The organism is Mesorhizobium sp. CNPSo 4661 (assembly GCF_057784215.1).
Map to the genome: position 1 here is coordinate 1 of NZ_JBWGIO010000031.1, position 52459 is coordinate 52459.

Sequence of the window (52459 nt, forward strand, 5' to 3'; positions counted from 1 at the left end):
ACCGAGAAGCACCCCCTGCCCTACCTGCTGCCAGGCCGCGCCGATCCAGTTCGCTGGGACCCCAGCGGCACCAGAATCCCGCCGCTCGAACCACTCGCGGACACGCCGTCGTTCAGGAAAAACAACTCTCGCCCGGAGCGGATTTTCGGCACCTTTGGAGGACGAGATTTGCCCTTGAACACGTCCATATCGGCTGCCGATACCCCTGTGGCTTTGAGCTTCTGGAGGTACAAAACCGTCTCGTTCGGCAGCGGTCGGCCGCTCTGCACATGCGCTTCGTAGCGCTCCGGTCCAGCATTGTAGGCTGCGAACAGGCCGGGGAAGCCGAAGCGATCATACATGGCGCGCAGATAGGCGGTGCCGGCCAGAATATTGTCGCGTGGGTCGCGCGGATCGGCGCCAAGACCATGCTCGACGCGCAGTTCTCCATAGGTGCCAGGCATCACCTGCATCAAACCGATCGCCCCGGCGCGCGAGGTGATTGGCTGGCCATGCAGCGTTGTCCGGCCACGGCTTTCGGCGTCCATGACGGCATAAATCCAGGCCTGTGGAACGCTGAAGCGGCGGCTTGCTTCGACTACAAAGGGCCGCCATCTTGCAAGCTGCGGATCTTGGGATATGACGGCCGGCTGCGCGCCGGTCGCGGCGGAACAGGCGCATGGTGCGATCGACACCATGCCCAAGATCAGGAGGGTTACTCGGTCCATAGCGGCACGAGCCTCCCGCCAACATTTGCAGTCGGCACCGGCCCGAAATACCGGCTGTCGAACGAGCCGGGAGCCTCGCCATTGATCAGGAAGATCTCGTCGGGCCCAAGCGCGCGGCATTCGTTCCACCACGGCAAGGTTCGACCTTGCGTGTCGGTTGGAACGCGGCGGGCGACAATTTCGCCGCCGATGATGATGACGTCATTGAACGCGCAGACATGCTCGCCCGGCTGGGCTGCAATCCGCTTCACCAGCGGCACGTTGCGAGGCAGATAGCCGCGTTGGTCAACAAGTGCGGCGACCATTTTCGGCAGGCGGACAAACACGAAATCGCCCCTGCGCGGCGCGCCGAAGCCAAGCCCATAGAGCCCGACCGGCGCGCTGGCCGAGGCGTTCCAAACCAGCAAAGGCGACGGGTTGGCGAATGCGCTGAAGCCGATCAGAGCAAGGCCGAGACTGGCTGCGGCAAGCGTCTTGCGGGCGCGAACGCGCCGCAAACGGCTGCCGATAAGACGGACAGAAGGCCGCGCGATCATGACCGGCCTCCGTCTTTGGTGCTGGTGGAACCAGGCCGGTCAGCGACGGAGTGAGCGGCGTGCGGCTGGCCTTTCGACCAGGCGTCGAGCTCGTCGATGTGATAGCGGACAAAGCGGCCGTGCTTCCTGAATTGCGGGCCGCCGCCCGTGAGCCGCATCTTTTCCAGGGTGCGCTGGGACAACCCGACATAGTAGGCGGCCTGCGCGGTGTTGAGGAACGGGCTGCCCTTCTTGGCGCGAGCGGCGCGTTCGTTTTCGTCGTCCATGATGATCCTCGTTTCGTCGGCTTCAGAGGAGGCGAAGGATCGGCGAGCGGGAGCGCTCGCGGGACGGGCGAAGAGTCGGGTGGGAGTTTTCGCCGCCCCATAAGGCGGCTCGAGAGCGCTTGAAGAAGCCCCGCTCCGGCCGCGGCGCGGGGCTTTCGCATCAGTCGCACGGTCGGCGGGTTCCAGATGATAACGTAGGTGTCGTCGTGATCCTGGCCGGCGGCGCGGCCGAGATTAGCGTAGAGCTTTCGCGGGCCAACTCGGGCGCTGCGATCGACAGGCTCACATACTCCTTGCCGGAGCCTCGCCTTCCGGACCCAGCCGGCGCCAACCTCGACGCCTTGCGTCAGCACCCGGAAGTCGGGGTGGTTGTCTTTGACTGATTGGGCACGATGGCGATGTCGGCGCGGACGCTGAGCGTCTTGAGCAGGCCCTTGTAGCTGCCGTTCTCCTGCTTGATGACGTATCCGATCGCGGTCATTCCCACGTCTTCTTTTTGTTCTCGCCGGGGACCATTCCCCTGCGATGGCTGACCGGGATGGGCGCGTCCGGCCCGCCCGAACCCGTAAGGGCCGCAGCGGAAGCGGAGGACCCGAGCGGGCAACTTTTTTTGAAGCGTAAGCGGCGCGAGGAGCCGCCGTAGGCGACGGGGAAAAAAGCTGACGGCGAGGGTTTCGGGCGGGCCGTATCCGCCCATAGGTCATCAAGCCAGGTGCAGGGGAATGGTCCTGGCGAGAGCCGAAGAGACGGATTGCCCGCCGGTCGGCGGTGCGGAAACCGCCGCGATCCGTGTAGCAGGATACCGGGAACGCCATCCAGCGCGGCAGCCAGCCTTCAACTTTCTGCCTCTCGTTCTCGCCGGAAAGGAAGTCGCGAATGATCTTCTTGCGCGTCTTCACCTTCTCCGAAGAATTGCCTTCGGCGACCTGACTGCCGCCCACCTCGGCGAGCATTGCGTTGGCGACTTTCCTGTCGCGCAGCAGGTCGAAGAAGGCATCGTCCGGCTGCCAACAGGTGAAAGCAGCCTCAGTGCTGCTTTCCGCAACGCTTTCGGCAATCGCCGCGTTGGCGGCGCGCGGTGGCTCGACGCGCACCGTCCAGAGGCTCGACCCGGCAATGGCATGCGCCACCATCAGGAGGAGCGCTGCACCCGGGTGATCGAGCAAGGCGGCGCGCACGGCGGCATGGCGATGCAGATCGACATAGTTCTGCAGCGGGCCGGATAGCTTCGGGGCGCGACGGCTTGGCCGGTGTCTCCGCTTCCTCGCTAGCCTCGCCATTCGCGCGGGAGCGGCGCGCCTCCTTGCGCGACAGATAGCCTTGGTGGCACTCGACCTCGCCGCGTTGCGAGACGGTGATGACGACCTTGCCGCCCTTCTTTTTCGGCGTTTTTTCGTATTCCCACGCATGGAAATACTGGCCGGGCTCGAGCTGCACCACTTCCGCCGAACCGGCCTCCAGATAGGCCTCGCGCTTGTCGCAAATCGCCTCGTTCTGCTTTTGCCAGAACAGGTCGGCATCGGCGAAATAGCTCTCCTCGCCGAACAGATCCGACACGATGAGGCCGGGATAGTCTTCGATTGGGAACATCGCCACGGGGGTGGAGATCGACTCGCCGCCGAAGAGCCACTGCTTCAATTGCCAGCCGCGTGGCGCGTTGCTCGGGATCGGCATAGAGCGCGAGCCAATCCTCCTGCTGCGCTTTCGAGGCCATGGTGAGATGACGCACCGTCTCGGCGTCGATCTGGGTTTGCGGCTTGAAAGGGTCAGCGGGTTCGCGGTGCGTCCGGCGTTCCGTCGGGTATGTCATGAGTTGGGGGATGCGATCGAGAACGATGAGCAGGATGCCTTGATCGGGGCAGGCATGTCGGCAGGGTGCAGCCTGAAATCTCGCCTCCTATCACGGCGGGCCAGGTTTGGGGCGAGCTCCTCACCCGCATCCGCACGGAGCGGGCCAATTGTCGATTCGCAACCCAAAAAGTCGGCAAGTTGACAATGCGTACTGTCAGACAACGCGCAAAGTCAGGATTTTGAGGTTGGTACGGCGCTTGCACGTTCACGGGATCATCATCCGATCGCTTGTGAGAGCGAGATGGATAGTTAGGCAACATCGAGCAAAGGCACGAATTCGTCATGCGGAAAACTGACTTAGAGCGATTCGTCAACGATTTAGGAAAAAAAGGCAGTCCGCTTGAAAATCTCAAACGACGCGCTGGAGGGCTTGCATCGATCGTAGCGATTGGAAAGAGCCTCAACTACAACATCACGCTTGACGAGGTTAAAAGTTACATCCGATCGAACAGCCGGCACAAGTCCAGTACGAAGAAGCTCAGCGCGATTGCAGGACGCAAGTGTGGTTCGAGCGTTCCGGCCTTGACCAGCTTTGTACAGACCACTGCGTTGGCTAATTCCGCTAGCCCTGCGCAAATCGAGGGAAGAGCTAGAGTCGCTGCGGTCGTATTAGTTGTCGTAATTGCTGTTTTGGTCGCAACCTAACCGCATTGGCTCGGTCGAGCCGGTCTAAAGTAACATCAAAGCAACCCGCGTCGAGGGATGCGATCATGCCATCAGGCGTACAACAGGCCACTTCAAGGGTTGACCCGAAGCCTCGCGAAGACTGGCAACAAATCTTTGCCCAGCGAACGCTGGAGGACCGCCGAATGTTGCCACACGTCAAGCGCTTCATGGAGCGGCTGGCCGGCGACAGGAAGTTCCGCACGGCCCTTTCGGAGAACATCGACGCCCCTCGATCGGTAACAGAGCGCTACGGCATCGAAGTTGACCCAATGGAGATGCTGCCGCTCTGGTGCGGGGACTACGTGGAGCACCGCTTCGAGCCGGAGGCTGCCAGGTGGCCGCTGGTTATGATGTGGGACGAGTACATGGGCGAGATGTTGCGCCATCGCCACCTCCTGCGCGCCGAGGGCGAAATGTTGACAGTCAACCCTCGCTTCCACGCTTGGCGCAAGCGCCAAATCCGGCGCTGTGACGACGAACTAGGCGAGCTGGCGCCGTCGATCACGCACCCCATCATCGCTTTCGAGCTGAGTGAAGGCTGTTCCGTCGGTTGCTGGTTCTGCGGCTTGTCGGCCGAGCGCTTCAAGGGCTATTATGAGTATAGCGAGGAGCATGCCGAGGTTTGGCGCGGTGTGGTCGGTGTCGCGAGCGAGATGTTTGGTTCGGCAGCCCGCACTGGCTTCTGCTACTGGGCCACAGATCCGATCGATAACCCGGACTACGACCGCTTTCTGTTCGGCCACTATCAAATCACGGGCGCATTGCCACAAACGACGACGGCCGCCCCGCTTAAGGATCAGGCGCTCACCAGGCGCGTGCTTGAACTGTTCAAACGTTACGGTAGCGTGACGAATCGTTTCTCAGTGCTGAGCACGAACCATCTCAATCAGATTCACGCGGCGTTTTCGCCCGAGGACCTGATGGGGGTCGAACTCGTCCTGCAGGGCAAAGAGGGGCCGACCGCAAAGGCTTTTGCCGGGCGCGCACGCAAGCGGCAGAAGAAACTCCAGGCAGCCAACACAGATGATGCACTCGCCTTGTCGGGGGACTATCCCACGACGATCGCCTGCGTCTCCGGCTTCCTCGTAAATATGCGGCAAGGACGTATACAACTGGTAACGCCGGTACCGGGTAGTGAACGCTGGCCTCTCGGGTACCGTATCGTGGACGAACGTTTCTTCAGCACGCCCGACGAGTTCCGGGAAGGGCTGCAGTGCATCATCGACGGGCATATGTTCGAAAGCCCACCTCCCAACCGGCCGATCCGCTTCCGCGGAGATCTGCAATACGAGGCAGGGAACGGGTACTTCCATCTCCGCTCACGCAACATTGAACACCGGGTGCTCGACGAGATCGTTCCGATTTCCGTTGGCGATCTGATCGCGTACGGCAACTGCACAGCCTCGGAGCTTATTATGCGGGTCGCAACGGACGGAGCGAGCGCCCTTGCAGTCGCCGATCTGCTGGACCAGTTGTACGCGGCCGGGGTGATCGAAGAGGACCTCGACGACGTTTCGCTTGGCCGAACAGCGGTTGATGACGGGCCGCATGGCTTTGGCTTGTCTGTCCGCTAGGACGCGAATGCCTTCCGGCGACAGAGGCATGGGCAAGACGATGATCACGAAGCGCTTCCGGACCAGCATCCAATATCTTCTCCCCGCTCTCGTCGGGGCCTCTTCTTGGCTCGACGGGCGCGTCAGTGTCTTGGGCACGATGACTGGCGTCATCATCCTTGCGATTGGCATTTCCGGCATCCCGCTGTCTCTGGCTGCTCGTTCTTTATCGACCCTTGTTCTAGCCTGCTTTTCTCACCGAATCTAAGCGCCAGGCTCCGTTGTGACGCGGCGCAGGCGCTGGCATGGCTGTGGAATTCGAGAACGGGCGCGATCAGCGCCGCAGTGTTGCGACGGTCGGGTTGCTCAGCAATGTATCCTGTGTTGTTTGTGAGAAGGGTTCAGGTCCGGCGGCGTCACAGAGCCGCGGCACGTATTCGGGCGTGAGCCAGGGCGAACTCTTCGGCATAGGGACACGCTGAGGCCATCGCCACCTTGATGCGACGAACCGAGACGCACACCTGTGCGCCGATCTTCAGCAGTTTCAATCTGATCGTGCCGCAGCTGGCGTTGGCGAGCCGGGTATGGGCAAGACCGAGGCGACGCAAGGCGCAGATCAGGACATACGCAAACGAGGCGAACCACAGCCGCAGCTGATTGGCGCGCATGGTGTTGGCACTGGTGCGATCGGCGTAGAGGTCGAGCTGACATTCCTTGATCCGGTTCTCCATCTCGCCGCGGGCGCAGTAGAGTTCCTCATAAAGCGCCCGTGCCGCCCAGCGCTCCGGCTTGAGTGACGTCACGATGAAGCGCGGATTGGCGCCCTGCGTCGTCCATTCGGCCTTGGCCACGACCCGCCTGCGGCGTGACCAGCTGTCTTTTGTCGACCATCTGAAGTCGCGGAAGACTCGGGCGGCCTGGCCGCTTTTCCTGGAGACCAGACAGGCTTCCTCGAGGGCCGGGGGCGATCTTGGTTTCCAGCCGTTCGTTGCGGGCGAGCCCGAAGACGTAGTCGACGCGGTTGATCTCGCACCACGCGCAAAACCGCACCAAAACCGTCACGAAAGCGCGGATGATGAAGGCGATTTTTTCCGCGCAGCCGCCGGCATTGCCGAGCATGTTCATTTCATCTTCGAAAATCGAGGCGCAAAAGCTGGAGCCGCATGCCGGATCGGCCATACCGCAGACGCCCGAACCGGCATCGGGTGCAACGCGCGACTTTCGCAAACTGCTGCGGCAGGGTCAGCAAAAAGGGACCCATCGCCGGAAAGAAGATTCGCGAGGAGGAGATGATCCGCTGCGGCTACTACCTGACGGCTGCGGAGCAGCGGCAGTTCGAATTGCTGACGATCAGCAACGGGCACAGCATGACCGAACTGCTGCGAAAGGCTGTTCAGGGCTATATCCGCATTCACAAGCACAAACTGCCGAAGGAATAGTCGGCGGTTTGGAGTCGCTGTCTCTTGCTGCAGCGGGTGATGTTCGTGGCTCTTTTGCGACGCGCAAAAAAGGGCCTGCGGCGAAACACTGCGTCGCGGGCCCTGAGACGTCTTGCCTACTTGGATTGTTTGAGGTGTTTCAGCACCTGGCCGAGGATTGTGTCTCGTCCCGGACGCCCGCTGGCTGCCGCTTTGTCGTCGACCAGCTTTGCGGCCAGTCTGGGCGACAGCGGGATGAAGTCGTAGCCGTGTGAGATGGCTGCGCGGTGAAGATCCTCAAGCGTTTCGAAGGCGCGATCGTGGGTGCCGAGCCAAAGACCGGGCTCGTCGGTTTCTTCGTGCGGGAACGCTTGTAGGAAGTACGTCCGAAGCGGTGGATCGTAGCCGATGACAGCGTCTGGATCGGAGCGCACCTGTCCGGTGACGGTGCCAGTGACGGTGATGGTGTAGCGGCTCATCGCAACCTCCTTTTGTCAGCGGGGGAGCCGGCCCCTTGCGGGACCGGCCACTGATGCCTCACTGGGGGTTGTTCCAGAGGATGACCTTCTTGTTTTCCTCGCCACCGGGGGCGGGAGCGAGATTGCCGAAGATGACGCCGATCTCGGGGGCTTCCAGCTTGACCGAGAGGTATTCCTCGCCCGAACGCTGGGAGATGCGGTGCCAGCCGGCTCCGATCTCGAAGCCCGTGCGCTTGTTGACGATCCGGTAGTCGGGGGCGTCCTCGCGCGACTTGTTGGTGTTCGGGATAACCGTGATCGGGGCATTGACCCGGAGCGTGGCAAAGACGCCTTCCATCGAGCCGTCAGCCTTGGTGGTGAGGTTTGCGATCGTGGTGGCCATGGTAGTTCTCCTTCGTTGCATCGGGACCATTCCCGATGGCGCCAAAGGAGAGGGCCGTCCTGCTGCGGTCATCTCGGCGAAAATTCTGGAAAATTCTGTTTGCCGAAAAATTGCGGGCAGGCCCTTCGCCTGCCCGCAGACAAAAAACAGAAATCGAATTTTCCTGAATATTCGCCGAGTGTACCCCCAACGGGGGTTGACCGCACAAAGCAGGCGGTCGTCTACAAAGGCGACATGAAACGGGAATGGCCCCGGATGCGACCGAAGGAAAAGAACTCAGGCCGCCATCGCCAGACCGCCGACGCAACGCTGGCGGATCGCAGGAACATGCTGCAGCCTCTCGGGTCATATCGTCGGTATTGCCAACACACATCGAACAGCAGCCCGGCGCGTGAGCGCCTTGCGTGTTCGGTATGGCGGCATAGCGGTTTCGAGATCGGGGCCGGCTGGCAGCGGCCTTCAAGCCCCTCGGGGATGATATCGCGCAGTCAGGTTGCATGACCCGGCAAGCCAGGATGTTGTTCGGCACGCTTGCACCCGCTTCAGAGGCGAGAAAAGATGATCATCCGCACAAAGCCCCGCGGCTCTGCGCGTGGACCGGTTTCGAAGGGGGCCGGCTCCGTCCGCTCATACAAGTGGATTAGGCGGCGAGGAGCCGGATCAACATATTGGATTGAACCCGCCGGGCTGTCGGGGGGACCGCATCCATCATCCTGGCAACGCCAGACGCTCGTCCGGTGTCATGCGGGCTTCCGCTTGGCGGCGAATGTCCGTACCTGCATTGCGCAGCATGGCGCACCAGTCCTCCACATTGTACGTCGTCGCCATCTGGCCCCTGGCCAGATCGTAAATGACGCACGGCTTGTTCGCGATGGCGAGCCGAAGCACGTTGACGGCCGTGCCCGGTGATGCGCCGTCCCAGACCATCATGCCAAAGTCGGCGCGCCGCGCCATTTCCCGGTCCTTGGCGGCGTGGACCCAGTATCCTGTGGCGCCCTCAGGAGAAGGAACATGGTAGGCGGCCCAGTCGCCCAGATTGTTGCGGGGTTCCTTGCCGGCATAGAAGACCCCGACATGCTCGTACTTGTAGCCGGCGAGCAGGCCCTGCGCCTCGGCATCGGCTCCAGGCGCGTCGCCAATCAGCACGCCGTGCTCGGCAGCAACGATTGCGCCGATGCGAGCGATGGCAGGTTCCGGCAGCTCGAATATCTCGCGTGATCCGCCTATGAATATCATTGACATCGTGACTTTCCCTTCTCTCCAGCGCCCCCGCCCCGCGCCGGCCGCCCTCTCCCCCTTGGCGCCCTGCGCGAGGGATCGTCACCCGAAGGCCGAGACGGCGAAGCCGGCTCGGGGAGCGGCGGGACGCCGCGACTAGAGCCCGGCCGGCCGCAGGCCGGCGCGCCCGGACCCTGCCGCCAGCCCATAGACTCATGTCCTGTATCGAGCGCAAGAGCACCGACTGATTGTCCCGCGCGGGAATGAAGCCCCAGCTCTGCGAGTAGCGCTCGGCCTCGGCGTCGATCGCCCGACCACCACCGCGCGGCCGCCGACGATGTCGGCGCCGGCGACGCAGCGATGCAGCGCGTGGCGGAAATCGGCAATCGTCTTGTGGTCGGGAACCAACTTGCCTACCAGCCACATGACTTCGACGTTTCGCTTGCATTCACGCTCGATACGGCGGGAGGAGCGAACTTCGTTCAGATACGCGTAGAGATATAGTTTGAGCAGATCGCTCGGATCGTAACCTGGTCGACCTGTTGGCGCAGATGTTGCCCGTTGGAAGCCCAAAGCGGAAACATCAAGGTTCTCAACGAATGCGTCGATGACCCGTACTGGGGAATCCATCTCGACATAGTCATCGACCGTCGCTGGCAGCAACGTTGCCCTGACGCCGATCAATCCCTGCGATGTATGCAATGCTCATTCCACTGCTTCGGGTGGAAACCATAGCAGAATCTGAAGGATAGCGGCTAACAATCTGCATCTCGCCGCCTTGCGGCATGATTTTTACTGTCGTCGCTCAGTCACGCTTCTGCCCTGGTTTTGGCTGATGCAGCCGACGCTTCACGTTCGGCCGCAGGGCGTTACGCACATCCTTATCCGTCACGGCGAGATCGAACCATTCGGGATCGAAATACCCACCACACCACCGTTTGGTATCGGCGTGTTCGGGGTCTGCTTTATCTGACACGATTTCCAGAAAACGCTCGTATCCGGGCACGCCGCCGACATCTTCGGGCGGCCTGGCACGCGCCCCATCGATGCAGCTCCCATGCTTAGGTGCGGCATCGAAGGTGCCAAATTCCTCGACTACGATCGTATGGCGCCAGCTATCGCCGAAGTCATAGAGATAACTGAAGATGGCCCCCTGTTCGAAGTCGCGAAGATGGACGTCTCGGGAGTTGAAGACACGAGGGTCATCCTCAAAGGCATCCTCAGTCAGTAACTCCACATCGCTGTAGCGCAATCCACCGATCCGAAACTCGTGAAGGTGGTAATTCCACCAATTGAAAGCCGCCTGGACGGCAAGATGCAGTTGATCGAGATTCCAGTTTGCCGGCAAAACCAGCCGACGCCAGACCTCCGGCTTGATCTCATCCAGTGATACATGAATTTGTACGGCATTGATGGCTCTGAACATACGGCATGTGAACAGAATGGCTGGGAAGGGGTCAAGTCACGCCGCCCATCATCCATGAACGACGCCGTTTCCCGCATGGCGTTTTGACACAGCCTGTCACGCGCCGTCCTACGCGAACCGCCAGACGGGGATGCCCAGCCGACGAGCCTTGTCGGCAAGGTTGTCGGTGATGCCGGAGCCGGGAAAGACGATCAGGCCGTAGGGCACCACGGAGAGAAGCTGGTCGTTGCGGCGGAACGGAGCCGCCTTGGCGTGCCGGGTCCAGTCCGGCTTGAAGGCGATCTGGGTGACCTTGCGGTTCTCGGCCCAGCAGGCGGCGATGCGCTCGGCGCCGCGCGGGCTGCCGCCGTGGAGCAGGACCATGTCGGGATGCTTGTCGCGGGCCTTGTCGAGCGCGTCCCAGATCCGGTCGTGATCGTTGCAGTCGAGGCCGCCGGCGAAGGCGATCTTGGTCCCGGCTGGAACGAGCACCTCGGTTTCGGCGTGGCGACGGGCGGCGAGGAAGTCCCGGGAGTCGATCACCGCAGCGGTCATCGCCTGGTGGGAGACCTTGGAGCCGGTGCGCGGCCGCCATGCCGATCCGGTCTGCGCCTCGTAGAGGTCGGCGGCCTCATCGCGCATGATTTCGAGCACGTTGCGGCGTTCGATATAGCTGATGCCTTCCGCGGTCAGCCGCTCCAGCTCGACGGACTTTACCTCCGAGCCGTCCTGCTCCTGCTGGCTCGAGCGCTGCGCCTCCTCGTTGCGGTCGAGGCTGCGGGCGACGCGCTCGGCGGCACGGTGGAAGACGTTTGCGAACGACCAGAGCAGGTCGTCGAGGTCGGGTTCGAGCCTGGTGTCGCCAAGCATGCCGGCGAAGGTCTCGACGATGTCGGCGAGGCCGGCCCGGATCACCTCGTCGTCGGGAAGTGGCCGAGGATCAGGTTCGTCCTGATGCGGGCGATGGCCGTACATCTGCAGTTCGAGGATGACTCGGTCGGTCGGCGAGGAGGCGTGGTAGGGCTCGTAGGCGTCGTCGAGAGGAAGCTCGTAGGTCATGGCGGTGTCTCCGTCGGTGGTGGCCGCGCCTATCGCGGCCTGACAGCGCATCCCGGCCGCGCCCCAGGCGCGGCCGCACCGAAGGCCGGAGCGCGAGCGGAGGACGGCGCAGCCGTTGCGGCCGTGACCGGGGGGTGGCAGGGGTCGCCTCTCGGGCAGGCTGCGGGCGCGGCCTCTCCGGTGGACCGCCGCCACGTCTGCAGGCTGTCCGGCGACGTCGCGGCGGCGCGCGGGCCGGCCCGCCCCGGGTGAGCTGGTCGCGGAGCCATGCCGCGAGACGGGCGGGCCCGAGATGACGCAGATCGTCGTTGAAGTCGCCGAGCTGCGGCCGCAGCACCAGGGCGAGAAGCCCGGCCTCGCCGGCGCGCTGGCTGAGGCGCTCGATGCCGTGCCGGCCGGCAGCGTCCGCATCGGCCGCGATGTAGAGGCGGCGACAGTCAGGCGGGAAGATCAGGCCGGCGAGGTGGTTCGCCGAGGTGGCGGCGGCAACCGGCAGAGCCGGCATCACCACCTTAAGCGACGCGATCGTCTCGAACCCCTCACCGGCGGCCACGGCCGGGACGGGCACACCGGGCTCAAGGCCAAGCCAGATGGCGTTGCCCAAGAGATGACCCAGGGAGCGGCGTGGGTGGGCGAGGTGCGCCTTGCCCTGACCCGAGGGATCAAGCCAGGTGCGTTGCAGGCCGGTGATCTGCCCGTCGAAGCTGGTGACAGCGGCAATCAGGGCCGGAAGCGTCCGCGTCTCGCCGGTCACGAAATCCCGGTAGTAGCAGCCGGCATGGAAGCGCAGCGCACGCTCATGCACGGAGAGCAGAATGCCGCGGCCGGCGAGGTATCGTTCGGCCAGCGTGCCGGCGATCGGCTGCGACATGGCGAACAGCCGACGCGCGGCATCGGGGGAGCCGCGCGCCGCGGCAGGCCGGCGCTGCGCGCCGAAGGGGTGGGCCGCAGGCTGGGACGGTGGCAGCGGCATGGAGAGGAAGCGACGTGCTTCATCCGCGACTTCGCGGAAGTCGACCAGACCACAGCTCAGCTCGATGACGTCGAGCAGGTCGCCATATTCTCCGCTCGCTTCATCGACCCATTTTCCAGCTGATCCTTTCGCGTTGGCCTTCAGCCGCACATGCATGGAGCGGCCGCGGGCGTTGCGCACATCGCCGACAATCCAGTAGTTGCCGGAGCGATGGCCGTTGGAGAGATATTCGCGGCACACCGCCTCGGCATGTTCGCCAAGGCGGCGTGCCAGCTCGGAGGCCGAGACGGTCATGATCGTCTCCCCTCACGCCACTGACGCGCGGTCGGTGACGCCGACCAGTGTGTGGCGGTCGAGCAACGCGGCGAGGATGGACGGCCCCTTCTCGCTCGTCGGGATGAACAGCCGGAGCTTCCAGGAGATGATTTCGGAGATCAGGCCCAGCGCCTTCAGGCGGGGAACAAAAGCGTCGGTAAAGCCGGTCAGCTCGATACGGTGGTCGTTCATGACCCGACTGCGGCGCAGGATCAGTCCGTCGGCGAGTTGCAGTCCGATCCGTCCGTCGACGAGCCCGGTCCAGGCATCTCCCGGCGCGAGCCTCGGCGCATCGGAAAGACCCAGGTTGCGAAACAGGGTCGTGACCAGCGGTGTTGCGATGTGGCGGCCGATGATGCGCTCCCCGGCATCGGTCTGCATACGATAGACTCGGCAGTCGTCGTCCGGCAGCCTCCGCCAGATAGGCAGCAGGAGGCCGGTGACGACATGGAAGATGCTTGTGGTGAACTCCGGGACGGCGGCGACTTCCGAGTCCCACAGCTCGCAGAACTCTTTCCGGTCGGCGGGCTGCCAGTGGGTTTTGGCAAGGGCGTCTAGGCCAAAGCGTAGTTCGTCCGTCGGCCGCAGCAGCCTCACACGGTGCTCTATCGCTCCGTCGTCGAGCATCAGGCTTGCTGTGGGTAGTTGTATCGCCGCGCGGCTCGATCGCGAGTTGACGAGCATGGCCGATCGCGGCTCCGCTCGGGCGATCGCGAGAGCATCGGCCAGACCGAGTGGGCGGACGCGGTCCTTGCGGGCGACGCTCAGCACATGCGACTGCGCGCCCGAGACCGGATGCGTGTAGACCGTGCGGCGATCGGTGACGACGATGCTCTCCGCCGTGATCGTCTCCAGACCTTTGTCATAGGAGCCGGCAGCGATCGCGCCCTCGACCTTCGCCGTCATCAGTTGCTCGAACACCTCGAACAGCAGATTCTGGGTTTCGATGCGCAGCGCCAGCAGGCGGTTGAGCCAGGTCGTGATCGGCGGCAGGTCGTCGCGCAGCCCGCCCTCGTCAGTCGTCAGCGACAGTCCGGTCACAGTCTCGAAGGTCGTGAGCGAGCAACCCTCGATCTTGCCCTGATGCAGCAGCATGTAGAATTGGCGAAGTGCGGCCCGCGCGTAGGGGCTTTCGAGATTGTCCTCGGCACGGAACAGCCCTGCCCCGCCGGTCTGGCGCTGGCCGCGCGTGATCGCACCCAGCGTGTCGAGACGCCTGGCGATGGTCGACAGGAAGCGCTTGCCGGCTTTCACGTTCGCGGCCATGGGCCGGAACAGCGGCGGTTGCTTCTGATTTGTGCGGTGGGTGCGCCCGAGACCCTGGATGGCATTGTCGGCGCGCCAGCCGGCCTCGAGCAGATAATGCTTGCGCAGTCTTTGGTTCTTCGCACCGAGATCGGCATGATAGGAGCGGCCAGTGCCGCCAGCGTCGGAAAAGATCAGCACGCTTTTGTCGTCGTCCATGAAGCTCTGGGTCTCGGCGAGATTGGCAGAGATCGGGCGATGCTCGACGGCGAGCCGGGCAATGCCGTCGCGGCCGATCTTCTTCACGATGCGGCGCGAGCGGCCGGTCACCTCGGCAACGGTGTCGGCGCCGAAGTGATGGAGGATCTGGTCGAGCGCGCTGCCGACCGGGGGCAGCGAGGCGAGTTTTTCGATCATCTCGTCGCGCCGACGAACGGCCTCCCGGCATTGGACGGGATTGCCGTCGGCGTCGTGGACCGGCCGCGAATAGACGTTCCCCTCGGCGTCCGAATATTCCTCGAACAACTGGGTGGGGAAAGAGTGCATCAAGTAGCCGCCGACATACTCGCGCGGCGTGACGTCGACATGCAGGTCAGACCATTCCTCGGTCGGGATCTCGGCCAGCCGTCGTTCCATCAGCGCTTCGCCGGTCGAGACGATCTGCACGACCGCCGAATGACCGTGGGCGAGGTCCTGTTCGATCGCGCCGATCAGGGTCGGCGTCATCATCGAGGTGATGAGATGACTGAAGAAGCGTTGCTTGGTGCTCTCGAAGGCTGAACGCGCCGCCGATTTTGCGTCGCGGTTCAGCGTGCCGGCCTCGCTGGTGATGTTGGTCGCCTCGAGTGCGGCGGTCAGGTTGTTGTGGATGACCTGGAAGCCGTCCGCATAGGCGTTGTAACTGCGGATCTGCTCGTCGGTCAGCGCGTGCTCGAGCAGATCATATTCGACGCCGTCATAGGAGAGCGAACGCGCCGCATAGAGGCCGAGAGATTTGAGATCGCGGGCGAGCACTTCCATCGCCGCGACACCGCCATCCTCGATCGCGGCGACGAACTCGGCGCGGTTGGCGAAGGGAAAATCCTCGCTGCCCCAGATGCCGAGACGCTGCGCATAGGCGAGGTTCTCGACCGCGGTCGCACCGGTCGCGGAGACGTAGACGACGCGCGCGTCGGGAAGGGCGTGCTGCAGCCGCAGTCCCGCCCTTCCTTGCTGCGACGGGGCGACGTCGCCACGCTCGCTTTTGCCGCCAGCAGCGTTGGCCATGGCGTGGGCCTCGTCGAAGACGATGACGCCGTCGAACGATTTTTTCTCCGCCGACAGGTTTACATCAATCCCCGTCGAGCCTTCGGCCCTCCTCGCCGAATTTTCCTTGTTCCCAGTCGGGGCGTCGGCCCTCCCTGCCTCTTGGCCAACCCAGTCGAGGATCTGGGCGATCCGGGATTTCTTGCCTTCCCGTTCCTGTGAGCGCAGCGTCGCGTAGGTTGTGAACAGGATGCCCTCTGCAAGGCGGATCGGCGTGCCCTGCCGATAGCGCGACAGCGGCTGGACGAGAAGTTTTTCCTGGCCAAGTGCCGCCCAATCGCGCTGGGCATCCTCCAGTAGCTTGTCCGACTTGGAAATCCAGATTGCGCGCCGGCGACCCTGCAGCCAGTTGTCCAGGATAATGCCGGCGACCTGCCGGCCCTTGCCGCAACCGGTCCCGTCACCCAGGAACCATCCACGGCGGAAGCGCACAGCATTCTCAGTGTTCTCCGGCGCGGCCGCGACGACATCGCAGGTCTCGTCGACTGTCCAGGCGCCGTCGAGGTGGCCGCGATGCGCCTCGCCCGCATAGATCACGCTTTCGAGTTGGGCGTCCGACAGCAGGCCGTCGTCGACCACGGCGTCAGGCAAGAGGGGGCGGTATGACGGCTTTGGGGGCGCGACCGCAGCCATCGCCGCTGACTGCACCAGCGGCGTCGGATGGGGCTTGGCGCGGGGTATGTCGATCGACTGGAGGGCATAGGGCTCGTAGATCGCATCGGTCAGCCGGCCCCCCTCCTCCGGCATCCAGTCGCGCAGCTTGTAGGCTATTGGAACGGCGGGCGTGCCGCTTGCTACGAGCGCCCGGGTGGGCTCTGCCCGGCCAGTCGGGCCGGCTGCTCGAACAGACTTTGGAGATGTCGGTGCCGCGGCTGGGGGCACGGCTTTTGCAGCGGCACGGCCGGACATGCGCGCCGCCGTGTTCGCCAGGATTCGCTGCGACAAAGCTCCGATCGAATCTGGAAAGCCGCCCGGTGTCCGGGGCGGCACGTCGGAGATCCAGGAGAGCAGCGTCTCGGCATTCATGGCCTTGCCCCGCGAGCCGGGAAAGCTGGTCGGGTTGGTAGCGGGAACCTTGTCGATGACGGTCAGGCGGGTCTCGGCCGTGGTCCCATGGCGAGCGTAGACACCGCCGTCGATCGCCGCGGTGAACACGACGCTGCCCTGCTGCTGCAGCCGTTCGAAGCCGCGCCGCCATTTGGGATTTTCAGGAGAAAGACCGGTGCCGGTGATCGCAACCAGGCGGCCGCCCGAACGCAGGCGGGCGAACGCGGAGGAGACGTGTCGCCAGGCGGCATCGGCGACATGGCCGTCGACATAGGCGCCGACGGTGAAGGGCGGGTTCATCAAGACGACCGAGGGCTCGATCGCGGCATCGAGATGATTGTCGATATGCGCTGCGTCATGCCGCGAGACCCGGGCTTGCGGAAACAGCAACGCGAGGAGATCGGCCCGTGTCGCGGCAAGCTCGTTGAGGACGAGCGATGCCCGGGCGATCTCGGCATGCACGGCGAGCAGTCCGGTACCGGCCGAGGGTTCGAGGACGACGTCCGAAGATGCGATCGCCGCGGCTTGTGCGGTAACGAAAGCGAGCGGCAGCGGCGTGGAGAGCTGCTGCAGGGCCTGGCTTTCATCGGACCGTCGCGTATGGGTGGGAAGAAGTTCAGCGATGCGCTTCATCATCGCCAGCGCTGCACGCGGCGTGGTGCACCGGGACAGGATCGCAGGACCGACTCGGCGCAGGAAAAGCACCTCGGCAGTTTCGAGCGCCTCATAGGCGTCCTTCCAGACCCAGAACCCTTGCGCATCGCTGCCGCCGAAGCAGTCGGTCATGGCCCCACGCAATGCCGCGGCGGTGATGATCTTGCCCTCTTCGAGAAAGGGCAAAAGCAGCATTGCCGCTTGGTGGATGGCCTGGGCGCTATCCGCTTGTGCCGGCGGGGCAAGAGAAGCGGTCCTGCGGCCCACGGCCGATGTGATCGAAACGGTGTTCATGGAGATGTCCTTCGCGAGAGGGGGAGTGGCGCCCGCGCCGGCACTCTCTCCGCGCCAGCCGGGCCGCACTCCTCCCGGCTCCCCTCTGTCTCTACGGGTTGCGCTCAACGCCGAGCCGTGGATTGAATGCGCGCACAGGGATGCGGCGGCGACCTGGATCTGTGGAGGTGATGCGACGGTTCAGAATTGGCAGTGCGGTCTACGAGGAGGCAGCGCCTGACCTGCAGGCGGCGCTGGCGAACGCCTACGCCCGCAAGGAACGTCCGCTATGTCTGTGCCGCGAGCCAGGCTGCGCGATGTATGTCGCCCGCATCGGCGACCTTCACCTGATCAAGCGCATGCCGCTGAGAGGCGGCGGGCATGATCCAACCTGCGATTCCTACGATTCGCCTTTCGAACTGTCTGGGCTGGGCCCATTGATGGGCAGCGCGATACAGGTCGATCCGCAGAACGGCATGGCAGCATTGAAGCTGGACTTCAGCTTGTCAAAGACCGGAAGTCGGACAGTGGCTGTGCCTGGTGGCCAGAATTCTGCCGGCGTAACCGCATCTCCCAAGAGGATGTCGCTGCGTGGTCTGCTTCACTATCTCTGGCACGAGGCCGAACTGACGGTCTGGGCATCGCGAGGGGCCGGCAAGCGACATTGGTGGAATGTCCGCTGGCATCTTCTCGAGGCAGCGGCGCAAATGACGGTAAGAGGCGGCCCGCTGGCAGACATGCTGTTGGTGCCCGAGCCATTTCGCGCCGGGAACAGGCAAGCGATCGAACATCGCCGCAACGCGATCCTGGCTCCGGCGTTACCGCCGAAATCCGGCCCACGGAAGTTGCTGGTGCTCGTCGGCGAGGTGAAGGAGATCATGCCCGGCCGCTCAGGTCAGAAGCTCGTCATCAGGCATTTGCCCGGTTTTCCCTTCATGATCGACGATGCATTGCATCGGCGTTTGCAGGCACGGTTCGAGAAAGAGCTGTCACTGTGGGAGGCGGATACGAGCTCACATTTGATAGCGATCGCGACGTTCGGACTGAACCCCGCCGGCATCGCCATTGTTGAGGAAATCGCGTTGATGGTGGTCTCCGAGAACTGGGTTCCTTATGAATCGGTCCCGGAAAAACGGCTTGTCGATGAGCTCGCCCGCCGTGCGAGAAGAGCGTCAAGGGATTGCGCTTTGACCTGCAACCCGACCAGCCGACCGCCGATGCGTTGCTCCAGAACAAGGACGAGCCGATCGCGCTCTTCGTCGTTCCGGCCGGAGCGGACCAGAACTTCGAAGCGTCGCTCGACGAAATGATCGCGGCGCGGCCGGAAATCGACTCCTGGGTGTGGCGGGTCGGCGAAGGCGATATGCCCCCGCTACCGCCTTGAGCTGTGTCGCGGGCAAAATTTCCAGCGAGGCTCAGTACGTCTTACGCAAGACCCAGCTTCTTCTTGAGCTCGGCATTCTCCTTGCGCAGACGGTCGGCAAGCAGGTTCTTTAGGCGCTTGTTTTCTTCTTCGAGCGCGACAAGATCGCGAAGGTCGCCGCTGTCTGAAGAAGGTGCGGCGGCCCTCTTCCAATAATAGTAGGTCTGCTCCGATATGCCGGCCTGACCGACAGCAATCTTGCTGGTCGCGCCGCCCGCGATCGACTTTTCGATCTGGGCTAGCTTCTGGGCGCGTTCCTTCTCGGAATATGTCTTGCGGGCGGTCTTCGATGTCACCGGAGCTTCCGCGGCTGGGGGCGCAGATTTCGCTCCGTTCTTGCGGGCCGGCTTTACGAGCTCTGCCTTCGCTTTCTTTGCTCGCGGAACTTTCTTCTTCGATTCAGGCACTACCATCTTGGCTGGCGCTACTGTCGTCTGAACAGTCTGAGCGTCCTGAAAATCGGCCATCATACACTCCGCTTCTGGTTTTTCCCCTTCTTCAGCATCAAGGGGTCTAATACTGAAGTCAATGACCTGGGAATTTGGAAGCTGAGCAGCATGAGCCGGCTGCGTCATCTCCGTGGCAATTTTGGACAGGTCAAGATCGCCCCAGATCGAATGAGTTCGCTTTTGCAGGCCACGCTTCTGTTTCAGTTCCACGATGAATGGCCGGATCTGGCGCTTCATAGTCCGTTCCTTGATGTGAGCATGACTTGTTAGCCAAGTCGGAGTTTGGGTTAGCGAGTGCCAGACGTATCATATCGCTTTCGCCGTGCTTTACCGGAGAAGCCCCGCAACGAGCAAGCGGTGTGTCATGGGCCCAGGCAATCGGCTCAATCAACGGGGGCAAACGTGCCTACCGAGAGAGCGCTGCCTCATACACGCGATGCTCAGGCGTCGAGCCGGCGGAGTGCGATGACTGTGCACAATCCGGCTGGAGCGATTGCAATCCTTATATTCTTGGGAACTAATCTTCTCATGGCGGCGGATGAGCTGGACGCGCTTGTTTTCGGGATGGCGGTCGACAGCGTTCGGGCGCTTCCTGTTGGTTTCACAGAAAAAGCCGCAGAAATCGCCGACAGAAGCCATGGCGTCCTGCTTTTCGATTTGCGCATCGATGGCGACTTGGAGATGCAACGGATCGCCGCCATCCGGTATCCCAGCAATCAGACAGGTATCCTAGCCCTGGACAAGCACGGCTCGGTGATCAGCCATTGCATGATCAATGGCACTTTCTCCGGCTTTATCGCTCCCTTGGAGGACTGGAACACGCTGCCGCTGCCGATGCAGGCAAGGACGAGTATCGCCGGCCCGATCAGCCTCTTCATCGCCGCTTTACGCAATGCCGGATACATCCCGCGCGGCAGGCGCTGACGTGAAGTTTAGTTCGGTGGCTGTCGACCATATTGTCGACGCAGTTGGCCTCTTCATGGGCCGGGCCGCTCGTTCACACCGGATGGACCTTTCACTATGTTCCCCGCCCGAATTCTGACTCCTGGATGGGTTGGACAGATGCGGCATCAGAATCCGGCGCTGGAAGCGCATCACGTCGAACGCCGGCGTGCTCGAAGAAGGCGACGAGGGGTATCACCTGAGCGTCGATGACGCCAGCATAGCCTCAGACCGGTTGGTGACAAACTAGGGAATCTACCCGACATAAAAAGCCCGCTGGCGGCTCCGGGAAGCAGCCGGCGGACTCTCACGCGCGTGGGAAGCGGCCGCAACAGGTTTTGGGACAGACATTCGACCGCTCTGGCGTGCCTAATGCTTGATTTGCACCACGGTTCCCCTTGACGACACGAGCGTACGAATTCGTACCCAAGTCCTTATTCGGCCCAACGAAGTGACATTCGCCATTGCCTGGGACCGGGCTTGGCAGGATAAAGGTCGATCGCTTGCTGACTGTTCGGGCGCAAGCGGCTGAGAGATGCGTGTGCTCTTGCCCCAAAACGGAGGCCTGGAGCATGGCTCAGCTTCAGCAATCAGTCATTCGCAACCGTCTACTGGCATCTCTATCGCCGGACGACTTTGCCCTGGTGCAGCCGCATCTCGAGGCCGTTACGTTTGAGGTGCGCGAACATCTGTTCAGAGCCGACCAGAAGATCGCGCATGTGACCTTCCCCGAATCCGGCGTTGCCTCGATCGTCGCCGATACGAGGGAGGGACGGTTCGAGGTCGGCATGGTCGGATCGGAGGGTCTGGTGGGTGTCCCCATCGTGCTTGGCGTGGACCGTTCGCCGCACACCTGCCTGGTCCAGGCTTCGGGAGAAGCCGTGCGCATCGGGGCGGAGGCGCTCCAGGCGGCGATGGACCAGGGGCCGACGCTGCGCCCGCTGCTTCTTCGGTTCGTGCACACCTTCGTCGTGCAGGTCAGCCAGACGGCCTATGCCAACGCCGGCTATTCCGTCGAAGAGCGACTGGCGCGCTGGCTGCTGATGACGCATGACCGGCTGGAGCGGGACGACATGCCTATTACGCACGAATTCATGGGGGTTATGCTCGGCACGCGTCGTCCCGGCGTGACCCTTGCGGTGCAGATGCTGGAGGGCGTCGGTGCGATCAAGGCCACGCGTGGTCACATCACGCTGAGGGACCGCGAGAAGCTGGAACAGATCGCCGGCCAGTCCTACGGTTTCGCCGAGAAGGAATATTCCAACGTGTTCCAGTTCCCGATCAAGCGAGGCGGATGAGGGCGGCCTTGCGCTACTTCATGAACGTGCGCTACCGCGGTCGGCTGATAGCCGATCATGAAGGCGACGAACTGCCAGACGAGGAAGCTCTGCGCGGGCATGCGCTCGACACCGCGCGAGATCTCGTCTTCCGCACCCGCATGGACACAATCCGCAGCTGGTTCGACTGTAGTTTCGAAGTCACCGACGAGACCGGCAGGGTCGTGCTGGTGATGCCGTTCGGCGCTGTGATCCCGGAGTCTGCCTGACGGTCCGAATGGCACACAGCAAGGTCACCCCGACCTCATACTGCCGAATGTTCGGAATCATACCAAGCCTTGAAGACCGCAGAAATCCACATCTAAATTCTCGGGTCAGGTTCAGGGAGGAATCTCGATGACCCATGCTTTTCACGCCCTCACGCTCGAGAGGGCGGCCGACGCCTATGTGCGCTCAAGAGGCAAGGCCCGGTTTCTGTCCATCACACAGGCGATCCGCGCCATTCGAACACTGATGCCAGCATGCAAGGCCACCGACGACGAATTGGAAGAGTTGCTGGCCGAAACATGCATTGCGCACGGCGTGCCGATTGCTTTCGACGTAGCAACGGCCGGCAGTTCAGAAGCGCGGCTCCCTTCCTAGAGGGCAAGAGATGCGCGCACTCGAGTACACGTCCAGCCCATCTGACGTTCGCCAAACGATCGTCCGCTGTCTGTTGGACGAAGTTGACAACCCATGCATTTCGATATCAGACGTGGTCTCTGCCGCGAGGAGAAAGTTTCCTTTTTGCAAACTGACGGATTGGCAACTCGGCGACCTTATTGCGCGGATTGCTGTCGACGCGGGATTTGCAATTGAGTTCGATGGAACGGGCCCTACCAGGTCTCGTCCCTGAAGTTTTGCACCCAAGCAGGCCGCAACTCTTCCTCGCCGGGAAGGCGACCGTGATTCATTGGGACGTTTCTTCCGAGCGGCAGGTCAGGGATAACCTTCATGATCTCCCTTCCTTGCTTGAGCTCTGCCTTGATCGGGCGGCGGACAGTAATTCGTTGATCTCTTGACCCGACAGATCGTCGAGCCGCTTGAAAACAGCATCATGCCTGCCGGCGTTGACGAGAATGGTTCGTTTGCCGCGATGTTTGGCCCACCCGGTCTCAGGGTCTGCATTGCGGGCGATGCCCCTGAGTTCGACTGGGATCATGTTCCAGATCGCCTCGAGCTTTTCCTCGCGCGTCATGCTGTCGACTGCTCCAGTCTCATAGGCGGCAATGGCGGCCCGCATGACATCAGGACTGCGTTTGTCAGAGAGGTCGCAGAAGCCATGAAACCAGCGTTCGCGGCCGCGGATGCGGATCGCGAAGAATACACTGGTCACATATCCAGCCTTGAATTCGGAGAGCCCGAACATGCCGGTGCGCTGGAAGTGCGGCGGCAGGAGCGCGAGCATGAAGCGGTACTCGCATTCAAATATTTCGAACCATTCCCCGGCGTAGATCGCGCCGGATAGGGGATCGATGCCGGGATCATCGCGATGGCGGTTGAACAGCGAGAACATTTCTTCACGGGTCGCGATTCCCATCGAAGACTTTTCGGAAGGTGGGATGGTCGGACATACCAGGATTCCTTCGGGGATACGCCTTCGGCTCCGGCGGGGTCGCGTCCGGCCGAGAGGCTGTTGACGATGGCGTTCTGGGAGCTGCAACGAGTGTTGCTGTTTGTCAGGCGGCGCGAGATTGGGACGGATTTTGGCGACCCACGCCAGTGATGGCGCGAACGGCCGGCGCGAGCGCCGGAATGTCCTCGAGCATGCTGAGTGCGACGAAGTGGTTGGCCCCGCCAGTATAGTCCTTACGCCCCTTGCAGGTCCTGATCAGGATGCCGTGGCCTGAGGAGAGCCCGAACTGGCCGACCTGGATATAGGCGCGGTCATGGTGCAAGGTGATTTCACCGGAAACGGCTATGCCCGCCCTGTTCGAGTGCAGGTCAAAGCTGCCTGGCGGCAGGTTTAACTCGGCGGCGAGCCTCTTGAGGCGTAAACGCGCTGTCGTGTGGAAACGTCACATTTGCTGCTCATCGTAGGAGCAGCTTCTGTTCCAATCGAACATGTGTGTCTCCATGAAACGAAAGCGCCCGGGTCGCTATGGCGATCCCGGGCTTGAGAGTAAGTTGGAACTGGACTGGGCCCGGCGGGAATGCCGGGCCCTGTGCGAGCCGGTTATTCGGCGGCCTGGAGGTGGTCCTCCTCGTCGCCGTCGATGGTCACCGGCTCATCGGAGGATGGATCCGCATCGTCGGCGAGGAAGGCGGGCAGCTCGGCGGCATCGCCGTCGAGAGCCGCCTCGCCCGACATGTCGCCGGCGACCGCGTCGCCAGCATCGGCAGACACTTCATCGACCTCAACGCGCAGCGGCTCTGGCAGCCAGTTCGAGCCTTCGAGTAGACGGGCAGCTTCAAGGGCCATGATGTCCTTCTTCATGTGATCGATCAGCTGCGCGGAATCCGCGCCACGGGCCTCACGCACAGCCCGCAGGATCCTGGCCTTGGTAAGACGCCCGAGAAACCCGATCGTGGGTGTCCAGCCGGCGTCGACCATGTCGAACTGGAGCGAGCGGCCAAGCACGTCTGCGTGCTCGAGCGCCTTGGCTCGCCTGTTCCAGGGTTCGACCACTGCATTGAGGGTCAGCGAAACGCAGTGCGCGAACAGCGCCTTACGGCTTGGCTCGTCGAGATCGAGAAGGAAGTCCCACAGGCCTTCCGCCTCATCGGGCAAATCGCGGTCCCAGGCTTCGTGCCGCTCGGCGATCTCCTTGGCCCAGGAGGTCTCGGCAAGACCGTCAACCTGGCTGAAGCTGCCGCTCTTCAGGCTGATCTCCAGGCAGGTGTTCGGCGCGAAGCGATAGAAGACCTGCAGGACGAAGGCATGGAGTGCGGCGACGAAGGCGATGTCGACGTCGCCGGCGAGCGCGTTGCGCAATGCCAGCGTACGCTGCGCCGTCAGATCAAAAACGAGCCGATCGGGCAGCGGCTTGACGCCATCGTCCTGGCCTTCGTCTTCGGAGCTGTCACCCACCGGCTTGCCGTTGACCACAAGGCCATCACCGTCGTCGCCGTCGGATTGTGCTCGGCCCTCGGCGTGGCCTTCCTCGTCATCCTCGACGTCGCCGGTTTCGGTCCGCGGCTCGTCCTCGGATCGCACGAAACCGGCGTCGACCTGGAGCTGCCCGTTCGCACCGAGCGTCACGAACACCCCGGCAATGGCCTTGTGGGCGGGATCGTAGCTTTGAGGACGATCATCGATCGCATCGAGCTCGTCACCCAGCTGGTCGAGCTTTGCCTCAATTGCTTCGTCGGCCTCCTCTGCCTTGGCATAGTCCGCGTCCAGTTTATCGTATTCGGCCTTCAGCGCGTCGTAGCGTTCGATCTCCTCTGCGCTCAGCTCCTGCGCCTCGGCGTAGATGCGCCGCATGCCGAAGGTATGGCCGTAGGGAAAGCTGATCGCCGCCTCGACCCACTTCCAGCCGTCAGCGCGGATCGTCTCGGCGTCTGTCTTAAGTCTGTCGAAGACAAGCTGCTCCAGAAGCGCTGCATCCTGGAACCAGCCGCCGCAATCCTGTTCGAACAGGTCGCGAAGAATGACGCCGCCGGCCGCTTCATAAGCTTCGGCGCCGACATAGACGGCCCGACGATCATCGGCCCGGACCGTGGTTTCCGTCAGCAGGCGCCGGATGTAGTACGGCTCGTGCGAGTGCGAGCTGCAAATCCGCTCCCAGACCTGCTCCTGGCGCGCGTGGTCGTCCGAAATCGAGAACGCCATGATCTGTTCGAGCCGGATTTCGTCGTTCTCGTAGAGCTCGAGCAATTTTGGAGACACCGATGCCAGTCGCAGACGTTGCCTCACGGTCGCTGCCGACACGAAAAACCGGGCACCGATCTCCTCCGGATCGAGACCCTGATCGCTAAGCGCCTTGAAGGCGCGGAACTGATCGAGCGGATGCAGGTCCGCGCGTCGCAGGTTTTCGGCAAGCGAGTCCTCTTCGGCCGAGGTCTCTTGCCGACGGTTGACAATGCAGGGGATCGGCTCGTTCTTCGCCAGACGCTTCTGCTTGATGAGCAAGCCGAGCGCCAGATAGCGCCGGCCGCCGGCGGGCACTTCGAACGTGCCGGTCTCATTGCCCTCGCCGTCGAGCACTGGACGGACGTTCAGGCTCTGAATGAGCTTTCGCCGTCCGATGTCTTCGGCCAATTGCTCGATCGACACCCCGTCCTTGATGCGCCGGACATTCTTCTGCGACAGCACCAGGCGGTCGTAGGGAATGTTCTCGGCGGCGTTCATCGCGATCTTCTGAATGGCGTTCTTTGCCATGGCCATCTTCTCCATGACGGGCGGCCGGGGCCTCTCCCCGAACCTCCAAGCCCGTCCGAAACCCTCCCCTCCCCCCTCTGCCTCCAGGCCCGCGCCATCGCCGGCTGCCTGCCGCATTAATGAGTCGTGAATGGTGGATCGCTGCCATGGCCAATCCGGCAGATAGGCGGGATCAGGCGGGGGCGGCCGAGGTCGCGCACCGTATGGCGCAGCTTGTCACTGGGGCGAGCCGAGCCCGGGCTGGCGAAGCGCGTAGCGGTGGCCGGGCTGCTCACGTTTGGGCTCATCCCCAACGATGTAGCGGCGAGCCATCTCTTCATCGACACCGTGCTGGCCTTCAGTGATCATCTCGCCGAACAGCGGCAACGCCTCTCACGCGAGGCGTTGTTCGATGGCAACGCGTTTACGGGGACGTGTTCCGGCTCGGCTTTAGGCCGTTGACGGAAGCGCTTCAGTCGCCCTGCCCATGTGCAGGCCGTGCGGCAAGCGAGAGGGCTTGGATGGCAGCGTTAATGCTCCCGGTTTGCCGTGCGACTTCGGCATAGGTCGAGATCGGGTAGACGCCGTTAAAAAGGATGTCGCGCTCGATGTGCATGTTGAACGGCAGGACCAGCGTGGCAAGCTCTTCGAGGCTGAACGATCCGAGCTCCGGGAAGCCGAGATCCGCTAGACCGAAACACGTGTCACCGTCCTCGGCGAGCTCGGTGGCAAGCCACGTGCCGATACCGACGGGGTTGAAGAATTTAACCACGGGCACATGGTCGCGATCGCTCTGGCGTCCATTGGCGAGAAGCTGCTCGCGTTGGTCAGGCGTCAGCAGAGGCATGGGGTTACAAGTGGCTTCGTTCATCGGTTTGCTCCACGACGGCCGACCGAAAGCCTTCTTCCGGCACCTTAACCGTCATGAAAAATAGCGCCGTCCCCCTTGCTTCGGAGACGGCGCTGGGAACGATGTGGATGGTGAAGCTCACGGGAGCAGACAACGAAAGTCTTCGCGGCCCGGCTCCGCAGGATTAGGCGGTGAAATCGAGAAGCTTCTTGGCCTTGGCCGCCATTTCCAGACGGACATCCTGATGAGGTTTGTCCCGCGCGACGCGCGTACTGCGGCATTAGGTCGAAAGCGATTCTGGTGTCCGCCCTCCTCGAGCGTCCTTCGCGTGGCTGCTGCGCCGACTAAGGGTCGCCTAAGGGTCGATCGCGCGCAGTATCGGCGGATGCCACAGACACCCGCCTCAGTCCCGCTCATGCCGCGGCGGCGCTGACCTGATTGGAGGGCTGTTGGGCATGCATCCAGTCCACGGCAGCCTGAGCCTTGCTTGATGCAGTGAAAATGGCGGAGGTATCATTGCGAAGCACCGTCAACCAACTGGAGATATAGGCAGCATGATCCGGCCGGGGCCGGGCCGATATGGACAGGTCGGCAAGTATCATGGCTGCACCAGATTCGGCGACGATCTCCTCCATGGCATAGGCCTCGGAGCCGAACCGTCCGGTTAGATCGCGGTCAAGTCGATGTTTCGCTGCCGTGGCATGGAGCCCTTCATGGAAAAGCACACTATAATGAGAAGCAGCATCTCTGAATGAACTGAAACTTGGGATAAACACTCGGTCAGTCGCCGGCAAATAGTAGGCCTCGTTGCCGCCATAAACGGTATTGATGCCAAGATTCGCATAGAATGCATCGGCATGCGCAATGCGTTCTGGCTCTGTGCGAGCAACCGTCGGCTCGGGCTCATAACCATCGACCTGCGCGCAGTTGAACACCGAATAGCCGCGGGCAAATAGACGCCGACGTTCGTCAGCATCGCTGGAAGATTCGTCATCTTGCTCGGCAGTGTGGCCGCCGATCTGCCCCCAGAAGACGACGGTTGTGGACCTCTCGCCTTTGCGCACCTGGGCTCCAAGGGCCTGCCACTGGCGATATGTCCCCCACAGGCCCTCGGGGTGTCTGGCACTTTGTGCCGCGGCCCATAGGGCGAGCGTGTTCACGCCGCGGTACGCCTTTCCGGACGCAACGTTTATCGGGCGGGCGGTTGCTGTCCCATCATGATGCCAGGGCATTACATACTCATCGGCGCCGGCCTCGATCGCCGCGATGATCTGGTCGGTTATACGTGCATAAATGTCGGCTCGGTCACGTGACATGCGGAAAGCTCCGTGACGAGCGGCCGAAGACTCTCTCCGGCCTCCCAACTCGTCACGGCTGCCCGGCCCTGCTCTCCACCTCCCTTCGCGCCAGCGGCGCCGCCCCGTCTGACCATTGTTGCGGCATGAGGCGATCGATATCGTCATGTCCATGACGCCAATTCGCCACTCTTGCGGTTTTCATTTGCTTTCGAAGCTGGCTTGCTGGCCAGGCAGGGCATGGAGAGCGGATCGTTTTGATCGCCGAAATCAGACCAGGGGATTCGGGAGCACCCCGTAGTGCCGACCTCTGATGCGTGACTCCGCGGCAAACTATGTGGGGCGCCGAACGACAATGTCCGCCTGCTTGCGAGATTCAAGGCTGTGTTGCAGCGGAAGTGCGCTCGATCGGTGATTCGTTTTCAAGCGAATGCGCAGGAAAGAGCGTTGAGGACGTGGTGTGATCAGAATTCGATTGAGGTCGGTGACTGATGTCGTCCCGGAAGTCGCGCGACACCTTCCGCGTTCTCCGGCCACGGCCTGGGCTCCTGCAATCTCACTAAGGCCGCCCGAAGCATGCAGCAGTGGCAGAACCGCCCGCGGATCGATCCGAGCCGCAGACACACCGGCCCTGTGTCTCACCGCCTTGCTTTGCGCCAACCGGCGGCCACGGCCTCTTCCTCGATGCAGAACCAGCGCTCTCCCTTGCTGGTCGTGATCGCCGTGCGGTCGTAAAACTGCTGGCCGGGCATGTGATAGATGTGCTCACCGCGGGCGTCGATGTTGCCCTTGATGTTGCAGGCACTGGGCGAGGCTGCGGGCAGGGGAGCGAGCGTCGATGGCTGTTCGGTATCAGCGCGATGCTGGGCACGCCAATCCCGGCACTTCAAATGGTCCTGCCCAGATGCCAACCCTTGCCGCCTTGGCCTTCCCCTGCAGCATGGCGTAGGCACCTTGGCTGTATTTCGGCCAATCAACAGCATGGCCGTTCTCGACCATCCAGGCGGCGACGCTGGCACCATCGGCCCGCCTGCAATTGCCAACATACCGACCATACCGATCCCACCGCACAAACGTGCACTGGGTTGGTCGTGAGGCGGCGAGAAAGGCATCGAGGGCGCCAGCTGACCTAGCGTCACGTTGATACGGCAAGCCTTTGGCGTCGTCGCACTGCTGTGCTGAATCCATGCATCGATGCCATTGAAGCGAATGCGTTGGCCATGGATCTCGATCGTGTCGCCGTCGATCACAGATGCGACCCCACCAAGTGCCACCGGTTTCGGCTTGATGAGGTTCTGCAGATTGATTTCCGGCAGTGATCCGCTGTTATGCATGACAAACTGCGTCACCAGAGCGGAAGCTGCGGCCACGCTGACGAATACCAGCCGCATCGGCACGCTCGTCCAGCGCTGTATGGGGAGCGTCCTGAGCCGGTACCCGTGCGCCACGGGCGCGTCCGATCGTTATAGCGGGATTTATCCAAGCCCTTCTCCCCGGCGCAAGAATGTGCCCAAAACAAACGGAAAGTCTAGAATCCTATGGGGACCGCCCGACGGCTTGCCTGTCACCAAATCGGACGGACATTGCCTCTCCAGGAGCTGTCATGAAACGGCTTTTATGGGCGTCCGGCATGTTGACCTGCTTTAGCAGTTGCTTGAACAAACGGCCTGGAGGAGCGTTTGCGCGCTTTGGCTTTAAACGCGACTGCTGGTGATGGGTCGTAGCCAAGGCTATATCAGGCAGCGAGAGATCGAAGAGGCGCTGCGCGAGAGGTCGGTTTGATCGCCGCGCAGTATCTTTGCTTCCAGTGCGGCTGCTACGAAAGCGCGTCGAGCAACTGGCGACCGAGCCTTGCCACGCAGCACCTGCAGACAGACGTCCATTGCTATCTTGCTCTTTTCGGTCTGACGGCCAATATCCCGCAGCAAGATAGCGGCGGCGTCATTGACGTCGAGCACGATACGCTCTGAGCCATGGCGGCCAACCTGTACAACGACTGGCCTTTCGAACCTGCTCACGTCGGCTCCCCCCCTTGATAGCCCGTCTGCGCGCCGAATGCTAAAGCCGGACTATAATCGCGTCTCGCCCTAGTCGCATCCGCCAATAGAATTTAGAATTTCGCGGCGCCCGATTGCAGGCCGCAAAATACTAAATCGTAGAGGTCGCATCTTCCAATATGGCAGCCTGCTTTCCAAAGTGGTAAGCGCGTTACGCGCCGCACCTACGGACTTGTGTCCATCGTCGGCATCATGGCACGTCCGAAGGGCAGTTTCGCGGGCACGATCTATGCGATCTTGCGGCCATTCATCGAGAAGATCGATGGCCTCGGCAAGACTTGCAATCTCTTGCACGATGTAGGTTGAGCGCTTCACGAAAATATTCCCTTTTCATCCGTCGAGAACCACGGCGGTCGCCTGGACGCAGATCCCACCGCGGCAAATTTTGATCGGGATGACAACAGCGATGCCAAGAAATGGAGAGTGCTGAAGAATAAGAATGGTTTTGCTCTCGCCATAAAGCGGCGTCGGCATAGGTCACGGTGACAGGTATCTAATTCCAGGAAGAGTTTCGTCAAGGTCGACGCGAGGGGCAAAGGGCCTCCAGACGTCCTCAGTACCCACGGCCCTCGAGTACCCTATAAAACCTCACCAAACGTTGCACCAGCGGTGCCACTGGTGACCACCCATAGCCTTCATGAATCGGCTCGGACCGACTGTGCAGTCGACATCGCCAAAACAAAAACCACTCTGTTGGCTTTCGATCTGCCCGCCGCGTAACACCAGAGAAGTTACCGGCCTCACAGCCGCCCTTCCGATCAGACGAAGAAGAATTCCTCCACCCGCTGCTTGGCCTGCCGCAGCACCGGCAGGATCTCGTGCTCCATCGCCTCGACCGAGAAACGCGCCGATTGCGTCGAGACGTTGATGGCGGCGACGGTCCGGCCGGCGCGATCGACGATCGGCACCGCGATCGAGCGCAGGCCGAGTTCCAGCTCTTCGTCGACGACGGCGAAGCCCTCCGCCCTCGCCTTGTCGATGGCCTTGCCGAGCGCGGCGCGGCCGGTGACCGTCTTCGGCGTCCGCCGCTCGATCGTCGCTTGCGTCAGGAAGGTCTTCAAGTCCTCCCCCGTCAGCCCGGATAGCAACACGCGCCCCATCGACGTGCAATAAGCCGGCAGCCTGGTGCCGACGTCGAGCGCGACGCTCAGGATTCGCCGTCCGGGGATGCGCGCGACATAGACGACGTCCTCGCCCGACAGCACCGCTGCGTTGCAGGCTTCGTCGAATTTTCCCGCCACCTCGCGCATGATGGGCGCCGCGAAGGTCCAGAGCGATGCGCCGCCGAGCCAGGTCCGCGCCACGGTCAAAAGACGTGGCGACAGCGAGAACAGCCGGCCGGATTGCGTCGCATAGCCCGTGGCGACCAAGGTCAGCAGGAAGCGGCGGGCGCCCGCGCGGGTGAGATCCGCCTCCTCGGCCATCTCGGTCAGCGTCATGCCGCCCGGATGGCGCGCGAGGATTTCCATCACCGCAAGGCCGCGCTCCAGCGAGCCGACATGGTCGCGTGAAATTGCTTCGTCTTCCACGAACGTCTCCGGGCCGGTGGTTGACTAAATACGAAACTTAAGGCTAGAAGTATCTCATACAAAACACATGTTCGCAATACGAACTTTTGCAATCGACGGAGCGTGAAATGGTCAGGTTCCTGCCGCTGAAAGAGGCGGTTGCCGAAAATCTGCATGACGGCGACACCGTCGCTTTCGAGGGCTTCACCCATCTGATCCCCACCGCCGCGGCGCATGAGGCGATCCGCCAGGGCTTTCGCGACCTGACTCTCATCCGCATGACGCCCGATTTGATCTACGACCAGATGATCGGCATGGGCATGGCGAAGAAGATCGTCTTCTCCTATGTCGGCAATCCGGGCGTCGGCCTCCTCAGGCGTGCCCGCGACGCAATCGAGAACGGTTTTCCGCGCCCCATCGAGGTCGAGGAGCACAGCCACGCCGGCATGGCCAACGCCTATGAGGCTGGCGCAGCCGGCCTGCCTTGCGCGGTGTTTCGCGGCTATCGCGGCGCCGGGCTCGCCGCGGTCAATCCGAACATCAAATCCGTCACCTGCCCGTTCACCGGCGAGGTGCTTGCCGCCGTTCCGGCGATAAGACCCGACGTCACCTTCATCCATGCGCAAAAGGCGGACCGGAAAGGCAACGTGCTCGCCGAGGGCATCATCGGCGTCCAGAAAGAGGCCGTTCTTGCCGCGAGGCGCGCCGTGGTGACGGTCGAGGAAGTAGTCGACAATTTCGACGACCTCCACCCCAATCTTACCGTGCTGCCGAGCTGGACGATCGCGGCGATTTCGCTCGTGCCTGGAGGCTCGCATCCCTCCTACACGCACGGCTATTACCAGCGCGACAACGCCTCCTATCTGGAATGGGACGAAATCGCCGCCGACCGCGACCGCTTCCAGGCCTGGATACAGAAGAACGTTATCGAGAGCAGCGCCGACGACTTTGCCGGCCGCGTCGAGCATCTGAGGAAAGGCGCATGAGCGGCGCGAAGAATATGGGTTTCACCCCGAACGAGATGATGACGATTGCCGCCAGCCGCGCGCTGAAAGGTGACGATGTCTGTTTCGTGGGCATCGGCGCGCCGTCGGCGGCCTGCAACGTCGCGCGGCTGACGCATGCGCCGGATATCACCTTGATCTATGAGAGCGGCACCATCGGCACCGCGCCTGACGTGCTGCCGCTGTCGATCGGCGATGGCGAGTTGTGCGAAACGGCGGTCACCACTGTCGCCGTGCCGGAGATGTTCCGCTACTGGCTGCAGGGCGGCCGCATCTCGATCGGCTTCCTTGGCGCCGCCCAGCTCGACAAATTCGGCAACATCAACACCACCGTCATCGGCGATTATGCGCATCCCAAGACCCGCCTGCCCGGCGGCGGCGGCGCGCCGGAGATCGCCACCTCGTCGAGGCAGGTCTACATCACCATGGCGCAGTCGAAGCGCGGCATGGTCGAGAAGATCGACTTCTTCACCTCCTTCGGCCATGGCGAAGGCGGCGACCACCGCAAGCGCCTCGGCATCGACACCGCCGGCCCGACGCTTCTGATCACCGATCTCGCCATATGGAAACCCGACCCGGTGACCAAGGAATTCACCGTCGTCTCGTTGCATCCGGGCGTCAGCCGCGAGCAGGTGCAGGAAACCTGTGGCTGGACGGTCAAGTTCGCGGAGGCCCTTGACGAGACGCCGGCGCCGACGGAACTCGAGCTGAAGACATTGCGCGACCTGCAGGCCCGCACCAAGGCGGCGCATCAAGGGACCGCCAAAGGGAAAGCTGCATAAATGACCGAAGCCTTCATCTGCGATTACATCCGCACGCCCATCGGCCGCTTCGGCGGTTCGCTGTCCTCCGTGCGCGCCGACGATCTCGGCGCAATTCCGTTGAAGGCGCTGGTCGAGCGCAATTCCGGCGTGGACTGGGCGGCCATCGATGACGTCGTCTATGGCTGCGCCAACCAGGCCGGCGAGGACAACCGCAACGTGACGCGCATGGCGCTGCTGCTTGCCGGCCTCCCGCAGGACATTCCTGGCTCGACCGTCAACCGCCTGTGCGGCTCGGGCATGGATGCCGCCACCATCGCCGCGCGCGCCATCAAATCAGGTGAGGCCGAGCTGATGGTCGCCGGCGGCGTCGAATCGATGAGCCGCGCGCCCTTCGTCATGCCGAAGGCGGACACCGCCTTCTCACGCAATGCCGAGATCTACGACACCACCATCGGCTGGCGTTTCGTCAACCCGTTGATGAAGAAGCAGTATGGCGTCGATTCCATGCCGGAGACCGGCGAGAACGTCGCCGAGGATCTTTCTGTCAGCCGGGCCGACCAGGACGCCTTCGCCGTGCGCAGCCAGGACAAGGCGGTGGCCGCGCAGGCCAATGGCCGGCTGGCAAAGGAGATTACGCCGGTGACCATCCCACAGAGGAAAGGCGACGCGATCGTCGTCTCGAAGGACGAGCATCCCCGGGCCGGAACGACCGTCGAGACGCTGGCCAAACTGCCGACGCCGTTCCGCCAGGGCGGCACGGTCACCGCCGGCAATGCGTCCGGCGTCAATGACGGCGCGGCCGCCCTCATAATCGCATCCGAGGCAGCGGCGAAGAAGCATGGGCTGACGCCGATCGCCCGCATCCTCGGCGGCGCCGTCGCCGGTGTGGCGCCGCGCATCATGGGCATCGGACCGGCGCCGGCCACGAAGAAGCTCTGCGCCCGCCTCGGCCTGGCGCCCGACCAGTTCGACGTTGTCGAATTGAACGAGGCTTTCGCCTCGCAGGGTATCGCCGTGCTGCGCCAGCTCGGCATCGCGGAGAATTCCGCGCACGTCAATCCGAATGGCGGCGCGATCGCGCTCGGCCACCCGCTCGGCATGTCAGGCGCCCGCATCACCGGCACGGTGGGGCTCGAGCTGCGCGAGCGCGGCGGCAAGCTGGCTTTAGCCACCATGTGCATCGGCGTCGGCCAGGGTATTGCGATTGCCTTTGAGCGAGTTTGACGGCTTCCTCCAATCAAGGGAAGCTCCTCGCAGGCCTCTGCCGGAATCGACGTGACCGCCAGCACCGATAGAGCTGATCTGCTCTGCGATCTGATGCGGTTCTGCGGTTCCGCCGTTCAAGGACCCATAGCCTGACGCGACGGGACACGCTGGCGGCGGCGCCCTATCGCGAATGACAAAGCGCCCTGCCGGCCGGGAGGGAAACCGGCAGGGCGTGCCGCTCGATCGTGACGGCAGTCTTGCCGTGGATCGTCGGCAGATTCGGCTTTCAAACCGCTCACTTGAGCTCTCTACTTATCCGCGGTCCAAGCCGCGAGCTCGCGACCGCCAGCAGGGGCTGTGTCTTCACGCGACATCAAACTTGACGCCCTGGGCGAGCGGAAGGGTACGGCCAAAATTGATCGTGTTGGTTGCTCGGCGCATGTAGGCCTTCCAAGCATCCGAGCCCGATTCGCGCCCGCCGCCAGTTTCCTTCTCGCCCCCGAACGCCCCGCCTATTTCGGCACCCGAGGGTCCAATGTTCACATTCGCGATGCCACAATCTGAACCACGGGCAGACAAGAAAGTCTCTGCCTCTCGCAGATCGTTGGTAAAGATCGACGACGAGAGCCCCTGCGGCACGTCATTGTGCAACCAGAGTGCCTCGTTAAAATCGCTGTAGCGTAGGACGTAGAGGATCGGAGCGAAAGTCTCCTTTTCAACCGTTACGGTTTGCTCCGCAACTTCAATCAGCGCCGGCCGGACATAATAGGCGTCGGTGCCGAACCCGGCCTCGACCCGCTCGCCGCCGAACACCCTACCGCCAGCCGCTCTCGCCTCCGTAAGCGCAGCCTGCTGTGCCTCAAATGCTGCCTTGTCGATCAGAGGGCCGATTAGATTGCCTGGTTCGAGCGGGTTTCCGACCGAGACGGATTCGTAAGCCTTCCTGAGCCTCGGCACGAAACTGTCATAGACGGTGTCATGCACGAAAAGTCGCCGCAGCGTGGTGCAGCGCTGTCCCGCGGTGCCCATTGCAGCGAATGCGACGCCGCGCAAGGTCAGATCGAGATCGGCGGTCGCGGTGACGATGGCAGCATTGTTTCCCCCCAGCTCCAGGATCGCTCGACCGAAGCGTGATGCGACCCGAGGTGCCACAGCGCGGCCCATTGCTGTGGAGCCGGTAGCGGAGATGAGTGGCACCTTGGGATGATCAACCAACGCCTCGCCTACGACCCGCGCCCCAATGATGACGGTCGACAATCCTTCGGGGATGCTGCCCCCGCGCTCCCGATAGCGCGCGATGGCCCGACGCAGGAGAGCCTCGGCCGCCAAGGCGGTGAGAGGGGTCTTTTCCGAAGGTTTCCAGACAACGGAGTTTCCGCACGCGATAGCCAGCGCTGCGTTCCATGACCAGACGGCCACGGGAAAGTTGAATGCGGAGATGATGCCGACGACGCCAAGGGGGTGCCAACTTTCCATCATCCGGTGCTCCTCGCGCTCCGTGGCGATGGTCAAACCGTAAAGCTGGCGCGACAGGCCGACAGCGAAGTCGCAGATGTCAATCATCTCCTGTACCTCGCCCAGGCCTTCGGACGGGATCTTGCCTACTTCGATTGAGACGAGGCGACCGAGATCGTCTTTGGCTGCCCTGAGCTCTTCGCCAAGCAGGCGGATCAACTCACCGCGCTTCGGTGCTGGCACCAGTCGCCACTCGAGGAATGCAGCATGGGCATTTTCGACAGCCACTTTGACGGCAGCGGCGTCGACGGTTGTTAACTTAGCGAGCGTCTCGCCCGTGATGGGAGACGTTACAACGAGTTCGCCGTGATGGAGCGCATCGGCATCAACACCACAGCGGCCGAGGATTCCGGTAACCTCGTCGGCGAGTGATCGGGCGCTGAACTGCGGGGGTTGGGATGTCATGGCATTTCTCCTGTTGGAATGAGTTGTCGTCACAGTCCCGCGACGGCTGCGCGATCGATTTGCCCCCGCAGCGAAACTGAACAGTCACCAGCGAGTTCCGGGGTTGCAGGCTAGTGCTCGACCGCGCCGGTGGGCGCGAGTTGCGAACACACAGCGAATGTCGCCTCACGCGACTTGCTAGATGCTGTTAGCGCTACGGCGGGCATACACTCGCGCGCGTCATAGCGCCGATTGCCAGGCGCTCGAGAGTCCGTGAAGTCTCTCAATGCCTTAGGCCGCCAAGCGATCATAGTTGCCACTCACTTGCGGCCCTGCTCAGTTGAGCTTGGGCGTCCTCGATCGACGCCTGCTGCGTCTTGGCGTAGATGTCCATTTCATTGGCGACCCTTGTGCCCAAAGCTTCCTCGAAGGCCCGGCGATTGGAGTGTTCAGCGTAGTTCTGCTGTTCGTCGGTTCCAAGGTTCGACTGGAAGATGCCAGCCGCGCTAACCGGCAGAAAGTCCTCGTAGGTGATTGGATCGAATCGTAAATAGCCATGGCTGACCAGCTGATCGAAAGGCGGCACGATTTTTTCCCGGGCCGCGGCATGCAGGCCTTGTGGCGTGGGCGAATAACGGAAATAGGCGAGCCCCTGTTCGCGCAGTGCGCTCCAACTGTCGGGAAATTCCTTAAACGTCTCTGCCAGTCGAGTCTCGTAGGTAGCGGCATTCAAGCCTGCGGCGCCAACCTGGACATTACGGCGACTTGAAGCCAGATACTTGTCATAAAGCTTGCGCCCCTTAGGCGTGAGCGCTACGCCGCGCTGCTCGATCTCGCCGAATCGAGCCGTGTGGCTACCCCCAGCAGGCCCGTAGTCTTCGGCCTTAAACTCGATCGGCTCCTCAAGGGCCTTGAAGCTGGTCTGGCGAAGCAGGATCGGGCATTTGCGACGCGGCGGACCTTCGATGACGGCCTTGGGCGTGATGCCGCGTTTGGGCATGCCAACCTGCACGGCATCAATGTCGAGCGTGCGCGGCGTCAGGTGATTGATGTGCGGTCCGCGGAAACTAACTACGTCAGCAATCAGCCGGTGCGCGGTGTGCAGCTTGTTATAGGTGGCCAACGTCACTGTAGCATCCTTGTGCCACCGGAAGGTCTCCAGAACCTCGCTTACGAACTCCTCGGCCTCCGCCTGGTCGAGGCCGCCCGCGGCCTCGAAAACCTCGACGAGTTCTAGGGCTCGCGGAGTGAAGATCTGTCGCTCTTGCAGTATGCGCGCCGCCGTTTTGCGCAGCGCCTTATCCTCGATTAGTTCGAGGCGAAGAAGCGAGGTGAAGACGCGGAACGGATTGCGCCGCAACGCCTCTTCCTCGACAGGGCGGAAGGCAGTGGAGTGCACAGGCACGCCAGCGACCGAAAGGTCATAGTAACCGACCGGATACATGCCGAGCACCGCAAAAACGCGGCGGATGGTGAAGAGTTCTTGTGGCGTGCCAAGACGTATAGCGCCGTGACGTTCGACACCGAGCCGGTGCAGCTCACCGTTGCGCCACAACGCTCGTTCCAAGTCCGGGTCATTAGACAGCGTTGCAGCGTTGACGTCGGTGACGAGATCAATGAGGGTGCCGTACTGCGGTACCTCGGCGCGGTACATCTTCGACATCGCACGCGAGAAAAGCGACCGCACGTCGTCGGCGCAGACTTTCACCGGGGACATTCTGCGTGACTTTATTTGAGCATGCGTCATCCGGACCTCCACGAATGCCGACAGGACAAAGAAGCAGCAGCCGGATACGGCTGCTTGCGTGCTCTGGATACGATTAAACCATTGTTCGACTGGCTACGATATGGATATCTATTCAGAAGTTCATTCCGAATTGGAATGAATACGAAGCGAAGCAGCGACAAGCATCTCCCGGCGGAAGGCTCTTCGCTGCTATAGCGCTGCCAACGAAAAGTTCAGAGGTCCTATTAACTGAACTGGCCGCCTGAGCAGGAGACAGCCCCGCCTTTCGCTGTTCGGAACTGGCCGGTCGCGGAAAGGACGCCGATCGACATGGGTGTGGGAAACGCCTGCTCATGCGGCAGCCGTGACGCTGTGGCCCTTCGCCGCCTCTCTCTGGCGATAGTAAACGCCGAAGCGGTTTTCCAGGAACGCGTCGAGTGCAATGTCTTCCTGGCGGATGAAGCCTTGGATCGGGATCTTGTCGCCGGCAAGCAGATCCAGAACTGCGCAGATGCTGGATGCGGTCGTGATCTGGATCGCACTTGTTGCGCGCTCGGCAATCTGCGTGCTGTAGATCTTGTTGGCGTAGGTTTCCTGGAGCAAGCGGCCGTTTCGGCGCCCGGAAACGGTTACGAAGACAATCACAACGTCCTGCAGCGTGGTCGGCAGCGAGTGTTCGAGTATATCCTTCAGGACATCGCGGCGGTATCGCAGTCCCAAGTCGTGCAAGAGCGCCTTCATGATAGCGGCATGACCGGGATAGCGTATGGTCCGGTAATTGAGCGTGTTGACTTTGCCCTTGAGGGTTTCGCAGAGCGTGCCCAGGCCGCCGGAAGTGTTGAACGCTTCGTATGTGACGCCGTCGAGCGAGAACTCTTCGCGCTCTTCCAGTGCCGGCACTTCAACGAGTTCGCCGTTGACGACGGCCTCGCAGGGCTGGATGTACTCGTTGATGACCCCGTCAGTGCTCCAGGTGAGGTTGTAGTTCAGGGCGTTGCTCGGGAACTGCGGGAGTGCACCGACGCGCAGCCGTACGCTATCGAGGCTGTCAAACTTGCCTGCAAGATCGTTCGCCACGATGGAGATGAAACCTGGCGCTAGACCGCATTGTGGAATGAATGCGGTCTTGGCTGTTTTGGCGATCTGTTTAACCTGCCGAGTGGATTCAACGTCCTCGGTGAGGTCGAGATAATGCACCCCGGCTTTGGCAGCGGCGGTGGCGATCGCTACGGTCAACTGGAAAGGCGCCGCGCTGAGAACGGCGAATTTGCCGGAAAGTTGCGCAGTTAAGGCCTCTTCGTCGCTGATATCGAGGTATGCCGTCGAAAGCGCGGGACCACTTTCAATGTCGGCCAGTTGCTCGGCACTGCGGTCGACAACCGTAACCTGATAGTCGCCGGTGTCCGCGAGCAACCGAGCGATCGTTGAGCCGATCTTTCCTGATCCGATTATGACCACGTCTTTCATTATTATTCTCCTTCAGCGAACGATCCACGTTCTCACGCTCTCACGTTATCTGGTTGATTTGCAGCGTTAAATTTTATAAAATTTCTAGACCTATTGATCATATCGCAGGGCATAACTTAGCGGAATGCAGGTTTCGGCAAAAGATCGCCAACTTCTGATGCTGCTTGCGGAAGACGCGCGCACGCCTATCTCAGTGCTCGCGCGCAGGTTGGGGTTGTCGCGCACAACCGTTCAGGCGCGGGTTGACCGTCTTGAGCAAGAGGGGGTCATCGCGGGATATGGCTTAAGGCTCACAGATGCTTATGAGCACGGCCTTGTTCGGGCCCATGTTATGATCGTCCTCAGGTCCAAGGCGCTTGGCGCGGTCGTCCGAGCGCTTCGTGCCTTGCCGGAAGTCATGTCGGTTCATTCTGTCAGCGGAGCCTTCGACCTAATCGTCGATGTAGCTGCGTCATCGATCAGCGAACTTGATAGGATAATTGACGTGATTGGCGAGGTCGATGGTGTCGAGAAAACGCAATCGTCGGTCATCCTGTCGACGCGATTCCAACGATAGAAGCGGCGGCATCGCGGACCATCTGCAGCAGTAGCCTTGGCAGATGCCGGTTGATATGAACCGGCCGACCATAATAGTTAGGAAGCATGAGTTCCGCTCATGGGAGGTGCTAGGCCTATGCATTCGGTTGGTCACCACAATCTGCCGTCCTATGCCCTGTTGCGGAGCTTTGAATCTGCTGCGCGGCACGACAGTTTTACTCAGGCAGCCGAGGAGCTTCATCTCACGCAAAGCGCCATTAGCAGGCAAGTAAAGGAGCTTGAGGAGATGATCGGTACGACGTTGTTCCGACGTGTGGGACGCCGGGTGGTGCTAACCGAGGCCGGCAGGCGGTTTGCTGCTGATCTAGCGATCGATCTCGGAAATCTCAAGCAGTCGGTGGTGCGGGCCATTGCCGCCGGAGAGCGAAACCTAGCACTGCGTGTCGGCATCCTGCCAACCTTTGGCAGCCGTTGGCTGATCCCACGGTTGCCAACGTTCCTTACCAATCATCCCAATATCGAAATCAGGCTGGAGACTCGGACTGTCCCGTTCGATCTCTCTCGGGAACGCTTTGACGTGGCGATCCACTTCGGAAAGGCGGATTGGCCGGATGCCCGCATGACGAAATTGTTCGATGAGGAGATGCTGCCGGTCGCCTCCCCCAGATTTCGCGATGCGCACGCGTTGACTGAGCCCGCTCGCCTGCTAGAGGCTCCGCTCTTACATCTCATTACCCGCGAAAGCGCCTGGATAGATTGGTTCGCGTTAAACGGAATAAGCGACAAGCGGCTGCTGAGCGGCCGGCATTTCGATCAGTTTTCGATGATTATTTCGGCAGCCGTATGCTCAATTGGCGCCGCCCTTCTGCCAAAATATCTGATCGAAACGGAGCTTGAGAGTGAAGTTTTGGTGCCTCTTAGCGAGACATCTCTGAAGACCCATAACAGCTACTTCGTGGTAAGCCCAGCTGGCGACGTTAATCCGCAGGTGAATGCTTTTACGCGGTGGCTGACATCCGCCGCTCGGCGCCCCGCCGTCCCCATTTCGTCGCCGTAGTGCACCCTCACCTTGGCGTCCCAGAGCCGAGTTGCAGGTCAAAACTGGCAGACAGGACCCGCGGCAGGTGGACCGCGTGACCATTGAGATAGACAACTCCATACCGACCTCAGGCTTTCAAGTTCCGCAGCTATTCCCCACGCCACGCGACGCGCTCCGGGCGGCGTGTCCAGGCGTAAGGGTGCTCGCCCATAAACGGGCATTGCTCGGCAGGAGGCCAAAATGATCTTTGAAGGTCTTTGAAAAATGTGAAGAAGAAACGTAGCCGCAGGCGATAGCCACTTCAATGACCGACATACTCGTCGTTTCCAGAAGCTGTCGCGCTTGTCTAAGCCTCACGGTGGAGTAATACTGCATCGGGGTTGACTTGAGATGTTTGATGAAGAGACGCTCGATCTGGCGACGCGACAGCGCTACCGTACGTGCAATCTTGTCGAGTGGTAGCGGATTCTCCGAGTTTCCTTCCATCAGCTTTATTACACGAATAAGCTTCTCTGCCGTGCCGGTGTAGCGGATCCCAGCCGGCAAGGACTGGCAGTGGGTCCCCGTGCGGAATCTGTCCGCATTCAGCTGGGAGCAGATGCGCCGCGCCAAATCCTCGCCGTGCCGAAAGGAAATCAAATCAGCCGCCAGGTCGAATGATGCGTATTCCCCGGCGCATGTGATGATCGAGCCCTCCTGTACAAAGAGACAATCTTCTACGACGAGCTCAGGGTATTTCTCTGCGAGAGCTCTTAGTTTCGACCAATGGATTGTACAATGCATTCCGGAATGCAAGATACCAGCATCTGCAAACAGCCATGGAGCGGTTCCAATCCCAACGATTGGCAGCTTATGGCGGCTCTTCGTGCGCAAAAGCGTTAAGAGTACGGATGTCTTGTGTTCTTCTATGCGATCGCCGCCTATGATGACAAAGGGTGATTTATCGTCGTCCTGTCTGTAGGAGTCTATGTCAGTTTCAGGCGCGATGCTGATACCACTTGAACTAACAACCGCCCTTTTGTCTGGCCCGACTAGACGCCAACTGAACAGACTTTCGCCGGCGCTCCAGTTGGCTTGGTAAAACGGTTCTAAAAATGAAGAGAGGCTGAGCGAGGAAAATCCCGGCAGAAGAAGCAGGTTAAGCTTCAAGGAGTTGTCCTGCGGGGCTCTCCCGCCTTCATTTGGTCCCGGAAAGAAGGAACATGTTGTCACGGCTCCGGCCATGGTCACGCTACCAATCGCCTTCCCGGCTGACACCCGCGGTCGGTTCGCGCTTTCAGATCGCGCAACGTTTCAAGCTCGGCGTCAGTGGGTGGCGGCGTCTCTTCGAGGCGATCAGCGAATTTCACTCGCCAGCCGCAGGTTGCCTGGACGGCACTTGGTGTAACGCCCGGATGAAGCGACACCGCCGTGAACTCCTTTGTTTCAGGGTTCGGCTTCCACACGGCTAGGTCAGTGACAAGCAGGGTCGGGCCCTTGGTCCTGATGTCGAGCTTCGCCCGCGCTTCACCGCCGTCGCCGTGACCGAAGGAGGTGAAGAAATCGATCTTCTCAACCATACCCCGCAGCGACTGCTTCATTGTGATGAAGATCTCACCGCAAGAGGCCGCGATCTCTGGCGCTTCGCCGCCTCCCGGAAGCCGTGTCTTCGGATGGTGATACCCGCCGATGACTGTGGTGTTGATATTGCCGTAGCGGTCGAGCTGGGCGGCGCCGAGGAAGCCGACTGTAATGCGGCCGCCCTGCCAGTAACGAAACATCTCTGGCACCGAGACGGTTGTCACGGCCGTCTCGCAGAGTTCCCCATCGCCGATCGACAAGGGAAGCACCTTTGGGGCGGCGCCGATCGTGCCGCTCTCATATATGAGCGTGATCCCTGGCGCGTGCGTCAGTCGCGCCACGTTGCAGGCCGAAGATGGCGCGCCGATGCCGACGAAGCAGACATCGTCGCTTGTCAGCACCCGCGCGGCGGCAACCGTCATCATTTCTTCCGGCGTGAAGGCGAGCCCGCTCATGCCGCCCTCCGCAAATGGCCGACGCGGCTCGCGAAATCTTCAGGCTTCGCGTCGAGCACGTTTGTCTCCATCCATGCGCGGAAGGCCTCACGGCCAGCGGCGATGCGGTCCCATTCGAGATAGGCCGCATTGTCGCGCGCATAATAGCCACTTGCATATGAGGGATGCGCGCCGCCAGGCACGACAGCTATCGCTCTGATCGTCCACTGAGGCAGAACGCAGCAATTGGGGTGCACGTCGGCGAAGTCCTCGACGACTTCCACCACCGTCACCACCGCGCGCCTGGCAGCCAACACTGCCTCTTTCTGAATGCCGATGATACCCTCGATAAACACGTCGCCTTTGCGGTTCGCCTTCTGTTTGTGGATGAAGGTGACGTCGGGCCTGAGTGCCGGCACGGCAGCGAGCGTCTCGCCGGTGAATGGGCAGCTGACCGATCTGATGTTCGGATTGACATCGGGCAGTCCTGCACCACGATAGCCGCGCAACACGGCAAACGGCAGCCCGGCCGCTCCCGCCTCGTAGGCGTTCGCCATACCGGCATGGCTGTGCTCCTCGATCTCAACGGGGCGCGGGTAGCAATTTTCGATCGCGTCGCGGCAGCGTCGCAAGAGCCCGACGCCGGGATTGCCGAGATAGGAGAAGATGAGCTTCTTCGCTATCCCCATTCCGACCATCTGGTCGTAGACCAGGTCCGGCGTCATGCGGATCAGGGTCAGTTTCCGCCGCCCCTGCCGGATCGCCTCGTGTGCGGCGGCGTAGGGGATGAGATGCGTGAATCCTTCGAACGCCACGCTGTCGCCATCAAAAAGGTTCTCCGCTAAGGCTTCGGCTAGGGAGCAGAACTTCACCACGATTGTGGGCTCCACGTTTAACTTGGTCGCTCGGCTGGATATGGCTGCGAGGGGCTGGTTACAGGTACGGTTTCATCTTGCGCAAAGCTGCGAGAACCACAGCCGTCATGTCATCGATGTCCTGCTCCGACATGGCCGTGGACAGAAAGCCGGTGCCGGTTTCGACCATGAGCAGGCCGCCGTCGAAAAGGTGCCCGACGAAAGCCGAAAGAAGTGCAGCTTTCTCCGATGACAGGTAAGCCTGCCGGTAGTTCTCCGGCGCATCCGCGGACAGGTGGATTCGAAACATAGACCCCCGGCCGGTAACGCAAACGGGCACGTCCGCTGTTTTGATCGCTTCGCCGATTAAGCCCCGCGCGCGCTCGCCAAGTGCATTGAGCCTGTCAACAGCTTCCCGGTCGTACAGCTTCATCGCCGTATGGCCGGCGATCATCGTGATTGGGTTTGCCGAAAAAGTGCCAGAAAGCGGGAAAGGCGCCGGCCCGTTTAGGGGGTTCAAGACCTCCATCACGTCCGCGCGTCCGGCAATGCCCCCGACGGGAAAGCCGCCCCCTATCATCTTGCCCAAGGCGGTGATGTCCGGCTGGACATCATACCATTGCTGCGCCCCTCCAAATTTGGACCGGAACGTGATCACTTCGTCGAAGATCAGAAGCGCCCCGTTCTGTTCGGTCCAGCGTCTCAGAGCCTGAATGAAATCTTCCGCCGCAGGAATCACGCCTATACGATGAGGAAGCACATCGATAAGCACGCACGCCAATTGCTCGCGGTGTTCGTCGAGTATCTTGAGCGCCCTTTGCACGTCATTGAACGGGATAACAACGACATCGTCGAGCACGCGCTGAGGCGTTCCGCGCGATACAGCAACACTGGACGGGTGCTCTGGCTGTCCCCAATTGTCCGGCTTGGCCGTCTGGCTTGCCTCGGCGTAGTCATAGAGGCCGTGATACGCCCCTTCGACCTTTGCGATCTTGGGCCGCCGGGTGAATGCCCGGGCAGCCTTGAGGCTCGCCATGACCGCCTCGGTTCCCGAATTGACGAAGCGGATTCGCTCAAAGGCAGGATTGCGGCTGCGAATATACTCGGCATAATCGATCTCGACTTCGGTGCCGAGCGTAAACGCGGTTCCTTTCTGCAGCTGTTCGCTGACAGCAGCAACGATTGCCGGATGTGCATGCCCGTGAATCAGCGAGGCAATATTATTCGCGAAGTCGGTGCGACGGACGCCCTCCACATCATAGACGTAACACCCCTGCCCCCTTTCGGCGTAGATCGGATGCGGCTTGCGCAAAATCGTGTTTCGGCTGCATCCGCCCGGCAAAATGGACTTGGCGCGCTCAAACAGGGCTGCGCTTTTTGAAATATTCGTATGCAAATTCGAATCCACACGGCATCTCCCGATAGCAGCTAGCGTTCCAAGTGGCTGAACTTGCCTCGCACCCCATCCCAGGCCGCTGCGTCGGCAAGTGGTTCCTTGGAATCAGTTATGTTGGGCCACATTCGTGAAAGCTCTTCGTTCAGCTCCAGAAAGTGCTTCATATCCGCCGGCAGGTCCGTATCGCGGTAGATCGCCTTTGCCGGACACACTGGTGTACACGCATCGCAATCAATGCATTCTTCAGGGTGTATAACGAGAAAGTTCGGGCCCTCGTAAAAGCAATCGACGGGGCACACATCGACGCAGTCGGTAAATTTGCACTTGATACAGTTCTCGGTGACGACATAGGTCATGTCTGGTCCCCATCCGTAGGAAACACCGGATATCTTTTTCTATGCAGCTACTCCGCTGCCTGCAGGAATGCGGGGTTGATCCCATACATGGAATAGAGGCCGGCCTCGTCGAAGATGACGCGATCATCATACCCGCTAAACCAGATAGCGTCCGGGTTTCGGCCGACGATGGTCACCTTGCATCGATCGCCTGCATCAGCGGCTGAACGCAACAGCTTGAAGATCACGACGCCTTTTTCACCACCCGGGACGCCCGGCACGGGCTCGTTGGTGACCGCAGCGACTTCTGTCTTGCCCTTGTAGTGTGTGATCGAAAGCCGCGCATGGGCCTCGACGCCCGACAGGCCCTTTTGCGACTCGTTCAGGATTTGCCAGGCCCGCTCGATCGGGACATTGAAAGCCTTGTGTCCGACAATGTCGCGGCCGCAAAAGAAGTAGTGATTGTTGATGCCGTTTCGGAGCATCTCGCGTTGCATGATCCGCAGCGCCTCGGCGTCGTCGTTAATATCGCGAATGATCGGCGACTGATTGTGGATTGTAATCCACTCACGCCGAGCGAGTTCCTTTACCGCAACCCGAGTTTCGGGGATCCATTGCAGGCCACCGCCCTGATTGTCGACATAGCCGCCATCCGGTGTCTTGCGGAGAAATTCGTCGGGATGGTTAAAGTGCACCATCATCCGCAGGCTGACCTCCGGATAGACCTCGTGGAATGCGTCGAGCATGGCAAAGAAAGTCTGGTCGAACCGTTGAGGATGAAACGCCAGCTCCTTAGTCCCGATGCGGATATTCTCGACGCCGGCTTCCGCGAGCCCGGCCAGCCAGGCAGCGATATTCTTGTTTCCCAGAACCATGGGATCGCCACCTGACATCAGGATCTCGCGAAGCTTCTCACGGCCGGTTTCCGGATGGCGGCCGCCATTCGCGGCCACCGCCCTGTTGTGCTCGCCAATGTATTCGACAATCTCGCCGAGCTGCGCCAAGCCTTTTGGAGCAACTGTCCCGTCCTCACGGGTGATCTCCTTGCGGCCGATCAGTTCCTCGCGGTAGCAGAAGCGACAGTGGGCGGAGCAGGTCGACGCCACGTAGAGCAGACCAAGCTCGTATTTATGGATCAGCCCTTCACGCGGGCTGTATGTCATTTGCTTGCCCGGATCTTCGGCACCGTCGAGATCGTAGGTTTCTTTGGGGCTGGCCTTCACCAGCGTTTGCATGGGGCGGCTGTATTGCGCCTGTTCGTAGTAATGGCGCGTGATCTTGATCGGCATCCGGGCCTCAAGATCCTTTGTGGTGCCTTTCAGCTCAAGGATCCGGTCCAGTTCTTCCTGCGAGTAGAAACCCCGCATGTCCTGAGCCACGTCGCCGCTGGCAAACTTGGCTATGCCGGTGATGATCTGTCGGTCATATTTGCCGTTGGCGACTCTGCCCAGAAACGCCTGCTCGCGCTGCGTGGGCTGGTATTTTTCGATGGTGTTCACAGCACGAACCTCCAGGTTGCAATATTCGATGCGTCGCGGACGGCCGCTGCGTCACGATCTCGCCAACGTCCTGATTTCATTGTTCATTGTCGGTTGCTGTGTCTTGGCTTACAAGCGCATATTGCTCACCAGTCCATGACCCCAGATCATGAGGAAGCTTAGACCAAGCCCGGCGTTGGCAGTTGTCGTGGTGACCACGTAGTGGTCCTTGGCCAGTCGAGCGCAGGTGCCGTCGTCATAGGCAAAGCCGTCTTCGCGCAGCGTCAGCCCATAGCAGACCCGACCGACCTTTAGCGTGTCCATGACGTTGCTGCAGAGCCGGTTAAGAAATTCGCCTGCGTCGGCACCTTGCACGTCAACCTTGCCGAAGGTCGAGACATCGCACAGGCCCACGGCGCAACGCACTGCCTCGGTCTCACGATCAACGCTCTGGCGCCAATGCTTTTCGCCCTGGCGGGGAACTATTCGGCTCGCATCCACTGGCCGGTCTCCGACGAAAACGACACCTTGCGCTTCAGCCCAGCCGTGTGTCGGTGTCAGGCGGTGCGCGCGAAAATGCAGCCCCGTATCGCCGCGGCCCAGCACGGAGATCGTCACCGGGGTGTAGGGCGGGCGGAAAATCGTCGCTCCAGTTTCCGGGATCGATTTCCCGGTCAGTTCCGCCATCACCGCCAGCCCGGTCACGTACGCGGTTTTGCCTTGGTCCGTCGCCATTCCCAGTGTCGTATAGCGTTTCAAATGCTCTACCGGACGGACCAGCTTGATATCCTTCAGCGTCACGTCGTTGTGGAATCGACCCAGGCGCGCTCCTTGCCAGTACATGGAGAATGGGCGCGACGTCGTAGCCCGACTCCTCCGACCCCGGCGGCACTGGCAGTGCTGCCGTAATTGCGAGATCTTCAGCGCGCGCAGAGCCACCTCGGCGTCCGAGCGAAGTGTCTGGGTGGGCGAGAAAATAGCCCGCGGCCGCACCCACCGGAAGCAGCACGGCGGGACCATCGGCGCCCAGCAGGAACGCCTGCAAGGGTGCATCCCAAACGGGCCTGCCGCGATGATGGGAGGTCAGACGCACATTCGGGGTCCAGCCGCCCGAAACACCGAGTGAACCGCACTCGATCCATTCCTGCGGCCGTTCGCGGAAACCTCGATGGCTGTCAGGCCCAGCAGCCCGCGCGAACCGATCACCATGCCACTCGCGATCACGCTATAATCGGCGAAGGCTCTGGCCTCGCGACGCGCGTCGACAACGGCCGCAACATGGACGCCCTTGCCGGCGAGGTCGCTGGCAGTGCGATGACCGTCATCATTGTTGGTGAAGACCGCGATCGTCTTGGAAGGGCACGCCGCCCAGCGATTAGCATAAGCCGCAACGCGTCCGCCAACATGATCCCCGGTCGGTCATTATCGGCAAAGGCGATGGGTCGTTCTGCGGCACCCGCCGCCAATATCGCGCGTTGGACGTGATGCGCCACAGCGTCTGACGGACCCTGCCCCAGCAGGCGGATCAGCTCACCGCGCTTTGACGCAAGTCTCGATCGCCATTCGAGAAATGCCAAACGGGTTTCAATCGCTTCCTCGACGGCTGCCGTATCGGCTGTCTTCGTGGGCTCCACGCATCGTTTTCATAATTTGGTCGGCTAAAAACCGTTATCCTGTCGACAGAGATCATGCCAAAAGGTACACTGCGGATGCGGTATTGATTTAATTTCGATATGCTAGGGACCATCGTGCGGATTAATCAGCGCCAGATGGAGATATTCAATGCTATCATGGTCTATAAGAGCGTGACAGCAGCCGCAACCTCTCTGAGGACATCCCAGCCTACTGTGAGCCGCGAGTTGCGGGACCTTGAAAGGCAGATCGGATTTGACCTTTTCAATCGATTTGGCAAACGACTGACGCCAACGAATCAGGCGCAACTGCTTCATTCGGTGGTCGCTCGCTCGTTTGTGGGAATGGAGGAAATCAGTCGCGTGGCGATCGCGATAAGGGGGCATGACGGTGCCTATCTGAGGATAGCCTGTATCCCGGCTTACGCAGAGGCACTTATGCCCGTCGTGGCCAGGCGGTTTCTCGATAGTCGTCCGCGGGTCCTTCTTTCCGTTCACTCGCTCGAAGAAGTTCCACTTCGACACGACCTCACCACTCAAATGTTTGACGTCGGATTGACCGAGGGGAGCTATGATCACGACGAAACGACGACCGATAAAATTGACGCCGGCGAATTGTTGTGCGTGCTTCCAGCAGGGCATCGTTTGGTAGAAAAAAAAATTATTCAACCGAGGGATTTTGAAGGGGTGGAGTTCGTGTACTTCTCGCAAGAAGATCCCTATCGCCGCAAGCTCGATGACATTTTCGATGCTGAAGGAATTTCGCGACGTTTTTCGGTAGAAACAACAACCGCAACAGGCGTCTGCTCGATGGTTGCGGCTGGAGTAGGCGTATCGATCGTCAACCCTTTTACGGCGGCTCACTACTGCAAAAAAGGTGTCGTACTGAGAAGGCTAAGCGTGCGCGTACCGTACCAAGTTTCACTCTGGAGGCCAGCGGAAGGGCTTCGATCTACCCACGCCGACCTATTCGTCAAAGTGCTTCACGAAGTAACGGCAACCGTGAAGCAGCAATTGAAAGCACATCTGGGAGAATGAGGTTGGATGGATCCGCATTGCTCAATGGCATAACACGTATCCTATTCCGCCTTCGCGACGTTTCTCAGTCCTAAAAGGGCGCCAAAGCGAGGCCGTTTGCTCGGTAAGCCGCTATTCTACATCAACGTGGCGATCGTCTTCGGGCAGACTCCACCGGGAACCGGCGTGATCGCTGCGGCGACTTCGGAAGCTTCACCATAGCGACATCGCCCACCAGTCGGCTCCTGCCTTCGCCTCGTTCCGGTACTGGAATGCGGTTGATGCCGACATCGATCACCGTAGCACCGGGATTCACGCGATCCGCCCTCACCATTTCCGGTCGGCCGACGGCCGCCACCAGGATATCGGCATTGCGGACAACCTTGGCCAAGTCCTTCGTCCGTGAATGCGCCGCGTCACCGATCGCGTTGGCATGAACCAGCAATTGCGCCATCGGCGTGCCGAACCGGTTGGAGCGGCCGATTAGAACGGCATTGAGCCCGACAAGTCCTTGACGTGAATGGCACGAACCAAGAGCATGGCGCCGGCTGCGTGCAGGAAATCAGCCCGGTCGCGAGATCCCCAGTCGCCAGCTTGCCGGCATTGACGACGTGCAGGCCGTCGACATCCTTTGTTCGGTCGGATCGACTGAATTATCGAATCCGGGTCGAGACGTTTCGGCAATGGCGGCTGCACAAGGATGCCATGCACATCGGTATCCTCGTTCAGCAATTGGACGAGTTTTGCCAACTCGTCCTGTGTTGTTTCGGCAGGCAAGGTGTGTTGAATGGAATCAAAGCCGCGTTCCCTAGCCATGCGGCTCTTCGCGCCGACATGGGTGTGGCCGGCCGGATCATCGCCGACGATGGCAACTGCGAGTCCGGTTTTCAAACCCGTTTCGGTTTCAAGTGCTGACGCAGCGGCCTTCACAACCTCCATCAACGTGGCCCCCCGCTTGTCTCCCGTCGATTACAATCGCGTTTGTCATTCTCAACCCATGCGCTCGGAAGCGTAAGAACCCGGGCTTGCCGGGAAGACCACGGTGCGGTTGCCGTCGATGAAGGTACGACGGTGGATGTGGGCATGGACTGCACGCGCCAGCACCTGGCTTTCGACGTCGCGGCCGATAGCGACATAGTCCTCCGCCGACTGCGCATGGGTGACGCGAGCAATGTCCTGCTCAATGATCGGACCTTCGTCGAGGTCGGCGGTGACGTAGTGCGCGGTCGCGCCGATCAGCTTGACGCCGCGCTCATAGGCCTGCTTGTAAGGGTTTGCGCCCTTGAAGCTTGGCAGGAAGGAATGATGGATGTTGATGATCTGGCCGGACATACGTTTGCATAATTGATCCGAAAGGACCTGCATATAGCGAGCAAGCACTATCAGCTCGGTACCGGTCTGCTCCACCAATTCCATCAGTTGGGCTTCGGCCTTTGGCTTGTTGTCCTTCGTCACCTTAATGTGGTGAAACGGAATGTCGTGGTTCACGACCACCTTCTGGTAGTCGAAATGGTTGGACACGACGCCGACAATGTCGATCGACAGCGCACCGATATTCCACCTATAGAGCAAATCATTAAGGCAGTGGCCAAAGCGGGAGACCATCAACAGCACTTTCATGCGTCTATTCGCATCCTGAATTTGAAGCTGCATTTTAAAATCGGAAACGATTGGCTTGAAGCCTTCCATGAGCTTAGCATGATCAGCACCTTCTTCAGAAATGAAGCTGACGCGCATGAAAAACATGCCTGTATCGAGATCATCGAATTGCGAACTATCTACAATATTGCAGCCCTGGGTGGCCAAGAGATTGGAGATCGCCGCTACAATCCCGCGTCTGGATTTGCATGAGACGGTGATCACATACTGTTTCATTTTTTCTACATCCGCTTTGACTAGTTGCAGCGCGCGTCGCCGGCGAAGATGTCAAGGGCGCGATGTTCATCGACCTCTCGATGCCCGGCAGATTTTGTGGAGGATGTGCCGCCCTCGTAGCTGCGGCACGAAAACCAAGGTCTTAAATGCCTAGTTAAACTGGATACAATGGAAACTTCGCCGCCATTGACGACACCTTCTCAACGATGTTGGCATCGGGTTTCAGGTCCTTGCCGGGATCCGCTGCGACTTGATCCAGCACATCGGCAATCATTCGTGCTAGTTCAGACGCTTCGGTCTCGCCCATTCCACGAGCCACAATCGCTGACGTGCCCATTCTAAGACCGGACGTGACGTTGGGCGACTCCTTGTCGTTTGGCACAAGGTTGCGATTGGCCGTTATTCCATGTTCTTCCAAAGCTTTCTGTGCGGTATCGCCAGTAATACCTCGGGTGCGGAGGTCGACCATGGTGAACGGGGTATCGGTGCCACCAGTCACAATTTTGTATCCGCGCGCTTCCAATTCCCGCGCCAAGGTTCGTGCGCACTTGAGCACTGAACTTGCGTATTCAATAAACTCTGGCTTCAAAGCTTCTCCAAAACAAACAGCTTTAGCCGCCATAACGTTCGGGTGCGGCCCGCCTTGGATACCGGGAAACACTGCTGAATCGATCTTCCGACCCATGGCGGTATCGCGGCAGACAATGAGACCTCCGCGAGGGCCGCGTAGATTTTTGTTAGT

Annotated in this window: 48 protein-coding genes and 7 pseudogenes; 15 read left to right on the forward strand and 40 right to left on the reverse strand. The window is 61.2% G+C overall.

All coding sequences use genetic code 11. The features are described from left to right. Positions 1-20: 20 nt before the first annotated feature. The 6 genes and pseudogenes from AC0YKC_RS30750 to AC0YKC_RS30775 form a co-directional block, all read right to left on the reverse strand. Positions 21-677, reverse strand: a complete 657-nt coding sequence (locus tag AC0YKC_RS30750) for a lytic transglycosylase domain-containing protein (protein WP_488513757.1) — start codon at positions 675-677, stop codon at positions 21-23. A gap of 17 nt (positions 678-694) precedes the next feature. Continuing rightward, positions 695-1243, reverse strand: a complete 549-nt coding sequence (locus tag AC0YKC_RS30755) for a S26 family signal peptidase (RefSeq protein ID WP_488513758.1) — start codon at positions 1241-1243, stop codon at positions 695-697. Then, positions 1240-1509, reverse strand: coding sequence for a helix-turn-helix transcriptional regulator (locus tag AC0YKC_RS30760; protein ID WP_488513759.1), 270 nt, complete (start codon positions 1507-1509; stop codon positions 1240-1242). Before AC0YKC_RS30760 ends, AC0YKC_RS30755 begins: the two co-directional genes overlap by 4 nt. Before the next feature lie 233 nt (positions 1510-1742). Then, positions 1743-1862: pseudogene (locus AC0YKC_RS30765) on the reverse strand (DUF736 domain-containing protein); the annotation flags it as partial. Further along, entirely contained in the window at positions 1856-1990 is a 135-nt protein-coding gene (locus AC0YKC_RS30770) for a DUF736 family protein (RefSeq protein ID WP_488513760.1), read from the reverse strand. The pseudogene AC0YKC_RS30765 and the gene AC0YKC_RS30770, both read right to left, overlap by 7 nt. A 545-nt stretch (positions 1991-2535) precedes the next feature. Further along, a complete protein-coding gene (locus tag AC0YKC_RS30775; protein ID WP_488513761.1) occupies positions 2536-3183 on the reverse strand; it encodes a hypothetical protein in 648 nt (215 codons plus the stop codon). Between the two features lie 459 nt (positions 3184-3642). Between AC0YKC_RS30775 and AC0YKC_RS30780 the strand changes: the two genes are divergently transcribed. From AC0YKC_RS30780 to AC0YKC_RS30790, 3 genes and pseudogenes are all read left to right on the forward strand, one after another. Continuing rightward, positions 3643-4005: a hypothetical protein gene (locus AC0YKC_RS30780; RefSeq protein WP_488513762.1), complete on the forward strand. Its 363-nt coding sequence runs from the start codon at positions 3643-3645 to the stop codon at positions 4003-4005. Positions 4006-4169: 164 nt separating this feature from the next. Next, positions 4170-5600 (forward strand): radical SAM family RiPP maturation amino acid epimerase, encoded by a 1431-nt coding sequence (locus tag AC0YKC_RS30785; protein WP_488513763.1) that lies wholly within the window; start codon positions 4170-4172, stop codon positions 5598-5600. A gap of 67 nt (positions 5601-5667) precedes the next feature. After that, positions 5668-5816, forward strand: a pseudogene (locus AC0YKC_RS30790) (ABC transporter permease); the annotation flags it as partial. Between the two features lie 179 nt (positions 5817-5995). Here the strand turns inward: AC0YKC_RS30790 and AC0YKC_RS30795 are convergent. Continuing rightward, a pseudogene (locus tag AC0YKC_RS30795) lies at positions 5996-6614 on the reverse strand (transposase); the annotation flags it as partial. Positions 6615-6742: 128 nt separating this feature from the next. Here AC0YKC_RS30795 and AC0YKC_RS30800 point away from each other — a divergent pair. After that, complete coding sequence (locus tag AC0YKC_RS30800) at positions 6743-7018, forward strand: hypothetical protein (RefSeq protein ID WP_488513764.1); 276 nt, start codon at positions 6743-6745, stop codon at positions 7016-7018. 116 nt (positions 7019-7134) lie between these two features. Here AC0YKC_RS30800 and AC0YKC_RS30805 read toward each other — a convergent pair whose 3' ends face one another. From AC0YKC_RS30805 to AC0YKC_RS30840, 8 genes and pseudogenes are all read right to left on the reverse strand, one after another. Continuing rightward, on the reverse strand, positions 7135-7476 hold the full coding sequence (locus tag AC0YKC_RS30805; RefSeq protein ID WP_488513765.1) for a hypothetical protein: 342 nt from the start codon (positions 7474-7476) through the stop codon (positions 7135-7137). Between the two features lie 58 nt (positions 7477-7534). Then, entirely contained in the window at positions 7535-7858 is a 324-nt protein-coding gene (locus AC0YKC_RS30810; RefSeq protein WP_488513766.1) for a DUF736 domain-containing protein, read from the reverse strand. A gap of 708 nt (positions 7859-8566) precedes the next feature. Further along, the gene (locus tag AC0YKC_RS30815) at positions 8567-9094 is read right to left on the reverse strand and encodes a hypothetical protein (RefSeq protein WP_488513767.1); all 528 of its coding nucleotides are present in this window, start codon (positions 9092-9094) and stop codon (positions 8567-8569) included. 354 nt (positions 9095-9448) lie between these two features. Further along, positions 9449-9785: pseudogene (locus tag AC0YKC_RS30820) on the reverse strand (transposase); the annotation flags it as partial. A 96-nt stretch (positions 9786-9881) separates the two neighbouring features. Continuing rightward, positions 9882-10502 (reverse strand): plasmid pRiA4b ORF-3 family protein, encoded by a 621-nt coding sequence (locus AC0YKC_RS30825; RefSeq protein WP_488513768.1) that lies wholly within the window; start codon positions 10500-10502, stop codon positions 9882-9884. Positions 10503-10610: 108 nt separating this feature from the next. Continuing rightward, a complete protein-coding gene (locus AC0YKC_RS30830; RefSeq protein WP_488513769.1) occupies positions 10611-11540 on the reverse strand; it encodes a DUF2493 domain-containing protein in 930 nt (309 codons plus the stop codon). Between the two features lie 250 nt (positions 11541-11790). After that, positions 11791-12807, reverse strand: a pseudogene (locus AC0YKC_RS30835) (DUF7146 domain-containing protein); the annotation flags it as partial. Positions 12808-12819: 12 nt separating this feature from the next. Next, the gene (locus AC0YKC_RS30840; protein ID WP_488513770.1) at positions 12820-17373 is read right to left on the reverse strand and encodes a strawberry notch-like NTP hydrolase domain-containing protein; all 4554 of its coding nucleotides are present in this window, start codon (positions 17371-17373) and stop codon (positions 12820-12822) included. A 170-nt stretch (positions 17374-17543) separates the two neighbouring features. On the opposite strand from AC0YKC_RS30840, the pseudogene AC0YKC_RS30845 reads away from it, so the two are divergent. Further along, positions 17544-18736: pseudogene (locus tag AC0YKC_RS30845) on the forward strand (DUF1173 domain-containing protein). 41 nt (positions 18737-18777) lie between these two features. On the opposite strand, the gene AC0YKC_RS30850 reads toward AC0YKC_RS30845, so the two are convergent. Further along, positions 18778-19461 carry a transposase gene (locus AC0YKC_RS30850; RefSeq protein WP_488513771.1) on the reverse strand — a complete coding sequence of 228 codons (684 nt, stop codon included), beginning with the start codon at positions 19459-19461 and terminating at the stop codon, positions 18778-18780. A 228-nt stretch (positions 19462-19689) separates the two neighbouring features. On the opposite strand from AC0YKC_RS30850, the gene AC0YKC_RS30855 reads away from it, so the two are divergent. The 4 genes from AC0YKC_RS30855 (at position 19690) to AC0YKC_RS30870 (ending at position 22085) form a co-directional block, all read left to right on the forward strand. Further along, complete coding sequence (locus AC0YKC_RS30855) at positions 19690-20148, forward strand: hypothetical protein (protein WP_488513772.1); 459 nt, start codon at positions 19690-19692, stop codon at positions 20146-20148. A 590-nt stretch (positions 20149-20738) separates the two neighbouring features. Next, the gene (locus AC0YKC_RS30860) at positions 20739-21464 is read left to right on the forward strand and encodes a Crp/Fnr family transcriptional regulator (protein ID WP_488513773.1); all 726 of its coding nucleotides are present in this window, start codon (positions 20739-20741) and stop codon (positions 21462-21464) included. An 8-nt stretch (positions 21465-21472) separates the two neighbouring features. Next, positions 21473-21712, forward strand: a complete 240-nt coding sequence (locus AC0YKC_RS30865; RefSeq protein WP_488513774.1) for a DUF6894 family protein — start codon at positions 21473-21475, stop codon at positions 21710-21712. Between the two features lie 127 nt (positions 21713-21839). Continuing rightward, a complete protein-coding gene (locus AC0YKC_RS30870) occupies positions 21840-22085 on the forward strand; it encodes a hypothetical protein (RefSeq protein WP_488513775.1) in 246 nt (81 codons plus the stop codon). A 349-nt stretch (positions 22086-22434) separates the two neighbouring features. Here AC0YKC_RS30870 and AC0YKC_RS30875 read toward each other — a convergent pair whose 3' ends face one another. The 11 genes from AC0YKC_RS30875 to AC0YKC_RS30925 form a co-directional block, all read right to left on the reverse strand. Then, complete coding sequence (locus AC0YKC_RS30875; protein ID WP_488513776.1) at positions 22435-23022, reverse strand: DUF1419 domain-containing protein; 588 nt, start codon at positions 23020-23022, stop codon at positions 22435-22437. A 139-nt stretch (positions 23023-23161) separates the two neighbouring features. Then, positions 23162-23380, reverse strand: a complete 219-nt coding sequence (locus AC0YKC_RS30880) for a hypothetical protein (RefSeq protein ID WP_488513777.1) — start codon at positions 23378-23380, stop codon at positions 23162-23164. Positions 23381-23658: 278 nt separating this feature from the next. Beyond that, positions 23659-25806 (reverse strand): ParB/RepB/Spo0J family partition protein, encoded by a 2148-nt coding sequence (locus AC0YKC_RS30885; RefSeq protein ID WP_488513778.1) that lies wholly within the window; start codon positions 25804-25806, stop codon positions 23659-23661. A 216-nt stretch (positions 25807-26022) separates the two neighbouring features. Then, on the reverse strand, positions 26023-26172 hold the full coding sequence (locus tag AC0YKC_RS30890) for a hypothetical protein (protein ID WP_488513779.1): 150 nt from the start codon (positions 26170-26172) through the stop codon (positions 26023-26025). Between the two features lie 85 nt (positions 26173-26257). Beyond that, the gene (locus tag AC0YKC_RS30895) at positions 26258-26632 is read right to left on the reverse strand and encodes a DUF2958 domain-containing protein (RefSeq protein ID WP_488513803.1); all 375 of its coding nucleotides are present in this window, start codon (positions 26630-26632) and stop codon (positions 26258-26260) included. A gap of 416 nt (positions 26633-27048) precedes the next feature. After that, positions 27049-27951, reverse strand: coding sequence for an ArdC family protein (locus tag AC0YKC_RS30900; RefSeq protein WP_488513780.1), 903 nt, complete (start codon positions 27949-27951; stop codon positions 27049-27051). A 617-nt stretch (positions 27952-28568) separates the two neighbouring features. Further along, positions 28569-28883 (reverse strand): sunset domain-containing protein, encoded by a 315-nt coding sequence (locus tag AC0YKC_RS30905; protein WP_488513804.1) that lies wholly within the window; start codon positions 28881-28883, stop codon positions 28569-28571. Next, positions 28783-29118 (reverse strand): thermonuclease family protein, encoded by a 336-nt coding sequence (locus tag AC0YKC_RS30910; protein ID WP_488513782.1) that lies wholly within the window; start codon positions 29116-29118, stop codon positions 28783-28785. Before AC0YKC_RS30910 ends, AC0YKC_RS30905 begins: the two co-directional genes overlap by 101 nt. 542 nt (positions 29119-29660) lie before the next feature. Next, positions 29661-29948, reverse strand: a complete 288-nt coding sequence (locus AC0YKC_RS30915; RefSeq protein ID WP_488513783.1) for a DUF982 domain-containing protein — start codon at positions 29946-29948, stop codon at positions 29661-29663. Positions 29949-30017: 69 nt separating this feature from the next. Continuing rightward, the gene (locus tag AC0YKC_RS30920) at positions 30018-30302 is read right to left on the reverse strand and encodes a DUF982 domain-containing protein (protein WP_488513784.1); all 285 of its coding nucleotides are present in this window, start codon (positions 30300-30302) and stop codon (positions 30018-30020) included. Between the two features lie 443 nt (positions 30303-30745). Then, entirely contained in the window at positions 30746-31516 is a 771-nt protein-coding gene (locus tag AC0YKC_RS30925) for an IclR family transcriptional regulator domain-containing protein (RefSeq protein ID WP_488513785.1), read from the reverse strand. Between the two features lie 107 nt (positions 31517-31623). Here AC0YKC_RS30925 and AC0YKC_RS30930 point away from each other — a divergent pair, with 107 nt between their 5' ends. Genes AC0YKC_RS30930 through pcaF form a run of 3 tightly spaced genes read left to right on the forward strand, consistent with a single transcriptional unit; the run spans position 31624 to position 34487 of the window. Continuing rightward, positions 31624-32481, forward strand: coding sequence for a CoA transferase subunit A (locus AC0YKC_RS30930; protein ID WP_488513786.1), 858 nt, complete (start codon positions 31624-31626; stop codon positions 32479-32481). Beyond that, on the forward strand, positions 32478-33281 hold the full coding sequence (locus tag AC0YKC_RS30935) for a CoA-transferase subunit beta (RefSeq protein ID WP_488513787.1): 804 nt from the start codon (positions 32478-32480) through the stop codon (positions 33279-33281). The genes AC0YKC_RS30930 and AC0YKC_RS30935 overlap by 4 nt, the downstream gene beginning before the upstream one ends. Beyond that, a complete protein-coding gene (gene pcaF, locus AC0YKC_RS30940) occupies positions 33282-34487 on the forward strand; it encodes a 3-oxoadipyl-CoA thiolase (RefSeq protein ID WP_488513788.1) in 1206 nt (401 codons plus the stop codon). A gap of 345 nt (positions 34488-34832) precedes the next feature. On the opposite strand, the gene amaB is transcribed toward pcaF, so the two are convergent. From amaB to AC0YKC_RS30955, 3 genes are all read right to left on the reverse strand, one after another. Further along, entirely contained in the window at positions 34833-36389 is a 1557-nt protein-coding gene (amaB, locus tag AC0YKC_RS30945; protein ID WP_488513789.1) for an L-piperidine-6-carboxylate dehydrogenase, read from the reverse strand. 286 nt (positions 36390-36675) lie between these two features. Beyond that, a complete protein-coding gene (gene hglS / locus AC0YKC_RS30950; protein ID WP_488513805.1) occupies positions 36676-38085 on the reverse strand; it encodes a 2-oxoadipate dioxygenase/decarboxylase HglS in 1410 nt (469 codons plus the stop codon). Between the two features lie 360 nt (positions 38086-38445). Next, entirely contained in the window at positions 38446-39561 is a 1116-nt protein-coding gene (locus AC0YKC_RS30955; protein ID WP_488513790.1) for a saccharopine dehydrogenase family protein, read from the reverse strand. Positions 39562-39685: 124 nt separating this feature from the next. Between AC0YKC_RS30955 and AC0YKC_RS30960 the strand changes: the two genes are divergently transcribed. Together AC0YKC_RS30960 and AC0YKC_RS30965 are read left to right on the forward strand one after the other, a co-directional pair. Continuing rightward, a complete protein-coding gene (locus AC0YKC_RS30960; RefSeq protein ID WP_488513791.1) occupies positions 39686-40117 on the forward strand; it encodes an Lrp/AsnC family transcriptional regulator in 432 nt (143 codons plus the stop codon). A 117-nt stretch (positions 40118-40234) separates the two neighbouring features. Next, positions 40235-41155 (forward strand): LysR substrate-binding domain-containing protein, encoded by a 921-nt coding sequence (locus tag AC0YKC_RS30965; protein WP_488513792.1) that lies wholly within the window; start codon positions 40235-40237, stop codon positions 41153-41155. Positions 41156-41272: 117 nt separating this feature from the next. On the opposite strand, the gene AC0YKC_RS30970 is transcribed toward AC0YKC_RS30965, so the two are convergent. From AC0YKC_RS30970 to AC0YKC_RS31000, 7 genes are all read right to left on the reverse strand, one after another. Further along, the gene (locus AC0YKC_RS30970) at positions 41273-42286 is read right to left on the reverse strand and encodes a GlxA family transcriptional regulator (RefSeq protein ID WP_488513793.1); all 1014 of its coding nucleotides are present in this window, start codon (positions 42284-42286) and stop codon (positions 41273-41275) included. A gap of 77 nt (positions 42287-42363) precedes the next feature. Beyond that, on the reverse strand, positions 42364-43152 hold the full coding sequence (locus AC0YKC_RS30975) for a CoA-transferase subunit beta (protein ID WP_488513794.1): 789 nt from the start codon (positions 43150-43152) through the stop codon (positions 42364-42366). Continuing rightward, complete coding sequence (locus tag AC0YKC_RS30980; protein ID WP_488513795.1) at positions 43149-44006, reverse strand: CoA transferase subunit A; 858 nt, start codon at positions 44004-44006, stop codon at positions 43149-43151. Before AC0YKC_RS30980 ends, AC0YKC_RS30975 begins: the two co-directional genes overlap by 4 nt. Before the next feature lie 58 nt (positions 44007-44064). After that, entirely contained in the window at positions 44065-45393 is a 1329-nt protein-coding gene (locus AC0YKC_RS30985) for an aspartate aminotransferase family protein (RefSeq protein ID WP_488513796.1), read from the reverse strand. A 20-nt stretch (positions 45394-45413) separates the two neighbouring features. Continuing rightward, positions 45414-45737 carry a ferredoxin FdxA gene (gene fdxA, locus AC0YKC_RS30990; protein WP_488513797.1) on the reverse strand — a complete coding sequence of 108 codons (324 nt, stop codon included), beginning with the start codon at positions 45735-45737 and terminating at the stop codon, positions 45414-45416. A gap of 47 nt (positions 45738-45784) precedes the next feature. After that, on the reverse strand, positions 45785-47215 hold the full coding sequence (locus AC0YKC_RS30995; RefSeq protein ID WP_488513798.1) for a KamA family radical SAM protein: 1431 nt from the start codon (positions 47213-47215) through the stop codon (positions 45785-45787). A 108-nt stretch (positions 47216-47323) separates the two neighbouring features. Continuing rightward, positions 47324-47995: a hypothetical protein gene (locus AC0YKC_RS31000; RefSeq protein WP_488513799.1), complete on the reverse strand. Its 672-nt coding sequence runs from the start codon at positions 47993-47995 to the stop codon at positions 47324-47326. 932 nt (positions 47996-48927) lie between these two features. On the opposite strand from AC0YKC_RS31000, the gene AC0YKC_RS31005 reads away from it, so the two are divergent. Beyond that, positions 48928-49863, forward strand: coding sequence for a LysR family transcriptional regulator (locus AC0YKC_RS31005; RefSeq protein WP_488513800.1), 936 nt, complete (start codon positions 48928-48930; stop codon positions 49861-49863). Positions 49864-49933: 70 nt separating this feature from the next. Here the strand turns inward: AC0YKC_RS31005 and AC0YKC_RS31010 are convergent. From AC0YKC_RS31010 to AC0YKC_RS31020, 3 genes and pseudogenes are all read right to left on the reverse strand, one after another. Beyond that, positions 49934-50781 (reverse strand): annotated as a pseudogene (locus tag AC0YKC_RS31010) (tetrahydrofolate dehydrogenase/cyclohydrolase catalytic domain-containing protein). A 51-nt stretch (positions 50782-50832) separates the two neighbouring features. Beyond that, entirely contained in the window at positions 50833-51717 is an 885-nt protein-coding gene (gene purU, locus AC0YKC_RS31015; protein WP_488513801.1) for a formyltetrahydrofolate deformylase, read from the reverse strand. Positions 51718-51871: 154 nt separating this feature from the next. Beyond that, on the reverse strand, positions 51872-52459 hold a 588-nt coding region (locus AC0YKC_RS31020; RefSeq protein ID WP_488513802.1), incomplete at its 5' end, for a PLP-dependent aminotransferase family protein.

Bases quoted from the DNA above. Each gene is read 5' to 3' on its own strand.
- AC0YKC_RS30750 (WP_488513757.1), bottom strand. From the start codon at position 677: ATGGTGTCGATCGCACCATGCGCCTGTTCCGCCGCGACCGGCGCGCAG.
- AC0YKC_RS30755 (WP_488513758.1), bottom strand. From the start codon at position 1,243: ATGATCGCGCGGCCTTCTGTCCGTCTTATCGGCAGCCGTTTGCGGCGC.
- AC0YKC_RS30760 (WP_488513759.1), bottom strand. From the start codon at position 1,509: ATGGACGACGAAAACGAACGCGCCGCTCGCGCCAAGAAGGGCAGCCCG.
- AC0YKC_RS30770 (WP_488513760.1), bottom strand. From the start codon at position 1,990: ATGACCGCGATCGGATACGTCATCAAGCAGGAGAACGGCAGCTACAAG.
- AC0YKC_RS30775 (WP_488513761.1), bottom strand. From the start codon at position 3,183: ATGCCGATCCCGAGCAACGCGCCACGCGGCTGGCAATTGAAGCAGTGG.
- AC0YKC_RS30780 (WP_488513762.1), top strand. From the start codon at position 3,643: ATGCGGAAAACTGACTTAGAGCGATTCGTCAACGATTTAGGAAAAAAA.
- AC0YKC_RS30785 (WP_488513763.1), top strand. From the start codon at position 4,170: ATGTTGCCACACGTCAAGCGCTTCATGGAGCGGCTGGCCGGCGACAGG.
- AC0YKC_RS30800 (WP_488513764.1), top strand. From the start codon at position 6,743: ATGCCGGATCGGCCATACCGCAGACGCCCGAACCGGCATCGGGTGCAA.
- AC0YKC_RS30805 (WP_488513765.1), bottom strand. From the start codon at position 7,476: ATGAGCCGCTACACCATCACCGTCACTGGCACCGTCACCGGACAGGTG.
- AC0YKC_RS30810 (WP_488513766.1), bottom strand. From the start codon at position 7,858: ATGGCCACCACGATCGCAAACCTCACCACCAAGGCTGACGGCTCGATG.
- AC0YKC_RS30815 (WP_488513767.1), bottom strand. From the start codon at position 9,094: ATGATATTCATAGGCGGATCACGCGAGATATTCGAGCTGCCGGAACCT.
- AC0YKC_RS30825 (WP_488513768.1), bottom strand. From the start codon at position 10,502: ATGTTCAGAGCCATCAATGCCGTACAAATTCATGTATCACTGGATGAG.
- AC0YKC_RS30830 (WP_488513769.1), bottom strand. From the start codon at position 11,540: ATGACCTACGAGCTTCCTCTCGACGACGCCTACGAGCCCTACCACGCC.
- AC0YKC_RS30840 (WP_488513770.1), bottom strand. From the start codon at position 17,373: ATGAACACCGTTTCGATCACATCGGCCGTGGGCCGCAGGACCGCTTCT.
- AC0YKC_RS30850 (WP_488513771.1), bottom strand. From the start codon at position 19,461: ATGAAGCGCCAGATCCGGCCATTCATCGTGGAACTGAAACAGAAGCGT.
- AC0YKC_RS30855 (WP_488513772.1), top strand. From the start codon at position 19,690: ATGACTGTGCACAATCCGGCTGGAGCGATTGCAATCCTTATATTCTTG.
- AC0YKC_RS30860 (WP_488513773.1), top strand. From the start codon at position 20,739: ATGGCTCAGCTTCAGCAATCAGTCATTCGCAACCGTCTACTGGCATCT.
- AC0YKC_RS30870 (WP_488513775.1), top strand. From the start codon at position 21,840: ATGACCCATGCTTTTCACGCCCTCACGCTCGAGAGGGCGGCCGACGCC.
- AC0YKC_RS30875 (WP_488513776.1), bottom strand. From the start codon at position 23,022: ATGGGAATCGCGACCCGTGAAGAAATGTTCTCGCTGTTCAACCGCCAT.
- AC0YKC_RS30885 (WP_488513778.1), bottom strand. From the start codon at position 25,806: ATGGCAAAGAACGCCATTCAGAAGATCGCGATGAACGCCGCCGAGAAC.
- AC0YKC_RS30895 (WP_488513803.1), bottom strand. From the start codon at position 26,632: ATGCCTCTGCTGACGCCTGACCAACGCGAGCAGCTTCTCGCCAATGGA.
- AC0YKC_RS30900 (WP_488513780.1), bottom strand. From the start codon at position 27,951: ATGTCACGTGACCGAGCCGACATTTATGCACGTATAACCGACCAGATC.
- AC0YKC_RS30910 (WP_488513782.1), bottom strand. From the start codon at position 29,118: ATGGATTCAGCACAGCAGTGCGACGACGCCAAAGGCTTGCCGTATCAA.
- AC0YKC_RS30930 (WP_488513786.1), top strand. From the start codon at position 31,624: ATGGTCAGGTTCCTGCCGCTGAAAGAGGCGGTTGCCGAAAATCTGCAT.
- AC0YKC_RS30935 (WP_488513787.1), top strand. From the start codon at position 32,478: ATGAGCGGCGCGAAGAATATGGGTTTCACCCCGAACGAGATGATGACG.
- pcaF (WP_488513788.1), top strand. From the start codon at position 33,282: ATGACCGAAGCCTTCATCTGCGATTACATCCGCACGCCCATCGGCCGC.
- amaB (WP_488513789.1), bottom strand. From the start codon at position 36,389: ATGACATCCCAACCCCCGCAGTTCAGCGCCCGATCACTCGCCGACGAG.
- hglS (WP_488513805.1), bottom strand. From the start codon at position 38,085: ATGTCCCCGGTGAAAGTCTGCGCCGACGACGTGCGGTCGCTTTTCTCG.
- AC0YKC_RS30955 (WP_488513790.1), bottom strand. From the start codon at position 39,561: ATGAAAGACGTGGTCATAATCGGATCAGGAAAGATCGGCTCAACGATC.
- AC0YKC_RS30960 (WP_488513791.1), top strand. From the start codon at position 39,686: ATGCAGGTTTCGGCAAAAGATCGCCAACTTCTGATGCTGCTTGCGGAA.
- AC0YKC_RS30965 (WP_488513792.1), top strand. From the start codon at position 40,235: ATGCATTCGGTTGGTCACCACAATCTGCCGTCCTATGCCCTGTTGCGG.
- AC0YKC_RS30975 (WP_488513794.1), bottom strand. From the start codon at position 43,152: ATGAGCGGGCTCGCCTTCACGCCGGAAGAAATGATGACGGTTGCCGCC.
- fdxA (WP_488513797.1), bottom strand. From the start codon at position 45,737: ATGACCTATGTCGTCACCGAGAACTGTATCAAGTGCAAATTTACCGAC.
- AC0YKC_RS31005 (WP_488513800.1), top strand. From the start codon at position 48,928: ATGCTAGGGACCATCGTGCGGATTAATCAGCGCCAGATGGAGATATTC.
- purU (WP_488513801.1), bottom strand. From the start codon at position 51,717: ATGAAACAGTATGTGATCACCGTCTCATGCAAATCCAGACGCGGGATT.